Annotated in this window: 43 protein-coding genes and 1 rRNA gene; 8 read left to right on the top strand and 36 right to left on the bottom strand. The window is 74.4% G+C overall.

Annotated features, from left to right (window positions below; genetic code table 11):
• Positions 1 to 142: 142 nt before the first annotated feature.
• From ABZ457_RS25750 to ABZ457_RS25735, 4 genes are all read right to left on the bottom strand, one after another.
• Positions 143 to 358 carry an I78 family peptidase inhibitor gene (locus ABZ457_RS25750; RefSeq protein WP_359161627.1) on the bottom strand — a complete coding sequence of 72 codons (216 nt, stop codon included), beginning with the start codon at positions 356 to 358 and terminating at the stop codon, positions 143 to 145.
• A gap of 262 nt (positions 359 to 620) precedes the next feature.
• The gene (locus tag ABZ457_RS25745) at positions 621 to 1,631 is read right to left on the bottom strand and encodes a YafY family protein (protein ID WP_359161624.1); all 1,011 of its coding nucleotides are present in this window, start codon (positions 1,629 to 1,631) and stop codon (positions 621 to 623) included.
• A gap of 71 nt (positions 1,632 to 1,702) precedes the next feature.
• A complete protein-coding gene (locus ABZ457_RS25740) occupies positions 1,703 to 2,605 on the bottom strand; it encodes a hypothetical protein (protein WP_359161621.1) in 903 nt (300 codons plus the stop codon).
• Positions 2,606 to 2,651: 46 nt separating this feature from the next.
• Positions 2,652 to 3,938, bottom strand: coding sequence for a glycosyltransferase (locus ABZ457_RS25735; protein ID WP_359161618.1), 1,287 nt, complete (start codon positions 3,936 to 3,938; stop codon positions 2,652 to 2,654).
• Positions 3,939 to 4,325: 387 nt separating this feature from the next.
• Here ABZ457_RS25735 and ABZ457_RS25730 point away from each other — a divergent pair, with 387 nt between their 5' ends.
• Together ABZ457_RS25730 and ABZ457_RS25725 are read left to right on the top strand one after the other, a co-directional pair.
• Positions 4,326 to 5,105 (top strand): hypothetical protein, encoded by a 780-nt coding sequence (locus ABZ457_RS25730; protein ID WP_359161614.1) that lies wholly within the window; start codon positions 4,326 to 4,328, stop codon positions 5,103 to 5,105.
• A 288-nt stretch (positions 5,106 to 5,393) separates the two neighbouring features.
• Positions 5,394 to 5,759, top strand: coding sequence for a hypothetical protein (locus ABZ457_RS25725; protein ID WP_359161611.1), 366 nt, complete (start codon positions 5,394 to 5,396; stop codon positions 5,757 to 5,759).
• 80 nt (positions 5,760 to 5,839) lie between these two features.
• Here the strand turns inward: ABZ457_RS25725 and der are convergent, their stop codons facing one another.
• From der to ABZ457_RS25695, 6 genes are all read right to left on the bottom strand, one after another.
• On the bottom strand, positions 5,840 to 7,288 hold the full coding sequence (der, locus tag ABZ457_RS25720) for a ribosome biogenesis GTPase Der (RefSeq protein WP_359161608.1): 1,449 nt from the start codon (positions 7,286 to 7,288) through the stop codon (positions 5,840 to 5,842).
• Positions 7,289 to 7,349: 61 nt separating this feature from the next.
• A complete protein-coding gene (locus ABZ457_RS25715; RefSeq protein WP_359161650.1) occupies positions 7,350 to 7,937 on the bottom strand; it encodes a lysophospholipid acyltransferase family protein in 588 nt (195 codons plus the stop codon).
• Between the two features lie 53 nt (positions 7,938 to 7,990).
• A complete protein-coding gene (gene cmk, locus ABZ457_RS25710) occupies positions 7,991 to 8,710 on the bottom strand; it encodes a (d)CMP kinase (RefSeq protein WP_359161604.1) in 720 nt (239 codons plus the stop codon).
• Positions 8,711 to 8,942: 232 nt separating this feature from the next.
• Positions 8,943 to 10,028 (bottom strand): prephenate dehydrogenase, encoded by a 1,086-nt coding sequence (locus ABZ457_RS25705; RefSeq protein ID WP_359161601.1) that lies wholly within the window; start codon positions 10,026 to 10,028, stop codon positions 8,943 to 8,945.
• Positions 10,029 to 10,284: 256 nt separating this feature from the next.
• A complete protein-coding gene (locus tag ABZ457_RS25700) occupies positions 10,285 to 11,475 on the bottom strand; it encodes a GDSL-type esterase/lipase family protein (protein ID WP_359161598.1) in 1,191 nt (396 codons plus the stop codon).
• A 77-nt stretch (positions 11,476 to 11,552) separates the two neighbouring features.
• Positions 11,553 to 12,128 carry a WHG domain-containing protein gene (locus ABZ457_RS25695; protein WP_359161595.1) on the bottom strand — a complete coding sequence of 192 codons (576 nt, stop codon included), beginning with the start codon at positions 12,126 to 12,128 and terminating at the stop codon, positions 11,553 to 11,555.
• Between the two features lie 226 nt (positions 12,129 to 12,354).
• Here ABZ457_RS25695 and ABZ457_RS25690 point away from each other — a divergent pair, with 226 nt between their 5' ends.
• Both ABZ457_RS25690 and ABZ457_RS25685 read left to right on the top strand, forming a co-directional pair.
• Positions 12,355 to 12,789, top strand: a complete 435-nt coding sequence (locus tag ABZ457_RS25690; RefSeq protein WP_359161592.1) for a Rieske (2Fe-2S) protein — start codon at positions 12,355 to 12,357, stop codon at positions 12,787 to 12,789.
• A 50-nt stretch (positions 12,790 to 12,839) separates the two neighbouring features.
• A complete protein-coding gene (locus ABZ457_RS25685) occupies positions 12,840 to 13,535 on the top strand; it encodes a nucleotidyltransferase domain-containing protein (RefSeq protein WP_359161589.1) in 696 nt (231 codons plus the stop codon).
• 39 nt (positions 13,536 to 13,574) lie between these two features.
• Here ABZ457_RS25685 and ABZ457_RS25680 read toward each other — a convergent pair whose 3' ends face one another.
• From ABZ457_RS25680 to ABZ457_RS25620, 13 genes are all read right to left on the bottom strand, one after another.
• Positions 13,575 to 14,633: an ADP-ribosylglycohydrolase family protein gene (locus tag ABZ457_RS25680; RefSeq protein ID WP_359161586.1), complete on the bottom strand. Its 1,059-nt coding sequence runs from the start codon at positions 14,631 to 14,633 to the stop codon at positions 13,575 to 13,577.
• Positions 14,630 to 15,403 carry an NUDIX domain-containing protein gene (locus ABZ457_RS25675; RefSeq protein ID WP_359161648.1) on the bottom strand — a complete coding sequence of 258 codons (774 nt, stop codon included), beginning with the start codon at positions 15,401 to 15,403 and terminating at the stop codon, positions 14,630 to 14,632. Before ABZ457_RS25675 ends, ABZ457_RS25680 begins: the two co-directional genes overlap by 4 nt.
• Positions 15,404 to 15,468: 65 nt before the next feature.
• Complete coding sequence (locus tag ABZ457_RS25670; protein ID WP_359161583.1) at positions 15,469 to 16,581, bottom strand: AAA family ATPase; 1,113 nt, start codon at positions 16,579 to 16,581, stop codon at positions 15,469 to 15,471.
• Positions 16,578 to 17,243 (bottom strand): nicotinamide riboside transporter PnuC, encoded by a 666-nt coding sequence (pnuC, locus tag ABZ457_RS25665; RefSeq protein ID WP_359161580.1) that lies wholly within the window; start codon positions 17,241 to 17,243, stop codon positions 16,578 to 16,580. Before pnuC ends, ABZ457_RS25670 begins: the two co-directional genes overlap by 4 nt.
• A 156-nt stretch (positions 17,244 to 17,399) precedes the next feature.
• On the bottom strand, positions 17,400 to 18,512 hold the full coding sequence (locus tag ABZ457_RS25660; RefSeq protein WP_359161577.1) for a pseudouridine synthase: 1,113 nt from the start codon (positions 18,510 to 18,512) through the stop codon (positions 17,400 to 17,402).
• 10 nt (positions 18,513 to 18,522) lie between these two features.
• The gene (scpB, locus tag ABZ457_RS25655) at positions 18,523 to 19,152 is read right to left on the bottom strand and encodes an SMC-Scp complex subunit ScpB (RefSeq protein ID WP_359161574.1); all 630 of its coding nucleotides are present in this window, start codon (positions 19,150 to 19,152) and stop codon (positions 18,523 to 18,525) included.
• Positions 19,149 to 20,159 (bottom strand): segregation/condensation protein A, encoded by a 1,011-nt coding sequence (locus ABZ457_RS25650; protein ID WP_359161571.1) that lies wholly within the window; start codon positions 20,157 to 20,159, stop codon positions 19,149 to 19,151. The genes scpB and ABZ457_RS25650 overlap by 4 nt, the downstream gene beginning before the upstream one ends.
• A gap of 564 nt (positions 20,160 to 20,723) precedes the next feature.
• Positions 20,724 to 21,290: a hypothetical protein gene (locus ABZ457_RS25645; RefSeq protein ID WP_359161568.1), complete on the bottom strand. Its 567-nt coding sequence runs from the start codon at positions 21,288 to 21,290 to the stop codon at positions 20,724 to 20,726.
• A complete protein-coding gene (locus ABZ457_RS25640; protein WP_359161565.1) occupies positions 21,275 to 22,453 on the bottom strand; it encodes a ParA family protein in 1,179 nt (392 codons plus the stop codon). The genes ABZ457_RS25645 and ABZ457_RS25640 overlap by 16 nt, the downstream gene beginning before the upstream one ends.
• Before the next feature lie 351 nt (positions 22,454 to 22,804).
• A complete protein-coding gene (gene ald, locus ABZ457_RS25635) occupies positions 22,805 to 23,920 on the bottom strand; it encodes an alanine dehydrogenase (protein ID WP_359161645.1) in 1,116 nt (371 codons plus the stop codon).
• Positions 23,921 to 24,066: 146 nt separating this feature from the next.
• Positions 24,067 to 26,082, bottom strand: a complete 2,016-nt coding sequence (locus ABZ457_RS25630) for a tetratricopeptide repeat protein (protein ID WP_359161642.1) — start codon at positions 26,080 to 26,082, stop codon at positions 24,067 to 24,069.
• A 245-nt stretch (positions 26,083 to 26,327) separates the two neighbouring features.
• Entirely contained in the window at positions 26,328 to 26,954 is a 627-nt protein-coding gene (locus ABZ457_RS25625) for an NUDIX hydrolase (protein ID WP_359161562.1), read from the bottom strand.
• A 94-nt stretch (positions 26,955 to 27,048) separates the two neighbouring features.
• A complete protein-coding gene (locus ABZ457_RS25620; protein ID WP_359161639.1) occupies positions 27,049 to 28,707 on the bottom strand; it encodes a CTP synthase in 1,659 nt (552 codons plus the stop codon).
• Between the two features lie 521 nt (positions 28,708 to 29,228).
• Between ABZ457_RS25620 and ABZ457_RS25615 the strand changes: the two genes are divergently transcribed.
• Complete coding sequence (locus ABZ457_RS25615) at positions 29,229 to 31,031, top strand: glycoside hydrolase family 15 protein (RefSeq protein WP_359161636.1); 1,803 nt, start codon at positions 29,229 to 29,231, stop codon at positions 31,029 to 31,031.
• Positions 31,032 to 31,084: 53 nt separating this feature from the next.
• Here ABZ457_RS25615 and glsA read toward each other — a convergent pair whose 3' ends face one another.
• Positions 31,085 to 32,443, bottom strand: coding sequence for a glutaminase A (gene glsA / locus ABZ457_RS25610; RefSeq protein WP_359161559.1), 1,359 nt, complete (start codon positions 32,441 to 32,443; stop codon positions 31,085 to 31,087).
• A 192-nt stretch (positions 32,444 to 32,635) separates the two neighbouring features.
• Between glsA and ABZ457_RS25605 the strand changes: the two genes are divergently transcribed.
• Entirely contained in the window at positions 32,636 to 34,264 is a 1,629-nt protein-coding gene (locus tag ABZ457_RS25605) for a PucR family transcriptional regulator (RefSeq protein WP_359161556.1), read from the top strand.
• Positions 34,265 to 34,270: 6 nt separating this feature from the next.
• On the opposite strand, the gene ABZ457_RS25600 is transcribed toward ABZ457_RS25605, so the two are convergent.
• The 5 genes from ABZ457_RS25600 to ABZ457_RS25580 form a co-directional block, all read right to left on the bottom strand.
• Positions 34,271 to 35,353: a glycosyltransferase family 4 protein gene (locus ABZ457_RS25600; protein WP_359161553.1), complete on the bottom strand. Its 1,083-nt coding sequence runs from the start codon at positions 35,351 to 35,353 to the stop codon at positions 34,271 to 34,273.
• 164 nt (positions 35,354 to 35,517) lie between these two features.
• Positions 35,518 to 37,263, bottom strand: coding sequence for a DNA repair protein RecN (gene recN / locus ABZ457_RS25595; RefSeq protein ID WP_359161550.1), 1,746 nt, complete (start codon positions 37,261 to 37,263; stop codon positions 35,518 to 35,520).
• A gap of 123 nt (positions 37,264 to 37,386) precedes the next feature.
• Complete coding sequence (locus ABZ457_RS25590) at positions 37,387 to 38,319, bottom strand: NAD kinase (protein ID WP_359161547.1); 933 nt, start codon at positions 38,317 to 38,319, stop codon at positions 37,387 to 37,389.
• Positions 38,316 to 39,131 carry a TlyA family RNA methyltransferase gene (locus ABZ457_RS25585; protein WP_359161544.1) on the bottom strand — a complete coding sequence of 272 codons (816 nt, stop codon included), beginning with the start codon at positions 39,129 to 39,131 and terminating at the stop codon, positions 38,316 to 38,318. The genes ABZ457_RS25590 and ABZ457_RS25585 overlap by 4 nt, the downstream gene beginning before the upstream one ends.
• Before the next feature lie 7 nt (positions 39,132 to 39,138).
• Positions 39,139 to 39,603, bottom strand: a complete 465-nt coding sequence (locus ABZ457_RS25580; protein ID WP_359161541.1) for a hypothetical protein — start codon at positions 39,601 to 39,603, stop codon at positions 39,139 to 39,141.
• Between the two features lie 42 nt (positions 39,604 to 39,645).
• Here ABZ457_RS25580 and ABZ457_RS25575 point away from each other — a divergent pair, with 42 nt between their 5' ends.
• Positions 39,646 to 39,993, top strand: coding sequence for an alkyl sulfatase C-terminal domain-containing protein (locus tag ABZ457_RS25575; protein WP_359161537.1), 348 nt, complete (start codon positions 39,646 to 39,648; stop codon positions 39,991 to 39,993).
• Between the two features lie 63 nt (positions 39,994 to 40,056).
• On the opposite strand, the gene ABZ457_RS25570 is transcribed toward ABZ457_RS25575, so the two are convergent.
• From ABZ457_RS25570 to ABZ457_RS25555, 4 genes are all read right to left on the bottom strand, one after another.
• Positions 40,057 to 40,860, bottom strand: coding sequence for an ABC transporter ATP-binding protein (locus ABZ457_RS25570; protein WP_359161534.1), 804 nt, complete (start codon positions 40,858 to 40,860; stop codon positions 40,057 to 40,059).
• 68 nt (positions 40,861 to 40,928) lie between these two features.
• Complete coding sequence (locus tag ABZ457_RS25565; protein ID WP_359161633.1) at positions 40,929 to 41,918, bottom strand: iron chelate uptake ABC transporter family permease subunit; 990 nt, start codon at positions 41,916 to 41,918, stop codon at positions 40,929 to 40,931.
• 113 nt (positions 41,919 to 42,031) lie between these two features.
• The gene (locus ABZ457_RS25560; protein ID WP_359161630.1) at positions 42,032 to 42,991 is read right to left on the bottom strand and encodes an iron chelate uptake ABC transporter family permease subunit; all 960 of its coding nucleotides are present in this window, start codon (positions 42,989 to 42,991) and stop codon (positions 42,032 to 42,034) included.
• 224 nt (positions 42,992 to 43,215) lie between these two features.
• Complete coding sequence (locus ABZ457_RS25555; RefSeq protein ID WP_359161531.1) at positions 43,216 to 44,244, bottom strand: HAD-IIA family hydrolase; 1,029 nt, start codon at positions 44,242 to 44,244, stop codon at positions 43,216 to 43,218.
• 91 nt (positions 44,245 to 44,335) lie between these two features.
• Between ABZ457_RS25555 and ABZ457_RS25550 the strand changes: the two genes are divergently transcribed.
• Positions 44,336 to 45,628: a DUF1015 domain-containing protein gene (locus ABZ457_RS25550; protein WP_359161528.1), complete on the top strand. Its 1,293-nt coding sequence runs from the start codon at positions 44,336 to 44,338 to the stop codon at positions 45,626 to 45,628.
• Between the two features lie 102 nt (positions 45,629 to 45,730).
• Here the strand turns inward: ABZ457_RS25550 and ABZ457_RS25545 are convergent, their stop codons facing one another.
• The 3 genes from ABZ457_RS25545 to rrf form a co-directional block, all read right to left on the bottom strand.
• The gene (locus tag ABZ457_RS25545; protein ID WP_359161525.1) at positions 45,731 to 46,531 is read right to left on the bottom strand and encodes a hypothetical protein; all 801 of its coding nucleotides are present in this window, start codon (positions 46,529 to 46,531) and stop codon (positions 45,731 to 45,733) included.
• On the bottom strand, positions 46,453 to 47,745 hold the full coding sequence (locus ABZ457_RS25540; RefSeq protein WP_359161522.1) for a hypothetical protein: 1,293 nt from the start codon (positions 47,743 to 47,745) through the stop codon (positions 46,453 to 46,455). The genes ABZ457_RS25545 and ABZ457_RS25540 overlap by 79 nt, the downstream gene beginning before the upstream one ends.
• Before the next feature lie 218 nt (positions 47,746 to 47,963).
• A 5S ribosomal RNA gene (gene rrf, locus ABZ457_RS25535) occupies positions 47,964 to 48,054 on the bottom strand; the annotation flags it as partial.

The following is a 48,054-nucleotide window of genomic DNA, read 5'->3' as shown; positions in this document are numbered from 1 at the left end:
AACGAGAACCGCGATGACTTGATTGTTTTTCATTCTTGTGATTTTCCCATCGGGGCCCGGCACGATCGTGCCGGGCCCTCGGTATGGGCGGGGGGTCGTCAGCCGGTGCGCGCGGGCGGGTCAGCCGGTGCGCGCGGGCGCGTCAGCCCTTCCAGCAGCGGATCACGGTGCCGTCCCGGACCTCGAAGTTCAGCCGTCCGACCAGGTACTCCATGGTGATGATCGAGCCGGGCGGGAGCGCTCTGACGGTCGACCAGCCGCGTTCACGGGCCTGCCGCTCGGCCGCTTCGGCGCCGAGTCCGACATAGGAGTCGGGGACGTCACTGGGTTCTGCGGACGGGGTCGGTATGGGTGCCATGAACCCCACCGTAGGCGGCAGCGGACGGTGACGGAAGCGGGCGGCCGATCACATGGAGCATGATCGCGTACCCTGGCGGTCACGCTTGTGTCACAGGATCTCGACGGCCCTCCGGCCGCCTCCGGACTCGAACTCGTTCACCCGAACGGGCAGTCCGCACTCGTTCGGCCGATAATTCCCGGACTTTCCGCGATCATGCGCAATTCCTTACAGGGAATTCCCTCGCATACCCCGGCAGACCGAATTCATACGCGCCGACTTTTCACATTTTCCGCACAGCATCGCCATATTCCTCCCCCGTGGGATCGGCCGGGGGCGGGAGGGCCCGGGAGAGCCGGTCGCGGACCTCGCGGACCCGCTCGGTCAGCTCCGGCGGCTCCACCACCTCGAAGTCCAGACCCAGCAGCACCACATGGATCACCAGCACATCCAGGCTCGCGGCTCCCGTCCGCAGCAGACAGCTCGTGGCGTCGACGGCCTCGATCACGCCGTCCGAGGGCCCCACCAGCCGGGCGGCCTCCGCCGCCGACACCAGCAGCCGGATCACCGCCCGCTGCGGATAGACATGCGTGGAGATGCCCCGGGAGACATACGCGGCCAGATCGCCGGAGGGCGGGGTCCGGGGCGGAAAACGCGGGCCGTGGGGCGGGGTGGGCACGATCCGGTCCGCCCGGAAGGTGCGCCAGTCGGCGCGGTCCACGTCCCAGGCGACCAGGTACCAGCGGCGCTCGGTGCAGACCAGCCGGTACGGCTCGGCCGTGCGGCGGGTCGAGGTGCCGCCGTGGTCCCGGTACGCGAAGCGCAGCCGCTCCCCGTCCCGGCAGGCGTTGGCCAGCACCGTCAGCACGGCCGGATCGACGGCCGGGCCGCCGCCGGCGCGCAGCATCGGGACGGTGAAGGCGTTGAGCGCGCCGACCCGGCGGCGCAGCCGGGCCGGCAGCACCTGCTCCAGCTTGGCGAGGGCGCGCACGGAGGTCTCCCCGATGCCCTCGATGCCCTGGCCCGCCGCGGTGCGCAGGCCGACAGCGACCGCCACGGCCTCCTCGTCGTCCAGCAGCAGGGGCGGCAGCTCGGCGCCCGCGCCGAGGCGGTAGCCCCCGCCGGTGCCGGGGCTCGCCTCGACGGGATAGCCGAGTTCGCGCAGCCGGTCGACGTCCCGGCGCACGGTCCGGGGCGTCACGCCGAGCCGGTCCGCGAGATCGGCGCCGGACCACTCGCGGTGGGCCTGGAGCAGGGACAGCAGGCGCAGCAGACGTGCCGAGGTCTCCACCATGGCGCCGAGTCTGGCAGCCCTTGCGGACAGCTCCTGTCCGCAAGGACCGGCCGGGGTGGTCGGGGGGCGGCTCAGCCGGCGGCGGACAGGACGCGGACGCAGAGGTCGTTGTCGGGGGTGTAGCAGGGGGCCGCCCGGTGGGAGCCCGTGCGGTGCTCGGGGTAGACGAAGACGGCCGCCCGGTCCCACACGTCGTCCAGGATGCGCGCGACGCGCACGGCGGCCGCGCCCTCGGCGGGACGCAGCCACAGCTCCCAGTACAGGTCCTCGCCGTCCGCCGGGACCAGCGGCGTGTAGAGGACGGTGAAGGAGAAGGCGTCCCCCTCACCGGCGACGGGCAGCTCGTGGACCGGGGCCGGGGAGGCGTCGTGCACGCGGCCCGCGGGAGCCGCCGCCCGGGAGGGCTGCCGCGGCACGGCGGGGAGGACGGGGACGCCGGAGGCGTCGGACGGCGCGGGGGCGGCGGCCGCGAGCCGGACCTCGGCCCTCGCTCCCGGCCCCAGCTCGGCGCCGTGCAGCCGCCCGGTGACGGTCACGGCCCCGCGGTCCCGGTCGATGCGGAGCGCGCCGGCCTCCGCGTGCGGGGTGCGGACCCAGGAGCGGACGGCGAGGCGGTCCTCGGCGAGCGGATACGGGACCCGGATCACCGCGCGGCCCGCGTCCGGGGCCGGCCCGTCGACGAGGACCCGCAGGTCCCGCACGCCCGGGACGACGGCCCGGCCGTCCTCGGTGAGCACCTCCCAGCGGCCCTCCGGCAGCAGGTCCTCCGGGCCCAGCAGGGCGGTGGCGGTGCCGTCCCCGGCGGCGGTGAGCGGCAGGCGCAGCTCCTCGGCGGGTCCGGGGCCGAGCCGCCTCAGCAGCAGCGCGGTGGCACCGGCGGTGCCGGAGACCCGGAAGGCTATGCCGCCGCTCGCGTCGGCGGCGCAGTCGGCGCGGGCGGTGAGACGGCCGACCGTCGTCGTGGACGTGCTCATGTGCTCTTCCTTCTCCGGGGCTGCGAGGGCTCCGGGCCTGCGAGGATCACCCCCGCCGCTTCTTCCGGCGGATCACCTCCGCGGCAACATAACGCAGGGAGTAGGCGGCGTCATAGAGCGAGCTGCGGCCCCGGTGCCACGCCTCGCGGACCGCACCGGCCCCGCCGGCCCGGGCCCCGGCCGCCACCAGTGCGGTGTACAGCTCCTCGTGGCGCCGGGCGATGACCGAGGGGTCGAACCGGGCCGAGGAGGCGAGGGCCGCGCGGGCGGTGCGGCGGCGCAGCTCGTCGTCCCCGATGAGTTCGAGCAGGGCACCGGCGACCGCGTGGGCGTCGCCGACCGGGACGAGCCGTCCGTCCACCCCGTCCTCGATGATCTCGCCGGGTCCGTGCGGGCAGTCCGTGGACACCACCGGCAGGCCGCAGCGCATGGCCTCGACGATGGTCATGCCGAAGGACTCCAGGCTGGAGGTGACGGCGGCGATCGAGCCCTTCGCCCACTCCGCCTCCAGCCGGTCGGCGGTGCCCATCAGGAAGACGTGGTCGTTCAGTCCCCGCTCGGCGACGAGGGACCGCAGGCTGTCCTTCTCGTTGCCGGTCGCGTCGCCGCTGCCGTAGATGCGCAGCCTCCAGTCGGGGCGGGCGGCGACCACCTCGGCGAACGCCTCGATCAGGACGTCGTAGCGCTTGACCCGGGTCAGCCGGCCGGCGGCGACGACCCACTTGGCGCTCTGGTCGGAGGGCTCGACCACGGGCGCGGGCACGCTGTTGGGCACCGCCTCGATCCGGACGCCCGGCAGCGAGAGCCGCGTCCGGTAGGCGCGGGCGTCGGCCTCGGTGACGGTGGTGACGGCGTCGAGCACGGTGTAGCGGTGCCCGACCTCCCGCTTGAGGCGGTAGCCGTGGCTGTCCAGGGTGAGGTGCTCCTGCGCGACGCGGACCACCCCGCGCGGGGCCTGGCGGGCGATGTGGACGTTCAGCCCGGGGCGGGTGCCGATGACCACATCGGCGTCGAGGGCGGCGAGATGGGCCGCTATCCGCCGGTCGGTGAGGCGGCTGTACTGGCGGTGGCGGCCGTCGCCGCGCGGGAAGACCTTCGCGGGCCGGGCGGCGAGCGGGTCGTCGCCGTCGTAACCGGGGCTGTCGCGCCGCAGGTCGACGAGGTGACGGAGGGGCACACCGGCGGGGGCTCCCATGGTCGGGTCGTCGCGGTGGCGGAAGACGGAGACGATCTCGACCTCGTGCCGCTTGGCCAGCTCCTCGGCGAGGTTGAAGGTCGTGCGGATCGTGCCCCCGATGCCGTACGCGTTGTGCAGCAGAAATGACATACGCATGCGTCGCCGCATCCCCCTGGTGTCGTGCGTGTGTTGTGGTGCGTCTGTTGTCGTGTGTCCCGTCGCGCCCGCCGTACGTCCCGGTACGCGGTGCGCGGTACTCCGTCGCGCGGTGGCTCCCCCTCGGTCACGGGGGAGGTCCCGCCAGGACTGTACTCGCCGGTCGGTTCCCGGCCGTGAGCCGGGGCACGGCCGACGCACGGCCGGTGCCCGTGCGGCGCACGTCCGGCGCACGTCCGGTGCACGTCCGGCGCACGGACAGAGCGGGCCGGACGTGATCGTCCGGGAATCGTCGCCCCCGACGCGTGACCCCTCCCCCCTGTCCCCCGTTGACCTCTGTGAGCCGGGACCCGCCCGGCGCCCGTCATCAAGTCCGAGGAGCCACCCGTGCCGCGCATGCTCGATGTCAGCGAGGACGTACGCGCCGAGATCGGCGACGAAGAGGCCGAGCGGCTGCTCGCCGGCCACAACGCACCGGGCAGCTACGACTGCACGTCCTGCCGCACTCCGGGCGACTCGGAGCAGGAGCGCACCAGCACGGTGCTGTTCGTGGGCGACGAGACCGCGGTCCTGGCCTTCGCCCACGCCACCTGTATCCCCTCGCAGGTCGTCCATGTCGCCGAGGAGCAGCTCCAGGGCGCCGTCCGCTCCATCACGGGCGAGGAGCCGCAGGTTCCGGGGGCCGCGCCGCAGCAGGCGGTGCTGGGCGTCACCAGCGGGCTCGTCCTGATCAACGGCGATCTGCACCCGGCGCTGGTCGTCGAGCCCACCGCGCCGATCGCCCGTCCGGGCACGGCGGGCAACGGCGGGGACGACTTCCTGCCGCTGCTGATCGAGCACGGCTTCCACCCGGTCTCCGACATCGAGCGGGTCCCGGCGCAGCTGCCGGGCTGGTCGGTGCTGGTGGCCATGGGTCAGCTGCACGCGGTGCTCCAGCCGGGGACGGGCGGTGGCAGCCCGGTCGCCTGGTGGCAGGCGCACCAGCCGCTCCAGGTCACGGACGGCTGGCGCACCGCCGCGAACCGGACCCACACGGTCCTGGTGTTCGCCGCCCCGGTCGGCTCCATCGGCCAGCAGCCCCGCGAGGACCTGCTGCGGGACGCGCTGGAGAAGGCGGCGGCGAACGGCCGCCTGGTGGCCGCGGCGATGCCGCTGGCCGGCACCTGACCGACGCCCCGTCCGCCCGGACCGGCGGCACGGGCGGTGCCGGGAGCCCCCTCCCTCCCGGCACCGCCCGTGCCGCCTTGCCGTGCGCGGGGGCTCCCCATGAGGCGGGCGCGCCCCGGGAGTTCCCGCGCGGCCCTGGCGCTTCGTGGCATTTCATGGCGCGTGCCGCGCACCCGGCCGGTGCGCGCCCGGGCCCCGAACCCCCGCCCACCGGGCACGATCCGCGCCCGCCACAACGCGCCCGCCCCCAGCCCGCATCCGCAGGGCCGCCCGCTTCGTTGCAGGTACGTGCACACATACGACCCAGCCCGCGAGCCGTACCAGAACCCGATCCCCTCGATGCGCCCCGCGCGTGACGGCTCGTCGGGGGAATCCCCGACGCCGATCTACGACGCCCTGTACTCGGAGTACCTGAGAGCGTTCAAGACGCTCCCGGGCGACCGCAGCGGCGAGGAGCACCTCGGGTTCCGGGCGTTCGGAGCGACGGGGCTGCACAGCAGCCGGGGCGCGCACGCGCGGCGGGCGGACGGGCACACGGGCCAGATCGCCCCGGTGGCCCACCCGGGCAACAACTGGCAGCCGTACCACCAGGTCGTCCGCCCCCACCACGGACAGCACGCCGCCCTGCCCCCGGCGCCCCGCCGCGGGCTCTGAGGCTTCACGGGGGCAGGACGGACGGATGCCCGGACCGGTGAACCGGTCCGGGCATCCGTCCGTCGTCACATGACGTCACGTCACTTCTTGCGGCCGCGCTTCTCCCGCACCCGCACCGAGATGTGGATCGGCGTGCCCTCGAAGCCGAACTCCTCGCGGAGCCTGCGCTCCACGAAGCGCCGGTAGCCGTGCTCCAGGAAGCCGGAGGCGAAGAGGACGAACCGCGGCGGCTTGGTGCCCGCCTGGGTGCCGAAGAGGATGCGGGGCTGCTTGCCGCCCCGGATGGGGTGCGGGTGCGCCGCGACCAGCTCACCGAGGAAGGCGTTCAGCCGCCCGGTCGGCACCCGGGTCTCCCAGCCCGCGAGCGCGGTCTCGATCGCCGGGACCAGCTTCTCCATGTGGCGGCCGGTGAGGGCGGAGACGTTCACCCGGGGCGCCCACGCGATCTGCCCCAGCTCGGTCTCGATCTCCCGCTCCAGGTAGTAGCGGCGCTCCTCGTCGAGGGTGTCCCACTTGTTGTACGCGATCACCATGGCGCGGCCGGCCTCGACGGCCATGGTGATGATGCGCTGGTCCTGCACGCTGATGGACTCGCTCGCGTCGATCAGGACGACGGCCACCTCCGCCTTCTCGACGGCGGCGGCGGTCCGCAGCGAGGCGTAGTAGTCCGCGCCCTCCTGGAGGTGGACCCGGCGGCGGATACCGGCCGTGTCGACGAACTTCCAGGTGACGCCGCCGAGTTCGATCAGCTCGTCCACCGGGTCGCGGGTGGTGCCCGCGAGTTCGTTGACGACGACGCGCTCCTCCCGGGCGACCTTGTTCAGCAGGGAGGACTTGCCGACGTTCGGGCGGCCGATGAGCGCGATACGGCGCGGGCCGCCGGGTGCCGTGCCGAAGGTCTGCGCCGGGGCGTCCGGCAGGGCCTCCAGGACCGCGTCGAGCATGTCGCCGGTGCCGCGGCCGTGGAGGGCGGAGACCGGGTGGGGCTCGCCGAGGCCGAGGGACCACAGGGCGGTGGCGTCGGCCTCGGCGCTGGGGCCGTCGACCTTGTTGGCGCACAGCACCACAGGCTTGCCCGCGCGGCGCAGCAGCTTGACGACGGCCTCGTCGGTGTCGGTCGGGCCGACGACCGCGTCCACCACGAAGACCACCGCGTCGGCGGCCTCGATGGCGTACTCGGCCTGGGCGGCCACGGAGGCGTCGATGCCGAGGACGTCCTGCTCCCAGCCGCCGGTGTCGACGACCTTGAAGCGGCGGCCGGCCCACTCGGCCTCGTAGGTGACCCGGTCGCGGGTGACGCCCGGCTTGTCCTCGACGACCGCCTCACGGCGGCCGATGATGCGGTTCACCAGGGTCGACTTGCCGACGTTCGGGCGGCCGACGACGGCGAGGACGGGCAGCGGGCCGTGCCCGGCCTCCTCGATGGCGCCCTCGACGTCCTCGACGTCGAAGCCTTCCTCCGCGGCGAGCTCCATGAACTCCGCGTACTCGGTGTCACCGAGTGCTCCGTGGTCGTGCTGGTCGTTCATGAAGTCCGTTCCTCGTTCGTCAGCCGGGCCGCCGCACACAGGGCGGCCCCTCAAGTCTGGCTCAGCGCCCGGTGAGGCGCTTCGCGTTTTCCAGGTGGGCGGTCAGGCGCTCCTGGATGCGCACCGTGGCCTCGTCCAGGGCCTTGCGCGTACGCCGTCCGCTGCCGTCGCCCGCGTCGAACGGGTCACCGAAGACCAGGTCGACCCCGCTGCGCAGCGGCGGCAGCTGCCGTATCAGCCGGCCGCGGCGCTCGGTGCTGCCCAGCACCGCGACCGGGACGATCGGCGCGCCGCTGCGGACGGCGAAGTACGCCAGCCCGGCGCGCAGGGAGGCGAAGTCGCCCTCGCCGCGGGTGCCCTCCGGGAAGATCCCGAGGACGCCGCCGTTCTCCAGCACACCGAGGGCGTCGGTGATCGCGGTGCGGTCGACGGTCGTCCGGTCCACCTGGAGCTGCCCGATCCCGGTGAGGAAGGCGCCCAGCGGCCCGACGAACGCCTCCTTCTTGATCAGGAAGTGCACGGGGCGCGGCGCGGTGCCCATGAGCATCGGGCCGTCGATGTTGTGCGCGTGGTTGACGGCGAGGATGACCGGGCCGGACGCGGGAACGCGCCAGGCGCCGAGCACCCGCGGCTTCCACAGCCCGTACATCAGGCCGATGCCGATCCCCCGTCCGACCGCCGCGCCTCTCGCGGAGGGTGCGGTCACCTGGCGGCCTCGGCGGTGGCGTCGGCGGCCTGCGCGAGGGTGCCGCGCTTCTCCTCGACCAGGGTGACCACGCACTCGATGACCTGCTGGAGGGTGAGGTCGGTGGTGTCCACCTCGACGGCGTCGCCGGCCTTGGCCAGCGGGGAGGTCTTGCGGCTGGAGTCCGCCGCGTCGCGCTTGATCAGGGCCTCGCGGGTGGCGGACACGTCGGAGCCCTTGATCTCGCCGCTGCGGCGGGCCGCGCGGGCCTCCGGGGAGGCGGTGAGGAAGACCTTCAGGTCGGCGTCGGGCAGGACGGTGGTGCCGATGTCCCGGCCCTCCACCACGATGCCCTTCTCCGCGGCGGCGGCGATGGAGCGCTGGAGGGCGGTGATGATCGACCGCACCTCGGGGACCGCGCTGACCGCGCTGACCTTGGAGGTGACCTCCTGGGTGCGGATCGGGCCGGAGGCGTCCTGCCCGTCGACGGTGATCGCCGGGGCGGCCGGGTCGGTGCCGGACTCGATCACGGGCTTGCCGGCGGCGTTCGCGATCGCGGCCGGGTCGGAGACGTCGACCCCGCTGCTGATCATCCACCAGGTGATCGCGCGGTACTGGGCGCCGGTGTCCAGGTAGCTCAGGCCCAGCGCGGCGGCCACGGCCTTCGAGGTGCTCGACTTGCCCGTGCCGGAGGGGCCGTCGATGGCGACGATCACGGATTCCACGGTGTCGGACACCTTTCAGGTCTGCGGGACTCGGGTCTGCGGGGTGTTTTCCGCGGACGTGCCGCGGGATTTCTCCGCCGGGAGTGCGGGGAAGGGCGGACGGAACCGCCGGTGCACCCAGCACAAGGTTACCGAGTGCCGGAGGCGCTTCTTGCACCCGGAGGCACCCCCGGGGCCGCCCGGCGGCCCCGGCCCGCCCTCACCCGTCCGGCCCAGCCGCCGGCCGCCCCCGCCCGCCGCCCGGCTACTGCCGCAGCGACCAGCCCCGCTCGCGCAGGGAGGCGGCGAGGACGGGGGCCGCGGCCGGCTCGACCATGAGCTGCACCACGCCCGCCTGCTGACCGGTCGCGTGCTCGATCCGGACGTCCTCGATGTTCACGCCGACCCGGCCGGCGTCCGCGAAGATGCGCGCCAGCTCGCCCGGCTGGTCGCTGATGAGGACGGCGACCGTCTCATAGGCGGTGGGCGCCGCGCCGTGCTTGCCGGGGACGCGGGCCCGGCCGGCGTTGCCGCGCCGCAGGACGCCCTCGATGCCCCGGGCGCCGCCGAGCCGCTCGGTCTCGTCCGCCGCCTGGAGGGCGCGCAGGGACCGCACGGTCTCGTCGAGGTCGGCGGCGAGCCCGGCGAGGACGTCGGCGACGGGTCCGGGGTTCGCGGAGAGGATGTCGACCCACATCGCCGGGTCCGAGGCCGCGATCCGGGTCACGTCCCGGATGCCCTGCCCGCAGAGCCGGACGGCGGTGTCGTCGGCCTCCTCCAGCCGGGCGGCGACCATCGAGGAGACGAGCTGCGGGGTGTGCGAGACCAGGGCGACGGCCCGGTCGTGGGCGTCGGCGTCCATGACGACGGGGACGGCACGGCAGAGCGCCACGAGTTCCAGGGCGAGGTTGAGGACCTCGGTGTCGGTGTCCCGGGTCGGGGTGAGCACCCAGGGGCGGCCCTCGAAGAGGTCGGCGGTGGCCGCGAGCGGGCCGGAGCGCTCCTTGCCCGACATGGGGTGGGTGCCGATGTACGAGGTCAGGTCCACCCCGAGCGCCTCCAGCTCGCGGCGCGGGCCGCCCTTGACGCTGGCGACGTCGAGGTAGCCGCGGGCGAGGTCCGACTTCATCGCCCCGGCGAGGGTGGCGGCGACGTGCGCGGGCGGTACGGCGACCAGGGCGAGGTCGACGCGGCCCTCGGGCGCCTCGTCGGTGCCCGCGCCGAGGGCGGCCGCGGTGCGGGCCTGCGCGGCGTCGTGGTCGACGAGGTGGACGTGCACGCCGCGGCCCGCGAGGGCGAGGGCGGCGGAGGTGCCGATCAGTCCGGTTCCGATGACGAGCGCGGTTCTCACGGGGCGGTGTCCTAGGGGCGGGGTGCGGGCCCCTCGCGGGGGCGGAGGCGGGGGCGGGGTGGAGCGCTGGGGGTGTGTGCTGCGTTCAGCGTAGTCAGGGTGGGGGCGGAGGGGCCCGTGCGTCCAGCGGCCGGACCGGGCCGGGGCGAGCCGGGGCGGGCCGGGGCCCGGTCCAGGATCGGTCCGGTCGGTCCGGGGCCGGGTGGGACGTGCGGGGCCGGTCCGGCGGCGCGGCCCTGGCCCGCCCGGTCCGCGTTCAGGCGAACGGGCCGCCGGCCCCGAAGGCCGCGTCCGCGAAGCGCTCCCCCATGCGGCGGTGGGCGGCCGCGTCCGGGTGCAGTTCGTCGGGCAGCGGCAGCTCCGCGTAGTCGTCCGGGCCGTACAGCTCGCGCCCGTCGAGGTAGTGCAGGGCCGGGTCCTCGGCCGAGCGCCGCGCGACGATCCGGGCCAGCTCGTCCCGGATGACGCCGAGGGTGAGCTTCCCGGCCGCCCGTTCCGCCGGGTCGCCGGTGGCCAGGAAGCGGATGCGGCCGGTCGCGAGCCCGTCGAGGTCGGGGGCGCCCGGGCCCGGGGTGTCCTCGTGGATCGGGCAGAGGATCGGCGAGACCACGAGCAGCGGCACGTCCGGGTGGCCGTCCCGGATCGTGTCCAGGAAGCCGTGCACCGCCGGGCCGAAGGCCCGCAGCCGCATCAGGTCCAGGTTGACCAGGTTGATGCCGATCTTGACACTGATCAGGTCGGCCGGGGTGTCCCGTATCGCGCGGGCCGTGAACGGGTCGAGCAGCGCGCTGCCGCCGAAACCGAGGTTGATCAGCTCGACGTCCCCGCGGGAGGCGGCGAGCGCCGGCCAGATGGAGGTGGGCCCGGCCGCCTCGGAGCCGTGGCTGATGGAACTGCCGTGGTGCAGCCACACCCGGCGGCCCCGGTCCGGGACGGGCGCGACGGGGGCGTCGGTGCGCAGGGCGACGAGTTCGGTGGTCTCGTTGTGCGGCAGCCAGATCTCGACGTCCTTGTCCCGGTCCGGCAGGCCGGTGAACCGGATCGTGCCCGGGGTGCCGGCCCGGTACTCGGTGGTCCAGGTCGACATGTCGATGACGATCGTGTTCCCGCCGGCCACGCTGCCCCGGCCCGCGTGCTCTCCGTCGACCAGCAGCTCGTAGACGCCGTCCGGGCGGGGCGGGGCCCCGGTGTAGAGGCGCTTGGTGGGCAGGGTCTCCAGCTCGACGGCGGTGGCCCGGGTGCGCAGGGCGAGGCGTACGCCGGAGGGCTGGGACTCGACCATGGCGAGCTGCGGGTCGTCGCACTGGGCGCGGGCGCGCGCGGGCAGCCGGTGGGGCAGCACACCGTGCGCGGTGCGCTCCAGGTCCAGGGCGCCGCGCAGGAGCCCGGCGGTGACGGGGGTGGTGATCCAGCCGGGGTCGGTGGGGCGGGTGTCGGGGGTGTCCATGGAGTGCCTGGGGTCCTCGGGGTCGGGGGAGGTGGTGCGCGGGTACGGGGAAACGGCGAACGGGCGGGCCACCGGGATCAGGGCGGCGGCGCGGGCCAGTTCCGCAGCAGCGCGTCGAGGGCGTCGATCGACCGTTCCCAGCTCTGCTGCGCGTCCGGGGCGCTGTGGGCGAAGCCGCCGCTCGCCTCCAGGCCGACGAAGCCGTTGAACACGCTGCCGAGGAGGCGGACGGCGTGGGCGCCCTCCGACTCCGGGAGGTCGTAGCCGCGCAGGATCGCCCGCGTCATCCGCGCGTGGCGGACGCCCGCACTGGCCGCGGCCGTCTCCGGGGCCAGCGGGTACCGGGTGGCCGCCCAGCGGCCGGGGTGGCCGCGGGCGTAGTCGCGGTAGGCGTGGGCGAAGGCGGCCAGGGCGTCCTTGCCGGCCCGGCCCGCCAGCGCCTCGGCGGCGCGGTCGGCCAGCTCCTCCAGGGCGAGCAGGGCGATCCGGGTCCGGAGGTCGTCGGAGCTCCTGACGTGCGAGTAGAGGCTGGCGGCCTTGACGTCGAACCGCCGGGCGAGCGCCGAGACGGTCACCTGGTCGAAGCCGACCTCGTCGGCGAGTTCGGCCCCGGCCCGGGTGAGCCGTTCCGGGGTCAGCCCTGCACGCGCCATGCCCTCACCTTCCGTATCCCTTCCCCGAGTATGCATTTACCTACACCCCATAGGCAAATACCTTTGACGTTCCTCCGGTCCCCCGCCCGCGCTCGGCCGGGGGACGGACAGCGGGTACCCGCCGGGGCGCGGTGCCACCGCCCCCGGCCCGTGGCACGCCAGGATGCCGGGACGCGGGCGCCGGACGACGGGCGGCGCGTGGGACCGAGACGAGCGGAGCGACGAGATGGCGCAGACCTGCCGGAGGTCCGTCCTGGCGGCGGCCGGGGCGGCGGTACTGGTGGCCGGGTGCGGCGGCGGAGGCGGGGACGACGGGCCCTCCCCCACGGCCGGAGCCCCCACGGAGACGGGGACGCCGACCGGAGGCGCCGGGGGCGAGGAGCTGACGGGCACCGCCGAGGTCCCGGTCGGCGGGGGTGTGATCCTCAAGGAGCAGCGGATCGTGGTGACCCAGCCCGAGGAGGGCCGGTTCGAGGGGTTCTCGGCGGTCTGCACCCACCAGCAGTGCCTGGTCGGCTCGGTGACCGACGGCGCGATCGTGTGCCCCTGCCACGGCAGCCGCTTCGCCGTCGCGGACGGCGCGGTCCTGACGGGCCCCGCGACCCGGCCGCTGCCGGCGGAGCCGATCACCGTCGAAGGCGGCACGGTGCTGCGGGCCTGACCCGTGGGCCGCCGGTCCGGGCCGCGCGGTCACTCCCGTACCCTCCCCGCATGACCCCCGAGACCCTGGTGCGCGACCACACCGTCTACGCCTGTGTCATGGGGTCACGGGCCTTCGGTCTGGCCACGGAGTCCAGCGACACGGACCGCCGGGGCGTGTTCGTGGCGCCGGCCCCGCTGTACTGGCGCCTCACCAAACCGCCCACCCACATCGAGGGCCCGGCGGAGGAGCAGTTCTCCTGGGAGCTGGAACGTTTCCTGGAACTGGCCCTCCGCGCCAACCCGAACGTCCTGGAGTGCCTGCACTCCCCCCTCGTCGAGCACGCGGACGCCACCGGCCGCGAACTCCTCGCCCTGCGCGACGCGTTCCTCTCCCGCGAGGCGTACGGCACCTTCGTCCGCTACGCCCACGGCCAGCGCCGCCGCCTCGACACCCACATCCGCACGCACGGCGCCCCCCGCTGGAAGCACGCCATGCACCTGTTGCGGCTCCTGCTCTCCTGCCGGAACCTGCTCCGCACCGGCGAACTCGTCCTCGACGTCGGCGACGAACGCGACTCCCTGCTGGCCGTCAAGCACGGCGAGGTCCCCTGGCCCACCGTCGAGGCCCGCCTGACCCGCCTCACCACCGAGGCCGAGGCCGCCCTCCCCACCACCCCACTCCCCGCCGCCCCGGACCGCGCCCGCGTGGAGGACTTCCTCTTCCGCGTCCGGCGGGCCTCAGCCGAGGCGTATCCGTACGGGTAGCCGGTCCGCAGGCACTCCCCGGGGGACGGGTCGTCGTGCTCACACGTCCCAGGCCGTCGCCAGTTCCCGCAGGTCGGTGCGGTATTCGATGCGGTCGGTCCATTCGGTGGGCCAGGCGGCGGCGCCGAGGTGGGCGCCGGTGAAGGCGCCGGTGAGGCAGGCGAGGGAGTCGGAGTCGCCGCGGGTGCAGGCCGCGCGGCGGAGGGCGGTGAGGGGGTCGGTGGGGAACATCAGGAAGCAGAGGAGGCCGGTGGCGAGGGCCTCTTCCGCGATCCAGCCGTCGCCGGTGGCGAGGCAGGGGTCGAGCTCCGGTTCGGGGGCTGCCGCGGCGGCGGCCAGGCGTTCCAGGATGGCCAGGCACTCGTCCCAGCCGCGGGCGATGAACGCCTCCGGGGAGGCGTCGGCGGTGGAGCGGGTCCACAGGTCGCCGAGCCAGTCCCCGTGGTAGCGGGTGCGGTTCTCCAGGGCGTAGGAGCGGAGCAGGCCGACCAGGCCGGTGGGTTCGGCGCCCCGGGCGAGGAGGTGGACGGCATGGGCGGTGAGGTCGCTCGCGGCGAGGGCGGTCGGGTGGCCGTGGGTGAGCGCGGACTGCAACTGGGCGGCCCCCGCGCGCCGGTCGTCGCTCAGTCCGGGGGCGAGGCCGATCGGGGCGACGCGCATATTGGCGCCGCAGCCCTTGGAGCCGAGCTGGCCGGCGTCCTGCCAGGGCCGGTCGCCGTCGAGCTGCTCGCAGGCGACCAGGCAGGTGCGGCCGGGGGCGCGGTTGTTCTCCGGGGAGTGGTACCAGTCGACGAACTCCGCGCGCACGGGCTGCTCCAGGAGGGAGCCGGTGAGCGGGCCGCCGCCGGACATCGCGGTGCGCAGACCGCGCCCGAGGGCCAGGGTCATCTGGGTGTCGTCGGTGACGATCGCGGGTCTCGGGAGGTCCATCCCGCGCCAGGGGCCGAACTTCGCGAGGATCGAGGGCACGTCGTTGAACTCGGTGGGGAAGCCGAGCGCGTCGCCGAGGGCCAGGCCGAACAGGGCCCCGCTCGCGGCCCGCTTGCCGGTGGGCGGGGTGGACGTGCCGGTCCGGTCGGGGTGCGGGGTGGTGGTCATGGGCGCCGTCCTTCGGGTCGCAGCAGCGGTGGGTGCAGGGAGCGGGCCGTGCCCGCCCGGTGGAGCGCGGCGGGCTTGCCCCGGCCGCCGGTACGGCGCGCCCCGCCCTCGACGGGCTCGACGAAGCCGGGCGTGGCGAGGACCTTGCGCCGGAAGTTGGGCCGGTCCAGCTCGACGCCCCAGACCGTCTCGTAGACCTGCTGGAGCTCGCCGAGGGTGAACTCGGGCGGGCAGAACGCGGTGGCCAGGCAGGTGTACTCCAGCTTGGCGCCGATCCGTTCGTGCGCGTCGGCGAGGACGCGGTCGTGGTCGAAGGCGAGCGGCCCCGCCTCGTCGAGCGGGGTCCAGCGGGCACGGGCCGCGTCCCCGCCGCCGCGCGGTTCGGGCAGGTCCGGGACCAGGGCGGTGAACGCGACGGAGACGACGCGCATCCGCGGGTCGCGGTCCGGCTCGCTGTAGGTCCCCAGCTGCTCCAGGTGCGGACCGGCGGCGGACCCGTCGGCGGTCGCGGACCTGCCGCTGCCCGGGGACAGGCCGGGGCCGGCGGACAGGCCGGTCTCCTCGGCCAGTTCACGGCGGGCGGCGCTCTCCGCGGACTCGTCCGGCAGCAGGAAGCCGCCGGGCAGCGCCCACCTCCCCCGGTACGGCTCCTGGCCGCGCTCGACCAGGAGCACCTGGAGGCGTCCGCCGCGCACGGTGAACACGGCGAGGTCGACGGTCACGGCGAACGGCGGGAACGCGGCGGGGTCGTACCCCTCGGGCCGCCGCAACCCACCGGGCCCGCCGCCCGCGCCCGAGCCGCCGCCCGCACCGCCGGGCAGGCCCGTCCCGCCGGTCACCGGCGCCGCTCCGGGAGCGGGTCGGCGAACCGGAGGCCGTCCGCCAGGAGCGCGTCCACCGCCGCGACCGCGGCGGCGAGCCGCACCTCGTGCGGGCCGGTGACCTCGATGAACGGCCGCCCGGTGCGGGCCAGTTCCTCCCGGAAGCGCTCGGTCATCCACGGCCGCAGCTGCTCGCCGTCCCGCAGACCGTCGTCCTCGAAGGCGACCCCCTCGTGGTCGGTGAGGACCCACAGGTGCTGGGTCCGGGGCTCGGGGTCGGCCGGGTAGGGGCCGCCCAGGTACCGCTCGTGCCAGACCGTGGTCGCGAAGGCGTCCGTGTCGCAGACCAGGACCGGGGAGCCGGCCCGGGCGGCGGCCTCCTCGCGGGCGGCCTGCTCCTTGGCGATCACCGGGAACTCCTCGGAGGCGAACGCGACCCCGGACCAGTCCGCGCCGGGCCGCTCGGCCCGCAGCTCCGCGAGCTTGCGCTCGCTGTACTCCCTGCCGTACTCGGCGACATACCCGGTCCGCGCCCAGACGCCGCCGCGCGCCCGGTAGTGCTCGGCGAGGGCGAGGGCGAGCGTGGTCGTCCCGGTGGACTCGGCGCCGAGGACGACGACCCTGCGGGTCAGCCCGGCCCGGACCGGCGGGGCGAGGAAGTCCCAGCGCCCGGCCGGGTCCGCGCGTACGGCCGTACCGGACACCGGGTACGCGCTCCGGTCGGGGTCGACGCAGATATGCACCGCGCCCAGCCGGCGGGCGAGTTCGTCCCCGTACTCCTCCGACGTATAGACGGCATCCACCTGTTCGGGCACCGCTGTAGTGAAAACCTCCATATGGGCAGCCCATATGTCTTCGTCGTACAGGTCCACGGGGTGGTCATCCACCGCGCCGACCACCCGCACCTCCGGGTGGACCTCGCGCAGCCACGCCACCCGGTCGGCCAGCGGAACGCTCTCCACGGACGCGGCGCACACCAGCACGGTGAGGCGCTCGCACCGCTCGGCGGCGGTGCGGACGAGGTGGTGGTGGCCCGCGTGCGGCGGATAGAACTTGCCCAGCACCAGCCCGTGGCGCGGCCGGGACGCGGCCGAGCCCTGGGCGGGCCCCGGCTCCGGCCGGCTCATACGGCGGCCTCCACGGCCGGGCGGGCACCGGCGGCCCCCGCGGCGAGATCCCGCCGCCAGGCGCGCAGTCCGACGACGCACAGCGTCAGGAAGCCCGCGTAGAGCAGCGAGGTCAGATAGAGGTCCTTGTGGGCGTAGAGCGGGATGTAGACCACGTCCGCCGCGATCCACAGCCACCAGGACTCCAGCCGCTTGCGGCACTGCCCGTAGGTCGCCATCAGGGAGAGCGCGGTGGTCAGAGCGTCCCAGAAGGGCACGGTGGAGTCGGTGGCCCGGTCCAGCAAGACGGTGACGGCCGCGGTCCCCACCGCCCCCGCCGCGAGCAGCCACAGCCACTCGGTGCGGGTGGTGCGCCGCACGGGCAGCGTGCCGCCGGTCCCTGGTCCACCCCCGTGGGTCCAGGTCCACCAGCCGTACGCGGCGAGGGCGATGAAGACGATCTGGAGACCGGCGTCGGCGTACAGGCCCGCGCCGGTGAACAGCAGGATGAAGAACAGGTTGTTGGCGATCCCGATGGGCCAGTTCGCGATGTGCTGGCGGGCGACGAGCCAGACGCAGAGCGCGCCGCTGCCGAAGCCGAGGACCTCGACCCAGCTCACGGGCGTGCCGAGCAGGGTGAAGAGCGGTTGCTGCAAGGGCTGGAGCATCTCCCTGAGACTCACGACGACCTCCTTAATGGTCAGAGTGACCATAAAGGTTGGACGGCCGTCCCCACAAGGGGTTTCCGCACCAGAGGTTCCGCGCCCGGACGTGGAGAAGCCCGCGACCACGGGGGTCGCGGGCTCCTCGGGACCGTGCCGGAAGGGGGGCGAGGCGACCTAGAGGCCGACCTCCTTCATCAGCATGCCGACCTCGGTGTTGGTCAGCCGCCGCAGCCAGCCGGACTTCTGGTCGCCCAGGGTGATCGGCCCGAAGGCGGTGCGCACCAGCTTCTCCACCGGGAAGCCCGCCTCGGCGAGCATCCGGCGCACGATGTGCTTGCGCCCCTCGTGCAGGACGACCTCGACCAGGTAGTTCTTGCCGGTCTGCTCCACGACCCGGAAGTGGTCGGCGCGGGCGTAGCCGTCCTCCAGCTGGATGCCGTCCTTGAGCCGCTTGCCGACCTCGCGCGGCAGCGGGCCCTGGATCGCGGCGAGGTAGGTCTTCTTCACGCCGTACTTGGGGTGGGTCAGGCGGTGCGCCAGCTCGCCGTGGTTGGTGAGCAGGATGATGCCCTCGGTCTCCGTGTCGAGCCGCCCCACGTGGAACAGGCGGGTCTCGCGGTTGGTGACGTAGTCGCCCAGGCACTGGCGCCCGTCCGGGTCCTCCATGGTGGAGACGACACCGGCCGGCTTGTTCAGCGCGAAGAACAGGTACGACTGGGTCGCGACGGTCAGGCCGTCGACCTTGATCTCGTCCTTCTCCGGGTCGACGCGCACGCCCTGCTCGATCACGATCTCGCCGTTGACCTCGACGCGGCCCGCGTCGATCAGCTCCTCGCAGGCGCGCCGGGAGCCCATGCCGGCCCGGGCGAGGACCTTCTGCAGGCGCTCGCCCTCCTCCCCGGAGGTCTTCGGGGTCCCGCTCACGGGCTTGTTCGCGTACCGCTCGCGGTTGCGCTCCTCGGCGCGGGCGTCGTACTCGCGTGAGCGGGCCGGGGTGGTGCGCCCGCCGCCGCGCTGCGGGGACTGGCGGGGGCCGCCCTTGGCGCCGCCCCGGGCCGCGCCGCCGCGGCCCTTGCGGGGCTCCTCGGTGCCGCCCACGTCGTAGCGCCGCTCCTCGGGACGCGGCTTGCGCGGACGGCCGCCGCCACCGCCCTGCCGGTCGTCACGGCTGTTGCCGGCGCCGCGGTAGTTGCCGCGCCCGCCGCCGCTGCTGCCGCGGCCGCCGCTGTTGCCACCACGGCTCCCGCCGTTGTTTCCGCTGCTGTTCCTGCCGCTGCTGCTTCGCATCAAAGTTCCATCAGTCGTCTGCGTCCTCACGGCCCGGCGCATCCGGTGCGTCCGGGTCGAACGACGGGAGCCCCTCCTGCGTCTCCGCCTCGATCGCGTCCGCCTCGGGGAGGAAGGGCGCGAGTTCCGGCAGTTCGTCCAGGCCGCGCAGGCCCATCCGCTCCAGGAAGTAGTTCGTCGTCCTGTACAGGATCGCACCTGTTTCGGGTTCCGTGCCCGCCTCCTCGACCAGACCCCGCTGGAGGAGGGTGCGCATCACGCCGTCGCAGTTCACCCCGCGCACCGCGGAGACCCGCGACCGGCTCACCGGCTGGCGGTACGCGACCACGGCGAGGGTCTCCAGGGCGGCCTGGGTGAGGCGGGCGTGCTGCCCGTCGAGGACGAAGCGCTCGACGGCGGCGGCGTGCTCGGGGCGGCTGTAGAAACGCCAGCCGCCCGCGACGAGCCGCAGCTCGAAGCCGCGGCCCTGGACGGTGTACTCGTCGGCCAGCTCCCGCAGCGCGTCCGCGACGGCCCGGCGGGGGCGTTCCAGCACCTTGGCGAGGTGCTCCTCGGTCGCGGGCTCGTCGACGACCATGAGCACGGCCTCCAGCGCGGGCTTGAGCGCCGGCTGCTCCTCCTCGCCCACTGGTGCGCTCACGCCTTCTCCTCCTTCACGTCCTGCTCCACGATCCGGTCGAACTCGTCGGTGACGGTGACGTCCTCCCCGGCACCCCCGGCCCAGGTGACGGTCAGCTCGCCCAGTGCCTCCGGCTGCTCCAGCACGAGCGCCTTCTCCCGGTAGAGCTCCAGCAGCGCGAGGAAGCGGGCGACGACGGTGAGGGTGTCGTCCACACCCTCGGTCAGCTCCCGGAAGGTCGCGCTGCCGCGCTCCCTGAGCAGCCCGACGACCACCTCGGCCTGCTCCCGGACGCTGACCAGGGGCGCGTGGATGTGGTCCACGTACACCTGGGGCTTCGGCTTGGGCTGCATGGCCTTGACCGCGAGCCTGGCGAAGCCCTCGGGGCCGATGCTGATGACGACGTCGGGCAGCAGCTCGGCGTGGTGCGGCTCCAGCCCGACGGTCCGCGGGAAGCGACGGGCCTCGTCGTCGAGCCGGCCCTCGAAGATCTGCGCGATCCGCTTGTACGCGCGGTACTGGAGCAGCCGGGCGAAGAGCAGGTCCCGCGCTTCGAGCAGCGCGAGGTCGGCCTCGTCCTCGACCTCGGCGGCGGGCAGCAGCCGGGCGGCCTTGAGATCGAGCAGGGTCGCGGCGACGACGAGGAACTCGGTCGTCTGATCGAGGTCCCAGTCCGGCCCCATGGCCCGGATGTGCGCCATGAACTCGTCGGTCACCTTGGACAGGGCGACCTCGGTCACGTCCAGCCGGTGCTTCGAGATGAGCTGCAGCAGAAGGTCGAACGGCCCCTCGAAGTTCGCCAGCCGCACGGTGAACCGCCCGTCCCCGGCGGTATCGGGGCCTTGCGCCCCGGGCGGGCCCGCGTCCCCGGGGGCGTCACGCACGTCCTCCGGGGACGCGGGCTGGCTCACGCCCTCTGTGGCGTCGGCCGACCCCGCCTGCGCGGGCACCGCTCCGGCCCCGCCCGGCCCGGGCGGGGCCGGAGCGTCGGCAAGTGCGACCGGGCCAGCCACCGGAGACACGCCCACGCCCGTGGCCGCGCCCGCCGCCGGGCTCGCGGCAAGCGGTTCGGCCGAACCGAAGGCGGGGGCGTTCGCAGGAACGCCCCTCGAAGGCGCGCCCGTCTCCGGGACGGCGGCCCGAACCGGGTCAGCCTGGGCAGGCGGCCCGCCGGGGTTCGCGGCACGCGTGCCCGCCGCAGGCCCGGCAGCAACCGACGCGCGCGCGTCGGGGGCGGGGCTGTCCAGCGCCCCGATGTTCCCCGGGGGCTCGGCTGTCTCCGGAACGGCGACCCGGCCCGCGTCGGGAGGAACGTCCCCCGAAGACGCGCTCGTCCCCGACGAGACGACGGCCCCGCCCGGGTCAGCCGGGTCCGAAGGCGCGCCCGTCTCCGGCGGGACGACAACCCCACCCGGTTCGGTCGGGTCCGAAGCGCCGGCGGCGCCCCCCGGGGCCGCCGGCGGACGCGACGCCCCCGGGCCGCGGCCCAGGGCGCGGCGGGACGGGGGGCGGGACGTTTCGTCGGGCGGGGGCATGGTGGTCCAGGGGGCGGCGCGGGTGGGCGAGGACGCAGGTTATCGCGTCCGGCCGGGTCAGCGGCCGCGCAGCCGGCGGACCAGGATGCTCGCGTCGCCGCGCTGTTCCAGGTCCGCGAGGACGACCGCGACCGCCTCGCGGACGATCCGGCCGCGGTCGACCGCGAGGCCGTGCTCGCCGCGCAGCACCAGGCGCGCGTGTTCGAGGTCCATCAGTTCCTCGGCCGACACATAGACGGTGATCTTCTCGTCGTGCCGTTCGCGCCCGCTGGGCCGCCGGTTGACCCCGCGCCCGCGCCGCCGGGGCGCGCCCGCGGCCTCGGGAGCGGCGGCCGGTCCCGCGCCCGTCGCCGCGGCCGGCGCCCGCCGGGCCCGCGGCGTGCCGCCGCCCGCCGCGTCACCGCCGCGGCTGCGCTGCTCGCCGACGGTCTCCGCGTCCGCGGTGGCGTGCTCCTGCGGCTCCTCCGGAGCCGCACCCTCCGTCGCGGGCGCGCTCTCACCGGCCGGCGCGGGCACCCGCGGCTCGCCGTTCGCCTGCTTGCGCGGAGTGGACGCCTGCAGCGCCGTGCCCCCGGTCGTACGGAACAGCTCGTCGGCCCCGGGCAGACTCACTCGGCGTGACACCGGGCGAGCACCTCCCTGGCGAGCTGGCGGTAGGCGGCCGCGCCCACGGAGTTGGACGCGTAGGTGGTGATGGGCTCACCGGCGACCGTGGTCTCCGGGAAACGCACGGTCCGGCCGATGACCGTGTGGTAGACGTGGTCGTCGAACGCCTCGACGACCCGCGCCAGCACCTCGCGGCTGTGCACCGTGCGGGAGTCGTACATCGTGGCGAGGATGCCGTCGAGCTCCAGGTCGGGGTTGAGCCGCTCCTGGACCTTCTCGATGGTCTCGGTCAGCAGCGCCACCCCGCGCAGCGCGAAGAACTCGCACTCCAGCGGGACGATCACCTTGTGCGCGGCGGTCAGCGCGTTGACCGTGAGCAGGCCGAGGGAGGGCTGACAGTCGATCACGATGTAGTCGTAGTCGGACATCAGCGGCTTCAGCGCGCGCTGGAGCGTGGACTCGCGCGCGACCTCGCTGACCAACTGCACCTCTGCGGCGGAGAGGTCGATGTTGCTCGGCAGCAGGTCCATGTTGGGCACGGCCGTCTTGAGCAGCACCTCGTCCGCCGACATCCCCCGCTCCATGAGCAGGTTGTAGACGGTGAGGTCGAGTTCCATCGGGTTGACGCCGAGGCCCACGGAGAGCGCGCCCTGCGGGTCGAAGTCGACGAGGAGCACCCGGCGGCCGTACTCGGCGAGCGCCGCGCCCAGGTTGATGGTCGACGTGGTCTTGCCGACGCCGCCCTTCTGGTTGCACATCGCGATGATCTTCGCGGGGCCGTGGTCGGTCAGCGGGCCCGGGATCGGGAAGTACGGCAGGGGCCGGCCGGTGGGGCCGATCCGCTCGCGGCGCTGGCGCGCGGCGTCGGGCGCGAGGGTGGCCGCGTACTCGGGGTCGGGCTCGTACTCGGCGTCGGGGTCGTAGAAGTGCCCCTCGGGGACTTCCTCGTAGGCGGCGAAGTGGGTGGACTCTCGGCCACTCTCGTTGCCGGCCGTGGCGTTCACGTATGGGCCGTCCATCGTCTTCATCGTGTGGGGTGTCGTCAGGTGCGTCGGCTGCTGGTGCGTCGCCGGCGAGCGGAGGGCGACGGAGCCGGCGGCATCGGGTCCGGCCGACGGGTCCGAGCCCGCCGCGACCGCTCCTGGCCGTCCACCCCCGGGAGTAAATGTCGACTCATTCACAAGTCGTCTTACCTCCTTGGATGTGACCAGGACACTTATCGATAGGTCAGCGTGGCACCATGCCGACGGTTGGCGACTCTATGGCGTGTCACCGGTCCGCAGCAACACAATCCGCCGGACCCGGCCCGATGTGTCGGTAATCGAACTCCCCTCTGTCAAGGGCGCACGCCCCTTTTCACGTGCCTCGGTGCGCCGGTTTCGGGGGTGGGCGAAACGGTTAAAGGGTTACGTTCGAGACGAGTTGATCGCCCGCGCGGGGCCCGGACGCACATGTCCGGCCGGACCTTGCTTCCCAAGGACCGGCCGGACACGAGAGGTTGACGGCGCGGGTTGACCCCGGCGCCGGGGAACTCAGACCAGCAGGGTGTGCAGCTCCACGCTCTCCAGGCCGTGCGCCTCGGCGACCTCCTGGTAGACGACCTTGCCGTCATGGGTGTTGAGGCCCTTGGCCAACGCGGGGTCACGGCGCAGCGCCTCGACCCAGCCGTTGTTCGCCAGCGACACGATGTACGGCAGCGTGGCGTTGGTGAGCGCGTAGGTGGAGGTGTTGGGGACCGCGCCGGGCATGTTGGCGACGCAGTAGAAGACCGAGTCGTGCACCGTGAAGGTCGGCTCGGCGTGGGTGGTCGGACGGGAGTCCTCGAAGCAGCCGCCCTGGTCGATGGCGATGTCGACAAGGACACTTCCTGGCTTCATCTTGGCGACCAGCTCGTTGGTGACCAGCTTCGGGGCCTTGGCGCCGGGGATGAGCACCGCGCCGATGACGAGGTCGGCCTCGACGACGGCCCGCTCCAGCTCGTAGGCGTTGGAGACGATCGTCTGCACCTTGGTGCCGAAGATCCGGTCGGCCTCGCGCAGCTTGTTGATGTCCTTGTCGAGCAGGGTGACGTGGAAGCCCATGCCGACGGCGATCTGGGTGGCGTTCCAGCCGGAGACGCCGCCGCCGATGACCACGGCACGGCCGGCGTGGGTGCCGGGGACGCCGCCGGGCAGGACGCCGCGCCCGCCGGCCGAGCGCATCAGGTGGTACGCGCCGACCTGCGGGGCGAGCCGGCCCGCGACCTCGGACATCGGGGCGAGCAGCGGCAGGGCGCGGCTCGCGGTCTCGACGGTCTCGTAGGCGATGGCGGTGGTGCCGGACTCCAGGAGGGCGTCCGTGCACTCGCGGGAGGCCGCGAGGTGCAGGTAGGTGAAGAGGGTCTGGTCCTTGCGGAGGCGGTGGTACTCCTCGGCGATGGGCTCCTTGACCTTGAGCAGCAGGTCGGCGGTGGCCCAGACCTCGTCGGCGGTGGGCAGGATCTGCGCGCCTGCGGCGACGAACTCCTCGTCCGTGATCGAGGAGCCGAGGCCGGCGGACTGCTCGATGACGACCTGGTGGCCGTGGCGCACCAGCTCGTGCACGCCGGCGGGGGTGATGGCCACCCGGAACTCGTTGTTCTTGACCTCGCGGGGGATGCCGACCTTCACGTCGATCACGGTCCTTGGCTCAGAGGGAAAAAAGCGGTCAATGCCATGGATACCCAGACGCACCTGGGCGCACCGGGACACGCCACGTGAACACGCAGCTCGACCAGTCTAATGAAGGACTTCCCGCTGTCTAGCCTTGCAAAGCATTAATCTTCTTCGGAACCACTGCGGATTTCGTAGGCGGAACCCTCCTCTCCAAGGAGCCTTTCCGCTGCGTGGCGGTGCAGTTGCGCTGCGGAGACGTCCCCGAGCCGCTCCAGGGTGTCGGCCAGCCTGAGCTGGAGAGCGGCCTGGAGACGGGTGTCCCCGGCCTCCCGCGCCCACTCGGCCGCCTCCCGGCAGGTGCGCAGCGCCTCCTCGGGCCGGCCCGCGTACTCCTGCACCCGCGCGGCCTCGCTGAGCGCCCGCGCCCGGGCGGGGACGTCGCCGAGCCTGCGGTACCCGGCCACGGCGGCCCGCCAGTGGCGCAGCGCCTCGCCGTACCGGCCCGCGTAGGTGTGCACCGAGCCGAGCCGCCCGTAGAGGCGGGCCTCGTCCGCGTACTCGCCGCGGGACTGGCGCTGGGCCAGGGCGCGGCCGTACCAGTCGGCGGCCCGGTTCCAGTCCTCCAGCTCCTGGTAGGCGCCGCCGACGGATTCCATCGCGCGGCCCGTGGCGTAGGCGTCGCCGCCGAGCCGTCCGGCGTCGAGGGCGGCCCGGTAGCGGGCCAGTGCCTCCCGGGTGCGGCCGGTCCGGGCGTCCAGGTCGGCGAGGTTGAGCAGGGCCGCGGCGCGCTCCCGGTGCAGGCCCCGGCGCCCGGCGACGTCCAGCACCAGGCGGTGCAGCCCGTACAGCTCGGGGGCGGCGGCCTCGGTGCCGCAGTGCGCCGCCAGGGCCCTGACCAGCGCGGACACCAGCCGGCGGGCGAGGGTGTCCAGCTCCCCGTCGTCGACGGCGAGCCGGGCGGCGGCCAGCAGGGCAGGGCGGCCGTCCCGCAGCCACTCGGCGGCCTCCTCGACGGTGGCGAAGCGCAGGGCCCTCGGCAGCGCGGCCAGCTTCCGGCGCGCCGGGGTGCCCTCGGGCTCGGTGATCGCCCGGCAGGCCTGGAGCCGGCGCACGGTCCGCTCCAGCATCCGGGCCCGGGCGAGCTGGATCTCGGCGGGCCGGTCGGTGGCCTCCATCAGGGCGCGCAGATGACCGGCGAGGCAGCCCGGGACCTCGAAGCCGTCCTCGCCGCGCCGGTGCAGCAGCCCGGCGGTGGCCAGGTCGTCGAGGGTGGTGCGCGCTGCGGACACCGTGCAGCCCGCGAGGGCGGAGGCGGTGTGGGCGTCGGCCCGGCCGGCGGGGGCGAGGGCGAGAAGTCGCAGTATCCGGGCGGCCGGCGCCGGCAGGGCCTCGTGGACCAGGCGGAACGCCCGGACCAGGGGGCGCGCGGCATGCGGGTGCTCACCGTCGACCGGGAGCGCCCGGAGCTGCTTGACGGCGTCGGCCACGGAGGAGCCCGGCCGGGCGGCCAGCCAGCCGCCGACCAGGAGCAGCGCGGCCGGCTGCCCGCCGCACTCCTCGGCCACCGTCTCGGCGGCCTGCGGGTCGACGGTGATGCGGACCTCGCCGGTGAAGGCGGTGAGCATTTCGATGGCGGATTTGGGGTCCATCCCGCCCAGGGTGCAGGGGCGGACGCCCGGGATGCCCGTGAGGGGCCCCTCGGCGACGGCGACGACGAGGGCGTCCGGGTTCTCCGGGATCAGCAGGTCCACCTGCTCGGCGTCGCGGGCGTCGTCCACCAGCAGCACGGCCCGGCGGACCGCCAGGGCCTCGCGGACCGCCTCGGTGAGTTCGTCCTCCCCCGCGCCGGGCGGCGAGGCGGTGCCGAGCTCGTCGAGGAGCCCGCGGGCGGCCTGGTCCAGCGGGACGGGGCGGCCGCCGGGCTCGGTCAGCCGGATGCGCAGCAGCCCGTCCGGGTAGCGGTCGGCGACGGAGCGGGCGAACTCCTCGGCGAGGGCGGTACGCCCCGAGCCGGGGCGGCCCGCGACGAGGAGGACCCGGGCGCGGGGGGCCTTGCGGCCGGCGAGGGTGTCGAGTCCGGCGCGCTCGATGTCGGCGTGCAGGGACTTGAGTTCGCGCTGCCGGCCGAGGAAGCCGGGCCGTCTGCCGGGGGTGCGGTCACGCGAGCCGGACCGGATGTCGTCCGTCCGGTCGGGGCCGACCGGGTCCAGCGCCTGATCCGTCACGGGCCACGCTCCGTCCGCGCACGAGCCGAGCCCGCCGGGGCTCCGCACGGGCGTTGCGAGCCTAGTTCACGGACCGGGACGTTCCCGGCGGCACGGACGGGTACGGGACCCGGACCCCTCGATCGGATCAACTGATCGTCACACTTGGAGGTCTGAGGGCCCGTCACCCGGCGGTCCCGGCGGACCGGGCGGGCGGCCTACGCCTCGAACGGCCGGGCCGGCCACGGCGCGTCGGCGGGCCGCAACGCGTCCACGCCCTCGCCGTTCAGGGCCGCCGTCGCCGACAGCACGCCCACCACCAGGCAGGTGTTGTGCAGTTCACCGGCGAGCACCCCGCGCGCCAGCTCCTCCAGCGGCACCCGGGCGAGTTCCATGTCTGCCTCCTCCTCGGAGACCGTGAACCGCTCCCCCTCCGCCTCGGAGAGGTCGCGCGCCAGGAAGATCCGCACGGCCTCGTCGCAGCCGCCCGGGGTGGTGTACACGTCGGTGAGCACCCGCCAGTCCTCGGCCTTGACGTGCGCCTCCTCGTACAGCTCGCGCTGGGCGGCGTGCAGCGGGTTCTCGCCGGGGACGTCGAGCAGACCGGCCGGGATCTCCCACAGCTTGTGCCGGACGGGGTGCCGGTACTGGCGCAGGACCAGGACCCGGCCCTCCTCGTCCAGGGCGAGCACCGCGACCGAGCCCGGGTGGACCTGGTAGTCGCGGGTGACGACCGACCCGTCGGGCATGACGACGCTGTCGGTGCGGACGCTCGTCTTGTTGCCCCGGAACGGCGTCGCGGTCGCGGTGACCGGCCACTCCTCGGGCGTGTCCTTGAGGGTCATCGAAGCGTCCTTCCACAGCGCGCACACGGAAACCGGGGCGCCGCCCGCGAAGGGCGCGCACCCCGGTCAACCGTATCGTCTGCGGATCAGCGGATCAGTCGCCCGTGCCCGCCTGCTGGCGCTCGACGGCCGCCTTCACCAGGCCCGCGAAGAGCGGGTGCGGGCGCGTCGGGCGCGAGCGCAGCTCCGGGTGGGCCTGCGTGGCGACCAGGTAGGGGTGCACATCGCGCGGGTACTCGACGTACTCCACCAGCTTGTTGTCCGGGGAGGTGCCCGAGAAGAGGATGCCCGCCTTCTTCTCCAGCTCCGCGCGGTAGGCGTTGTTCACCTCGTAGCGGTGGCGGTGGCGCTCCTCGATGTAGGGCTGGTCGTCGTAGACCTCGCGCACGATCGAGCCCTCGGCGAGCTTGGCCGGGTAGAGGCCGAGGCGCATGGTGCCGCCCAGGTCGCCCGCGCCCTCCACATAGGCGAGCTGCTCCTCCATGGTGGAGATCACCGGGTGCGCGGTGGCCGCGTCGAACTCGGTGGAGTTGGCGTCGGGGATCTCGGCCAGGTTCCGGGCGGCCTCGATCACGATGCACTGGAGGCCCAGGCAGAGGCCGAGCAGCGGCACCTTGTGCTCACGGGCCCAGCGGATCGCGCCGACCTTGCCGTCCACCCCGCGCTCACCGAAGCCGCCGGGGATCACGATGGCGTCCACGTCGCCGAGCTGCTTCTCGGCGCCGGCCTGGGTCTTGCAGTCGTCCGAGGTGACCCACTTGACCTTCACCCGGGCCTTGTTGGCGAAACCGCCGGCGCGCATCGCCTCGGTCACCGACAGATAGGCGTCGGGCAGGTCGATGTACTTGCCGACCAGGGCGACGGTGACCTCGTGGTCGGGGTTGTGCACCCGGTCCAGCAGGTCGTCCCAGGTCGTCCAGTCCACGTCGCGGAAGGGCAGGTCGAGCTTGCGCACCACATAGGCGTCCAGGCCCTCGGTGTGCAGGACCTTCGGGATGTCGTAGATCGACTTGGCGTCGATGGCGGCGACCACGGCGGCCTCGTCCACGTCGCACATCAGGGAGATCTTGCGCTTGATCGCGGTCGGCACGTCCCGGTCGGCGCGCAGCACGATCGCGTCCGGCTGGATACCGATGTTGCGCAGGGCGGCGACCGAGTGCTGGGTCGGCTTGGTCTTCAGCTCGCCGGACGGGCCGATGTAGGGCAGCAGGGAGATGTGCACCACGAACACGTTGTCCCGGCCCACCTCGTGGCGGACCTGGCGGACGGTCTCCAGGAACGGGAGCGACTCGATGTCGCCGACCGTGCCGCCGACCTCGGTGATGACCACGTCGACGTCGTCGGTGGCCATCCGGCGGATGCGCGACTTGATCTCGTTGGTGATGTGCGGGATGACCTGCACGGTGTCGCCCAGGTACTCGCCGCGCCGCTCCTTGGCGATGACCTGCGAGTAGACCTGGCCGGTGGTGACGTTGGCGGAGCCGTCGAGGTCGACGTCGAGAAAGCGCTCGTAGTGGCCGATGTCCAGGTCGGTCTCGGCGCCGTCGTTGGTGACGAACACCTCACCGTGCTGGAAGGGGTTCATCGTGCCCGGGTCGACGTTCAGGTACGGGTCGAGCTTCTGCATCGTGACCCGCAGGCCCCGTGCCTTGAGGAGCGCGCCGAGGCTGGAGGCCGTGAGGCCCTTGCCGAGGGAGGAGGCGACACCCCCGGTGACGAAGATGTGCTTGGTCGTCATGGTGTTGGGCGGCATCGCCAAGAGGGGGCTCCCGTGGTCGCGTGGTGGGGTGCGTCCGGCGTCCGGCCTGGTGGCGGGGACGGCGTCGCTGCGGTTTCGGCGGCGAGTCCGACTCGGGACGGCCACCGGTCCACGGGGTACCAGGGTATCAGCGACGGCGCACCGTCGCTTCCAGCCGATCCGGCCGTATACGGTCCGGGGCACGCCGCGGCCGGACGGCGGGACAACCGCTCGGCGCACCCCACCTGCCGCTCACCCGTTCGGCGCAATAACGTTGCCAGGACACCTGCGCGGACCCCCTGTGCGCGTCGTATCCTGCTCGGACACTCGCTGCCGAGCAGCACCGGACAGGCGGCGTTTCCCAGCCCGCCGGCCGGGCGGACGGCCCCCCACACCAGTCGAGTGGCGACACCGCCACGACGGTGGTTCCGGGTCGCCGCGGCTCGTCAACGACCCTTGACCGCAGTAACCGCAGTAACCGCAGACCGCAGTAAGCGCCCCGCGGGGCGGACGTGGCCGTTCGACTGGAGATGCACGTGGCCGGGCGCATCGAGGACTACGCACTCATCGGAGACATGCAGACCGCAGCACTGGTCTGCCGGGACGGCACGGTGGACTGGCTGTGCCTGCCCCGCTTCGACTCGCATGCCGTCTTCGCCGGTCTCCTCGGCACCGAGGAGCACGGCTTCTGGCGGCTCGGCCCGGCGTTCGGCGCGGACTCCGCGCCGCCGTCGGCCGACCGCCGGCACTACCGGGGCGACTCCCTGATCCTCGAATCGGAGTACGACACACCGCGCGGCACGGTGAGAGTGACCGATTTCATGCCCCCGCGCGACGGGGCCCCTCAGCTCATCCGGATCGTGGAGGGCGTCAGCGGCCGGGTGCCGATGCGCTCCGAGCTGAGGATGCGGTTCAGTTACGGCCGGATCACGCCGTGGGTGCACAAGGTCGGCAACCGCACGGTCGCGGTGGCCGGTCCGGACTCGGTGTGGCTGGACACCGAGGCCGACACCTACGGCAAGGACCTCACCACCTACTCCGACTTCACCGTCTCCCCCGGTGAGCGGATCGCGTTCACCATCAGCTGGCAGCCCTCCCACCGGGACCAGCCCGCGCTGCCCGAGCCCGAGGCGTCGCTGGAGGCCACGGCGGACTTCTGGCGCGAGTGGGTCGACCACTGCACCTACCACGGCCCCTACCGGGAGGCGGTGGTCCGCTCCCTGATCACGCTGAAGGCGCTGACCTACGCGCCGACCGGCGGGATCGTCGCCGCGCCCACCACCTCGCTGCCCGAGGAGATCGGCGGCGTCCGGAACTGGGACTACCGCTACACCTGGCTCCGGGACGCGGCGATCACCCTCTCCTCGCTGCTGCGCACCGGCTACCGCGAGGAGGCCCGCGCCTGGCGCGAGTGGCTGCTCCGCGCGGTCGCGGGCGACCCGGAGAACCTCCAGATCATGTACGGCATCGCCGGTGAACGGGAGCTGGGCGAGGCCGAGTTGGACTGGCTGCCGGGCTACGAGAACTCCCGCCCGGTCCGCGTCGGCAACGGCGCCGCCCACCAGCTCCAGCTCGACGTCTACGGCGAGGTCACCGAGGCCCTGCACCTGGCGCACATGACCGGGCTGAACCGCAACGACTACGCCTCCCTCCTCCAGCTCAAGCTGATCCAGTACCTGGAGAAGCACTGGGACCAGCCCGACGAGGGCATCTGGGAGGTCCGCGGCCCGCGCCGGCACTTCGTCCACTCCAAGGTCATGGCCTGGGTCGCCGTCGACCGCACCATCAAGCTCATCGAGTCCGGCGACGCGGACGGGCCGCTGGAGCGCTGGCGCGAGCTGCGCGAGGACATCCACCGGGACGTCTGCGAGAAGGGCTACGACCGGGAGCGGAACACCTTCACCCAGTCCTACGGCTCCAAGGAGCTGGACGCCTCCCTGCTGCTCATCCCGCAGATGGGCTTCCTGCCGCCGGACGACAAGCGGGTCATCGGCACCATCGAGGCGATCCAGCGGGAGCTGTCCACCGAGGACGGCTTCATCCTGCGCTACCCGACCGAGGGCTCGGACGCGGGAGTCGACGGCCTGCCCGGCGACGAGGGGGCGTTCCTCGCCTGCTCGTTCTGGATGGCGGACGACCTGGCGATGATCGGCCGGGTCGACGAGGCCCGCAAGCTCTTCGAGAAGCTGCTGAACCTCCGCAACGACCTGGGCCTGCTCGCGGAGGAGTGGGACCCGCGCCTCCAGCGGCAGGTGGGCAACTTCCCGCAGGCGTTCAGCCACGTCCCCCTGATCGACACGGCCCTGCGGCTGACCGCCTCCGGCGCGTACGGCGGCTGACCGGCGCCGGGCCGGGTCAGGCGGCGGGGCCGTCGGCGAGGAAGCCGGCCGGGTCAGGCGTCGGCGGGGCCGTCGGTGTCGGTGTCGGCGAGGAACTGCTCCTCGCACCAGGCCACGGCGTCGTCGCGGGTGCGCAGCCAGGCCCCGGGGTGGCCGTCGGCCTGCGCCAGGAACGGTTCCTGGACGGCGACGGCGACGCGGTGGCCCTGTCGTTCGAGGTCCGCGAGGGTGGCGGAGAGCATCGTGGCGGGGCCCGCGGTGATGACGGTGACCGCCGTGAGGTCCAGGACCAGCCCGCCGGGTTCGGCGGGGACGGCCTCCTCCACCGCGTTCAGGAGCTGCTCGGTCTCGGTGAACTCCAGATCGCCCTGGGCGCCGACCACGACGATCCGCCGCGGGTCGCGGTCCAGGGCCGCGGCCCGCTCGGGGTCGCGGGCGCGGGAGGAGCGGGCCGCGTCGACGGTGTCGGTGACGGTGGCCGTCAGATGGACCGGGACCTGCATCAGGTGCAGGGCGAAGCGTTCGGACATCTCGGTGAGGGCGGCCACGCCCCGCACCGAATTGCCCTCCGCGTCCAGCGGCGGGCTGTAGAGGGCGACGCCGAAACGGCCCGGACTGACCGCGATCAGCCCGCCGGCGACCCCGCTCTTGGCCGGCAGACCGACGTTCAGCAGCCACTGCCCCGCGCCGTCGTACATCCCGCAGGTGGCCATGATCGCCAGGGTGCGCACCGCGACGTCCTGGGCGACGACGCGTTCGCCGGTGACCGGGTTGCGGCCGCCCGTGGCCAGGGTCGCGGCCATGACCGCCAGGTCGGCGGCGGTGACGCGGACCGAGCACTGGCGGAAGTAGGTGTCGGTCACGGAGTAGGGGTCGTCCTCCAGCGATCCGGCGGAGCGCATCAGATAGGCGAGCGCGCGGTTGCGGTCGCCGCTGGCGGCCTCGGAGGCGTACACCTCCTCGTCGTAGTCCAGGCGGCGGCCGGCGAAGGCCGAGAGCCGGTCCAGGATGCGGGCGGAGCGCGCCGCGGGGTCGGCGGCCTTCACCAGGGCGGTGGTGGCGACCGCGCCGGCGTTGACCATCGGGTTGGCGGGCCGCCCGGTGCCCGGCTCCAGGCTGATGGCGTTGAACGCCTCACCGCTCGGCTCCGCGCCGACCCGTCGCAGCATCTCCTCGGGCCCCAGGTCGCTCAGGGCCAGGGCGTAGACGAAGGGCTTGGAGACCGACTGGATGGTGAAGAGGGTGTCGGACTTCCCCGCCTGGTAGCGGCGGCCGGCCATGCTGGTGAGGGCGATCCCGAAGTCGTCCGGGTCGGCCTGGGCGAGCTTGGGGATGTAGGAGGCGACCTCGCCGCCGCTCAGCGCGCCGATGCGCGCGTGGAGTTCCCTGAGAGATTCCGTCACCGAATCCATGAACGCCTCGCGCCTTCCGTTCCCGGACGCCCCCTGGGCCGGTGGCCGGCCCGGCCGTGCTCACTGTAAGGACGGCTCCGCGGCGGCCACAGCCGAAGGCGGCCGGGCGGGTGACCCGCCGGGCAGGCCGCTGCCCGCTCGCGGGCCGGGCCGGTGGCGCCGTGTTCACCGGCCCGGGTAGCGTCCGGCAGCATGGACAACCAGGGCGGGATCACCGTGCAGCGGGCCCTTGAACTGCCGGGGCTGCGGGCCGGGCTCCCGGAGGTCGTCGCGGGCGCCGACCGGCTGCAGCGGACCGTGCGCTGGGTGCACGCCGGTGAGGTCCCGAACATCGCCTCCCTGCTCAAGGGCGGGGAGCTGCTGCTGACGACCGGGCTGGGGCTCGGCGCCCGGCCCGCCGAGCAGCGCGCCTTCGTGCGGCAGCTCGCCGACCGGGGCATCGCCGCCCTGGTGGTCGAGCTGGGCCCCCGGTTCTCCCGGCTGCCGGCGACCCTCGTGGACACCGCCCGGGCCGCCGGGCTGCCGCTGGTGCAGCTCCACCGCGAGGTCCCCTTCGTCTCCGTGACGGAGGAGGTGCACACCGAGATCGTCAACCACCACTACGCCCTGCTGCGCCGCGCGGAGGAGGTCCACCGCCAGTGCACCCAGGCCCTGCTGGGCGGCGGCGGGGTGCCGCAGGTGCTGCGGATCCTCTCCGACTTCACCGGCAACCCGGTGTTCCTGGAGACCCCCGACGGCCAGCTGCTGTACGCCGCCGACACCGAGTCCGCCCCCGCCGACCCGCTCCAGGTCTGGGAGGGGCTGCGTGGCGGGCGGGCCGCGCGGGAGTCGGGCCCGCCGACGGGGGCCGTGCTGGTGGACGTGCCGGGCGGCGGGCCCGGGGCCGGTTCGGTGCGGGCCCGGCTGGTGCTCCTCGCGGTGGCCGGGCCGCTGTCGCCGGTGCACCGGATGGCGGCGGAGCGGGCCGCCGCGATCCTGGCGGTGGTGCTGATGCAGGCCCGTCAGGAGGAGGAGCTGGCGGCGCGTGGGCGGGGCGACTTCCTGACCGATCTCGCGGAGGGCCGGATCTCCCCCGAGGACGCGCCCGCGCAGGCCCGGGTCCTCGGCTTCAAGCCCGGGGACGGGCCGGTGCTGCCCGTGGTGATGCGGCTGGCCCCGGAGCAGGCCCCGTCGGGGAACTGGGCGCTGCTGGCCCGGGTCGTCGGGGAGGAGCTGTCCTCGGTGGGCGTGCCAGTGCTGGTGGGGGTGCGGCCGGTCGAGGGCCGGGTGCCGGTGCTGGTCGCCCTGCGGGCCGAGCCGGAGCGCGCCGCGACCGCCGACAAGGTGGCGGCGGCCCTGCGCGCCGGTGCGGAACGGGCGGGCCTGGACCGGCCGGGCGGGCATCCGCCGGTCGTGGTGGTCGGTGTCGCGGGGGCCTGGGCGGCGACGGCGGCGGGGCTGCGGCACGCGGTGGAGACGGCGACGGCGGCGGAGGGCCTGACCGACCGGCCCTGGTACGACGCCCGCCGCCTGGACATCGACCTGCTGCTGTGGCGGCTGCGGGACCACCCGGACCTGGCGGCCTTCGTGGAGCGGGCGATCGGCCCGCTGCGCGCCCATGACGCGGCCTCCCGCCCGGCGCTGCTGCCGACCCTGGAGACCTATCTCGCGCACGCGGGCCGCAAGGCGGAGACCGCCCGCGAGCTGCACCTCAACCGGCAGACCCTCTACAACCGGCTGGCCCGGATCGGCGATCTGCTGGGCACGGACCTGGACGACCCGGAGGCGGTCCTCTCCCTCTCCCTGGCGCTGCGGGCCCGCCGCCACACCCCGCGCCCGTGACGTGCCTCAGGCTCCCGTGAGCTCGTCGTAGATCCTCAGCACATGGGCGACGGTGTCGTCCTCGGTCGGCCAGCCGGCCGCCTGGACGCGCCCGGCCGAGGCCAGGTCGGAGCGGCGGTCGGGGTCCGCGAGCAGGCGTTCCACCACGCCGGCGAGGGCGGGGACGTCGCCGTAGGGGACCAACTCGGCCGCCTCGCCGACCAGTTCCGGTACTCCGCCGACGGCGGTCGCCACCAGCGGCACCCCGAGGCGCAGGGCCTCCTGGGCGACGAGGGGGCGGGCCTCCCAGCGGGACGGGAGGAGGGCCACGTCCGCGGCGGCCAGCAGGACGGGTACGTCGTCCCGGTCGCCGAGCAGCCGGACCGGCAGGTCCTCCGCCGCGATCCGCCGCCCGAGCGCGGCCCGCTCGGGCCCCTCGCCGACGACCACGAGCAGCGGCTGGGGGTCGAGCCCGCGCCAGTGGCGTGCCGCGTCCAGCAGCGGGCCGTACCCCTTCCCGCCGGTGAGCGGGGCGACGGTGACCAGCAACGGCCGCTCCACGGCGCCCAGTTCGGCGCGGACCTTGCCGTCCTGGAGGCACACCGGCGCATGGCGCACCGGCACGGTCACGGGGGCGAGGCGGGCGTCCCGGGCGCCCCGGCGGCGGGCCCGGTCGACGAGTTCGGTGCAGGTGCCCAGGACGACGGTCGCGGCGCGGGCCGTCCGTCGCTCCAGCAGCCGCACCAGGCCGCCGCGCGGCCCGTCGACAGGGCGGCGGGCGTGCCAGGTGGTGACGAAGGGGGTGTGCGCGGGCGCGGCCGACAGGGCGAGCGCGGCGCGCACGCCGGCGTACAGGCCGTGCGCGTGCACGAGGTCCGCGCCGATGCAGGCGTTGCGCAGGGCGGCCACCCCGGCGGGGTCGTTGCGCCGGGGTACGGGCACGAAGTGCGCCCCCGCGCCGATGAAGTCGTGTTCGCGGTCGAGTTCGGCGGGGGCGCAGACGGTCACCCGCACCCCTCTGGCCGCCAACCCGGACGCGAGCGACCTGACGTGAGCGCTGCTGCCCGCGCTGCCGCCGCCCAGTACCTGGACCGTACGGAGCTGTGTCACGCGCCCAAGGATGCCAGTCCGTACGCACGTTCCGGCACCGATGAGACGTCCTTCCCGTGTCCCGCGCCCCAACTCGGCTCCGCGTATCACCCACAAGGGTGAAACCACCCGCGTACGGGAACTCCGGGGGCGGACGCCGACCGGCCGCCCCCCGGAGAGCCGGGTCAGCCGTCCGCGCGGGCCGTGGCCAGCAGTTCCTCCGCGTGCGCCCGGGCCGTCTCGGAGTCCTCCTGGCCGGCCAGCATCCGGGACAGCTCGCGCACCCGGTCCTCGCCCTCCAGGACGGTGACCCCGGACCGGGTCACCGAGCCGTCGTTGGTCTTCTCCACCAGCAACTGCCGGTCCGCGAAGGCCGCCACCTGCGGCAGATGGGTCACCACCACGACCTGCGCGGTGCGCGCCAGCTTCGCCAGCCGCCGCCCGATCTCGACCGCCGCCTTGCCGCCGACGCCCGCGTCCACCTCGTCGAAGAGGTACGTCGGCACCGGGTCGGTGCCCGCGAAGACGACCTCCACGGCGAGCATCACCCGGGACAGCTCACCGCCGGAGGCGCCCTTGGCGATCGGCCGGGGCGGGGCCCCGGGGTGGGGCGCGAGCAGGAGTTCCACCTCGTCGGCGCCGTGCGGCCCGCAGGTCACGTTCCGGCCGCCGACCTCGACGCCCGCGCCCTCGTCGGCCGTCTCGGTCTGCCGGATCGCGAAGGACACCCGCGCGTGCGGCATCGCCAGGGAGGCCAGCTCCTCGGTGACCGCCCCGGCGAACCGGGCGGCGGCCTCGGTCCGCGCGTCGGTCAACGCCTGGGCCAGACCGGAGAGTTCGGTGCGCAGGGTGTCCCGCTCGGCGGTCAGTTCGCCGATCCGGTCGTCGTCCCCGTCCAGCTCGCCGAGCCGGGCGGTGCCGTCCTCCGCCCAGGCGAGGACCGCGGCGACGTCCTCGCCGTACTTGCGGGTGAGCTGGGTGAGCGCGGCGCGGCGCTCCTCGACGGCGGCCAGCCGCAGCGGGTCGGCGTCCAGGTCGTCCGCGTATCCGGCGAGTTCGCCCGCCACGTCGCCGAGGAGGATGGAGATCTCGCCCATCCGGTCGGCGAGGGCCGCGAGGGCCGGGTCGTGGGCGCGGACCGCCTCCAGGGCGCGGCCGGCGCCGGCGACCAGGGTGGTCGCGTCGACGCCCTCCGGGTCCTCCGGGTTGCCGGCGAGGGCCGCGTGGGCGAGGGCGGCGGCGGAGGCCAGGGCCTCCGCGTGGCCGAGCCGTTCCGCCTCGGCGGCCAGCTCCACGTCCTCGCCCGCGCGCGGCTCCACGGCGGCGATCTCGTCCAGCCCGAAGCGCAGCAGATCCGCCTCCTGGGCGCGTTCCCGCGCCCGGGTGGTCAGCTCATCCAGTTCGGCGGCGACGGCCCGCAGACGCCGGTACGCGCTCGTGTACGCGGCGAGCGGCCGGGTGACGGCCTCCCCCGCGTACCGGTCCAGGGCCTCGCGCTGCCGGGCGGGCCGCAGCAGGCCCTGCTGGTCGGTCTGCCCGTGCACCGCCACGAGTTCGTCGGACAGTTCGGACAGCATGCCGACGGGCACGGACCGGCCGCCGAGGTGGGCGCGGGAGCGCCCCTCGGCGGACACCGTCCGGCTGATCAGCAGCGAGCCCTCGTCCAGCTCGGCCCCGGCCTCCTCGGCGCGCAGCGCGGCCGGGCCGCCCGCGGGCACCCGCACCCGCCCCTCGACGACCGCGGCCTTGGCGCCGATCCGCACCAGCGCCGGGTCCGCGCGCCCGCCGAGCAGCAGCCCGAGGCTCGTGACGACCATCGTCTTGCCCGCGCCCGTCTCGCCGGTCACCGCGGTGAATCCCGGTGACAGCTCGACGACCGCGTCGTCGATGACTCCGAGCGACCGTATCCGCATCTCCTCAAGCACGCCCATGACCATACGAGGTTTCCCGGGCGGAACGCGACGGACCCCGGCCCTCCGTTCACTCTCCCGAGCGCACCGGGCCCCCGTCGGCCGCTCACGGGAGCGGTCGCGGGGTCCGTCCGCGCGGGGTGCTCAGTGCGGCGCGCCGCGCCAACCCGACACCGGGAGCGCGAACTTGGCGACCAGCCGGTCCGTGAAGGAGGCGTGGTGCAGCCTGGCGAGGCGGACCGGGACCGCGCCGCGCCGGACGACGACCCGCGCTCCCGACGGCAGCTCCACCGTCCGCCGCCCGTCGCACCAGAGCACGCCGTGCGGGGTGTGCGGCTGCACCTCCACCGCCAGGGTGGACGTCGGGGAGGTCACCAGCGGCTTGGCGAACAGCGCGTGGGCGCTGATCGGCACCATCAGCAGCGCCTCCACCTCGGGCCACACCACGGGCCCGCCGGCGGAGAAGGCGTACGCGGTCGAGCCGGTCGGGGTGGCGCAGACGATGCCGTCGCAGCCGAAGCCGGTCACCGGGCGGCCGTCGATCTCCAGGACGACCTCCAGGATCCGCTCGGGCGAGACCTTCTGGACGGCGGCCTCGTTGAGGGCCCAGTCCCGGTGCACGATGTCGCCGTTGCTGTGCACGACCACGTCGAGGGTCATCCGCTCCTCGACCTCGTAGGCGCGGCTGACGACCCGGTCGACGACCTTGTCCAGGTCGTCCCGCTCCGCCTCGGCGAGGAAGCCGACGCGCCCCAGGTTCACCCCGAGCATCGGCACCCCGGAGGCGCGGGAGAACTCGGCGCCGCGCAGCAGGGTGCCGTCGCCGCCGAGGACGATGAGCAGTTCGCAGCCGTCGAGCACCTTCGGGGTGGCGTCGGGGACGGTCTCCACACTGCCGGGGAGCGGCAGGTCGGCCGCCTCCGCCTCCAGTACCCGCACGCCCAGCCCGCTGCGGAGCAGGCCCTGCACGACCAGCTCGGCGCTGCGGATCGCGGCCGGCCGGCCGGTGTGCGCGAGCAGGAAGACCGTGCGTTCCGGTGCGCGTTCCGGTGTCGTTGCTGCTTCTGTCGTGGTCAACGAGGTCCCTCCGCCACTGCGCGGTCGACGTCCGCCGGATCGAGTTCGGGCGCCCCGGCCCGAAGCCACAGAAAGTACTCGACGTTGCCGGACGGCCCGGGCAGCGGACTGGCGGTCACACCGCGCACTCCGAGTCCCAGTTCCGCCGCCCGGGCGGCCACGCCTCGCACGGCCTCGGCGCGCAGCTCGGGGCTGCGCACGACGCCTCCGCTGCCGAGGCGGTCCTTGCCGACCTCGAACTGCGGCTTGACCATCAGGACGAGGTCGGCGCCGGGGGCTGTGCAGCCGACGAGGGCGGGCAGGACGAGGCCGAGCGGGATGAAGGACAGATCGCCCACCACCAGGTCCACCGGCACTCCGTCGATCGCGTCCGTCGTCAGTTCACGCACGTTGGTACGGTCCTTGACCGTCACGCGTTCATCGCTCTGCAGCGACCAGGCGAGCTGGCCGTAGCCGACGTCCACGGCGACCACGTGGGCGGCGCCCGCGCGCAGCAGCACGTCGGTGAAGCCGCCGGTGGACGCGCCCGCGTCCAGCGCCCGGCGCCCCTCCACGGCGAGGCCGAGCGGGGTGAAGGCGGCCAGGGCGCCGGCGAGCTTGTGGCCGCCGCGGGAGACGTAGTCGGGGTCGCTGTCGTCGCCGGCGACGACGATCGCGGCGCTCGTCTCGACCTGGGTGGCGGACTTGGCCGCGGTGTTGCCCCCGACGGTGACCCGGCCCGCGGAGATCAGCTGGGCGGCGTGCTCGCGCGAGCGCGCGAGTTTCCGGCGTACCAGCTCGGCGTCGAGACGGCGTCGGGCGACTCCTGCCACGGTCGGTTCAGCTCCTGTGGTCGTGCTGGCGGTGGTCCTGCCGGTGGTGCGGCAGACCGGACGGGCGGCCCGGCGGGCCGGGCTGCGGGGACTGCGGGCCGGACGGCGCGTCGAGCGCGGTCAGCGCGTCGCGCAGCCCCCGGTGGACATCCTCGTACACCTCGGTGTGGCCGTCGGCGGCGAGGTGGTCGGCGTCGGCCAGCCGGTCCAGCAGGGCGTCCACGCCGGCGTTCCCGGTGGGGGTGCGGGGGACGCCGAGGGGGGCGGGGGCGGCGGGCTCGGTCGCGGGGACGACCGGCGGCGCGTCCGGTCCGGCGGCGGCCGGGGCGGGCGCGGCGGGACCGCCGTCGGACGCGGTGCCGGGGCCCGGGTCCGCGGCCGGTCCGGTGGGCCCGGGAACAGGCCCGCGCGGGGGGCCGGGGACGGGCCCGGGAACAGGCCCGGGGACGGGGCCGGATGTCGCGTCGGTCATGCCCAGACGCTACCGCGAAGCCCTGCGGTACCGTCGATCACGATGGCCACCACGCAGGAGTGCCGCGACGCACTCGACAGACTCTCGGACAATCTGGCGAAGGCGGACGACGGCGTACGCGGCGCGACCGCGCTGGACCGCTCCCTGAGCTGCCATGTCACCGACCTGGACACCACCTTCACCGGCCGGCTGCGGAACGGCCGGATCGAGGTGTCCGGCCGGCACGAGGGCCCGCCGCGCGAGAAGGCGCAGATCCGGCTGGCGATGAGCGGCGACGACCTGGTGGCCCTGGTCGACGGGGAGCTGAACTTCGCCAAGGCGTGGGCCTCCGGCCGGGTCCGCCTGGAGGCGGGCGTCCGCGATCTGCTGCGGCTGCGCTCCCTGCTGTAACCGCCCGCCCCTCCCGCGCCCGTCCGCGCCCGGCAGGCGGCCCGGCGCGGCCCCGCGCCCGGCTCAGAGAACCTTCGCCGCCCCGCGCTTCCGGGCGAACGGCACCACCAGCGGGGTGCCCGACTCCGGGTCCGCGATGACCTGGCTCTTCACCTGGAAGACCTGCTCGACCAGCTCCGCCGTGACCACCTCGCCGGGCGCGCCCTCCGCGACCACCCGGCCGTCGCGGAGCGCGATGAGGTGGGTGGCGTAGCGGGCCGCCTGGTTGAGGTCGTGGAGGACGGCGACCAGGGTCCGGCCCTGCGCCTCGTGCAGTTCGGCACAGAGGTCGAGGACCTCCAGCTGGTGCTGGATGTCGAGGAAGGTCGTCGGCTCGTCCAGCAGCAGCAGCGGCGTCTGCTGCGCGAGGGCCATCGCGATCCACACGCGCTGGCGCTGGCCGCCGGAGAGCTCGTCCACATAGCGGTCGCCGAGCTGCTCGACGCCCGTCGCCGCCATCGACTCCTGCACGATCCGCTCGTCCTCGGGCGACCACTGGCGCAGCAGCCCCTGGTGCGGGTACCGGCCGCGGGCCACCAGGTCGGCGACGGTGATCCCGTCCGGGGCGATGGACGACTGGGGCAGCAGCCCGAGGGTCCGCGCGACCTTCTTCGCGGGCTGGGAGTGGATCGACTGCCCGTCCAGCAGCACCCGCCCCTGCGACGGCTTGAGCATCCGCGAGAGGGCCCGCAGCAGGGTGGACTTGCCGCAGGCGTTGGGGCCGACGATCACGGTGAAGGAGTTGTCCGGTATCTCCACCGACAGGTTCTCGGCGATGACCCGCTGGTCGTACGCGAGGGTGACCTCTTCCGCGGTGAGGCGCTGCATGCTGGTCGTACTCCTGGGGTGCCGGGGGTTCTGCGCGGGGGACGGGGCGGGCGGGGTGTTCGGCGGGGTCACAGCCGTCCCGCCTTGCGTTCGGTGACGAGCAGCCAGAGCAGATAGACGCCGCCGAGGACACCGGTGACCACGCCGACCGGGAGCTGCCGGTCCGCGAAGACGTTGGTGGCGATCCAGTCGGCGACCAGCAGCAGCGCGGCGCCCATCACCGCGGCGGCGGCCAGGTTGGGGCCGGGCGCCCGGGTGAGCCGGCGGGCGAGCTGGGGCGCGCTGAGGGCGACGAAGGCGATGGGCCCGGCCGCGGCGGTGGCGACCGCGATGAACAGCACGCCCGAGCCCATCAGCACGATCCGGGTGCGCTCCACCGGCACGCCCAGCGCGTACGCGGCGTCGTCGCCCATCTCCAGCATCCGCAGCGGACGCCCGTGGGCCAGCGTCACCGGCCCGAGGACCGCGCCCAGCACGACCAGCGGCCAGACCTGGGCCCAGTCGCGGCCGTCGAGGGAGCCGGTCATCCACAGCGTGGCCCGGGTCGCGTCGACCAGATCGGCCTTGGTGATCAGATAGTGGATGACGGCCGTGAGCATGGCCGCGATACCGATGCCGACGAGGACGAGCCGGAATCCGTGCACCCCCCGCTTCCACGCCAGCAGATAGACGAGGGTGCCGGTCAGCAGACCGCCGGCCACCGCGCCGCCGGAGACGGCGAGGGAGTTGCCGCCGAAGAGGACGATCACGATGAGCGCGCCGACGCAGGCGCCCTGGCCGAAACCGATCACGTCCGGGCTCCCCAGCGGATTGCGGGAGAGCGACTGGAAGATCGCGCCGCTCAGCGCGAGGGAGGCGCCGACGAGTGCGGCGACCAGCACCCGAGGCAGCCGCAGGTCCTGGACGATGAACTCCTGGGCGGCGGTCCCGTCGCCGAGCAGGGTCGCCACGACCTCGCCGAAGGACATCGGGAAGTCGCCGCTGCCGATCAGCAGCACGGCGGCGGCCGCCGCGGCGACGGCGAGCAGCAGCACGGCCAGCGCGGCCCGCGCGTCCATGCGCAGCGAGAACCCGCCCGGCGCGCGCAGCGCCTTCACCGTCCGGGTGGAACTCCCGGTCGCGGCGGGGGACTTCGGGGCCGGCGTCTCGCGGTCTGGCGTCTTCAGGGCCGTCACAGCTGGGCCATCCTCTTGCGGCGGACGAGGTGGATGAAGACCGGCCCGCCGACGAGTGCGGTGACGATGCCGACCTGGAGTTCGGAGGGCCGGGTGATCACGCGGCCGATGACGTCCGCGCCGAGCAGCAGCACCGGGGCGAGGACCACCGCGTACGGCAGGATCCAGCGCATGTCCGGGCCGGTGATCGCGCGGACCACGTGCGGGATCATCAGCCCGACGAAGATGATCGGCCCGCAGGCCGCCGTCGCCGCCCCGCACAGCAGGGTCACGGCGAGCATCGACAGGACGCGGGTGCGGTTCAGGTGCGCGCCCAGCGCCCGGGCGGTGTCGTCGCCCATCTCCATCGCGTTCAGCGGCCGCGCCAGCAGCAGCGCGAGGAACAGACCGGTGCCGATGAACGGCAGGATCTTCACGACGGTGTCCATGTCGGCCGAGGCCAGGGAGCCCACGGTCCAGAACCGCAGCCGCTCCAGCGCCGCCGAGTCCAGCAGCTGCACCGCGTTGATGTAGCCGTACAGGGCGGCCGTCGCGGCGGTACCGGCCAGCGCGAGACGGACCGGGGTGGCGCTGCGGCTGCCGCCGAGGACGTAGACGGCGGCGGACACGGCCGCCGCACCGGCGAACGCGAACCAGATGTAGCCGGTGAGGGAGGTGACGCCGAGGAAGCTGATCGCGGAGACGACGGCGGCCGCGGCCCCCGCGTTCACCCCCAGCAGGCCCGGCTCGGCGAGCGGGTTGCGGGTGAGGGCCTGCATCACCGCGCCGGACAGGCCGAGGGCCGCGCCGACCACCAGCCCGAGCAGGGTGCGCGGTACCCGGACGTCCCGGATGATCACGTCGTTGCCCGTCCCCGTGTTGTGGAACAGACCGTCCCACACCTCGGAGACCGGGACCGACTTCGCGCCGACGGCGATACTCGCGACGCAGATCAGTACCAGGACGACGACGGACAGCACGAGCCCGGCGGCCCGCAGGGCGTGCCGCTTCGCCGTGGCGGACGCGGCGGGCGGCACCGCGTTCTCTTTGGGGGGACTCTCGACCAGCACGCGGTTAGGTTAGCCTAGCCTGCCCACCTGCGGAATTCAGGGTTCCCCGCTCTCCCCCGGGGCCGGTAGCCCTCCCCCTCGGGGGGGCGCCTTGCGGCCGGTAGCCCTCCCCCGGAGGCCGGGACCGCCGCTCAGAGACCCAGCCGGGCCAGCGCCTTCCCCGCATCGAGACCGCAGGCGCCGTCCCCGGCACGCGTCCAGGCCGCCCCGCACAGCGCGCGCAGACCGTCCAGCGGCCCGCCGTCCCCGTCCAGCACCAGCGCGTCCCCCTGCGCCGAGGCGCTCCAGCCGCCGCAGCGGAACACCCCGTCGGCGACGGTCACCTCGGGCTGCGGGGTCAGCAGCCCGCGCAGGTCGGCGTCGACATAGGTGGGCCGGTGGCGCGGCTCGGCGGCCAGCAGCCGCGCCGCGTCCGTCACCCCGGTGAGCACCAGCAGGGAGTCCACTCCCCCGTTGAACGCGCCCTCGATGTCCGTGTCCAGCCGGTCGCCGACGACCAGCGGACGCTCGGCGCCGGTGCGCAGGATCGTCTCGCGGTGCAGCGGCGGCAGCGGCTTCCCCGCGACCTGCGGCTCGGCCCCGGTCGCGATGCGCACCACCTCCACGGCCGCCCCGTTGCCCGGCGCGATACCGCGCGCCCCGGGGATCGTCAGGTCCGTGTTGGAGGCGTACCAGGGCACCCCGCGCGCGACGGCGTAGCACGCCTCGGCGAAACGGCCCCAGGCCAGATCGGGACCGCCGTACCCCTGCACCACGGCCGCCGGGTCGTCCTCCGCCGACTCCACCGGCTCCAGACCGCGTTCACGCAGCGCCACCCGCAGCCCCTCACCGCCGATCACCAGGATCCGCGACCCGGCGGGCACCTGCTCGGCGATCAGCCGGGCCACCGCCTGCGCCGAGGTGATCACGTCGTCCGCGCCGGTGGGGATGCCCAGTTCGGTCAGATGACCGGCCACGGCGTCCGGGGTGCGCAGGGCGTTGTTGGTCACATAGGCGAGGTGCATGCCCTGGGCGCGGGCCGCCTCCAGGGACACCACCGCGTGCGCGATCGCCGCGCCGCCCGCGTACACCACTCCGTCGAGGTCCAGCAGGGCGGTGTCGTACGCCTGGTGCAGCGCGGTGGCGCTGCCGGCCGGCCGGTGGATGCCCTGCTGACTCATCGGTGAACCGCTCCTTCGTCCGCTGCCGGGCCCCTGGCCGGGACCGCTCCCCCGATCATCCCGCATCGCCCGCCCCGCATACGATGCCCTGATGAACAACGAAGGTCCTGCGGCCAACGGTGGCCTGCACCTCTTCCCGTTCCGCGGACTGCGCTACGTCCCCGAGCGGGTGGGCAGCCTTGCCGCGGTGACCTCGCCCCCGTACGACGTCGTCGTCCGGCCGGACGGACTGCACCACCTGGAGTCGGCCGACCCGCACAACATCGTCCGGCTCATCCTGCCGCAGGCCGGCTCCGCCGCGGAACGCAACCGTCAGGCGGCCGAGACCCTGGCCCGCTGGGTCGCCGAGGGCGTCCTCGCCGCCGACCCCGAACCCGCCCTGTACGTGTACGAGCAGCGCAGGGGCGAACTGCTCCAGCGGGGCATCATCGGGGCGCTCGCCCTCTCCGAACCATCCGAGGGCGTCGTCCTGCCGCACGAGGACGTGATGGCGGACGTGGTCGCCGACCGGGCCGCCCTGATGCGCAGCACCGCCGCCAACCTGGAGCCCCTGCTCCTCACCTACCGCGGCGACGAGGGCCGTTCGGCCGCGGCGGCGGCGATCGACGCGGCCACGGAGCGGCCCCCGCTGCTCGCCACCACCACGGAGGACGGCTTCGAGCACCGCCTCTGGGCGGTCACCGACCCGGACGGCATCGCCCGCGTCCAGCAGGAACTCAGCAGCCATCAGGCCCTGATCGCCGACGGCCACCACCGCTGGGCGACCTACCTCCGCCTGCGCGCGGAGCACACCGACGGCGACCCGGGCCCCTGGAACCTGGGCCTGGTCCTCCTCATCGACACCGTCCGCCACCCGCTCCAGGTCCGGGCCATCCACCGGGTCCTGCACCGCCTCCCGGTGCCCGCCGCCCTCGGCGCCCTGGCCGGCTCCTGGCGCGTCCGCACCCTCGACGAAGACACACCCCTGCCCGACGCCCTCACCGTCCTCGGGGACGCGGCGGCCGACGGGAACGCCTTCCTGCTCACGGGCGACGGCCGCTTCCACCTGGTGGACCGGCCCGACCCGCGCCTCCTCGCCCGCACCGTGCCCTCGGGGCCGCCGGACGCCTGGCGCTCCCTGGACGCGACGGTCCTGCACGCGACCCTGCTGGACCAGGTGTGGCGCATCCCGGACGGCCCGGCGGACATCGCGTACATCCACGACGCCCCCTCGGCCGTGGCCAAGGCGGAACGCGGCGGCGGCACGGCGGTGCTGATGCACCCGGTCCGTGAGGAGGTCGTCCGCGACCTGGCCCGGGCGGGGGTCACGATGCCGCGCAAGTCCACGTCGTTCGGGCCGAAGCCGGCGACGGGGCTGGTGCTGCGGAGTCTTGCGCTGGACTGAGGTACGGCCCGGGGCGGGGCGGGCGTACATACACGAAGGGCGGGACCCCGGTGCCGGGGTCCCGCCCTTGTGTGTGTGCCGGTCTGCGTGTGCCGGTCGGTGCTACTCGGCGGCCTTGCGGTCCGCGTCGGGCTCCTGCTCCGCGTCGGGCTCCTCGGCGGGGGCCTGTTCGACGGCGGGCTGCTCGACGGGGCTCGACGGGGCGGGAGCCGTGGGCTCGGCCGCGTCCTCGTCCTCGTCCTCGTTCTCCGCCGCGTGGTCGTGCTCGTCGTCCATCACGTCCACGAACTCGACGCCGTCCATCTCGGCGAGCCGGTCGGACGCGTCGGTCGTGCCGTCCTTGTCCGCCTCCAGCGCCTTGGCGAACCACTCACGCGCCTCGTCCTCACGGCCCGCGGCGAGCAGGGCGTCGGCGTAGGCGTACCGCAGGCGGGCCGTCCAGGGCTGCACGGAGTTCGAGGCCAGCTCGGGGCTCTGCAGGGTGACGATCGCGGCGTCGAGCTGGTCCATGTCCCGGCGCGCACCGGCGGCGACGAGCCGCATCTCGACCTGGCCCGCCTTGTCCAGCTTCTGCACCTCGGGCTCACCGGCCATCGCCAGCGCCTTCTCCGGACGGCCGAGACCGCGCTCGCAGTCGGCCATCACGGGCCACAGCTCGACGCTCCCGGTCATCCGCCGCGCGGCCCGGAACTCGGCCAGCGCCTCGGAGTACTTCTGCGTGGCGTACGCGGCGAAGCCGGCGGCCTCGCGCACGGCGGCGACGCGGGACGCGAGCCGGAGGGCGACGCGGGAGTACTCGTACGCCCGCTCGGGGTCCTCGTCGATCAGGTTGGCGACCATGACGAGGTTCCGCGCGACGTCCTCCGCGAGGCCCTTGGGCAGGCTCTGGAGCTCCTGGCGCACGTCCTTGTCGATCTCGTCGCCGGTGACGTCGTCCGGGATCGGCAGCCGCTTGACGGGCTCCCGGTCGGGACGGTCCCGCCGGTCGTCCCGCCGGTCGTCACGGCGGTCGTCGCGCCGGCCGTACCCACCGCCGCCCTGGCGGTCGTCCCGGCCACGGCCGCGGTACCCGCCACGGTCGTCGTCACGACGAGGGCCACGGTCGCGGTCGTCGCGGCGCCCGTAACCCCCGCCGGAGGGGCGGTCGTCACGGCGGGGGCCGCGGTCGCGGTCATCGCGCCGGTCGCGGTCACGGTCCCGGTCGCGGTCGTCACGGCGGAAGCCGCCACCGGAGGGGCGGTCGTCGCGCCGGCCGAAGCCGCCACGGTCATCGCGGTCACGGGGGCCGCGGTAACCGCCCCGGTCGTCCTCGCGACGCGGGCCACGGTCACGGTCGTCACGCCGGTCGCGGTCCCGGTCGCGGTCGTCACGGCGGAAGCCGCCGCCCGACGGGCGCTCGTCGCGCCGGCCACCGTAGCCACCCCGGTCGTCGTCCCGCCGGGGGGCAGGACGGTACCCGCCACGGTCGTCCTCGCGGCGCGGGGCGCGGTAGCCACCGCGGTCGTCCTCGCGGCGCGGGCCGCGGAAGCCGCCGCGGTCGTCGTCACGACGCGGGCCACGATCGCGGTCGTCACGCCGGTCACGGTCGTCACGGCCGTAGCCACCGCCGGACGGGCGGTCGTCACGCCGGCCGCCGTAGCCGCCACCGGGGCGTCCGCCTCGGTCGTCCCGGCGGAAGCCGCCACCGGCGGGACGGTCGTCACGACGGCCGAAGCCGCCACGGTCGTCACGCTGCGGCCGGTCGTCACGGTCACGCGAACCCCGGTAGCCGCCGCGGTCGTCGTCACGGCGTCCATAGCCACCGCCACCGGGGCGACCACCACGGTCGTCCTCGCGGCGCGGGCCACGGTAGCCGCCCCGGTCGTCGTCACGACGCGGACCACGGTCACGGTCATCGCGCCGGTCCCGGTCACGGTCGCGGTCGTCACGGCGGAAGCCGCCACCGGAGGGGCGGTCGTCGCGCCGGCCGCCGTAGCCACCACGGTCGTCGCGCTGCGGCCGGTCGTCACGGTCCCGGTCGCGGGGACCGCGGTACCCACCACGGTCGTCCTCGCGACGCGGACCACGGAAACCGCCACGGTCTCCGTCGCGGCGAGGACCACGGTCGCGGTCGTCACGACCGCCGCGGAAGCCGCCCCTGTCACCACCGTCCCTGCGTCGCGGTTCGCGATCCGGGCGGTCGTCGGGTGAGTTGGCGGTCATCGGTGTGACTCCTGTCTTGGGGGTACCACAAGTCATTCTCGCGCAGCCGACGATCGGTCGCGCTCCGGTGCATGAAAAACAAAAAGGACCCGTGGTCCAGCGTGAACGCTGGACCACGGGTCCCTGAAAGATTGTTCGGCGGTGTCCTACTCTCCCACAGGGTCCCCCCTGCAGTACCATCGGCGCTGAAAGGCTTAGCTTCCGGGTTCGGAATGTAACCGGGC

The organism is Streptomyces sp. NPDC005805 (genome assembly GCF_040630445.1).
In the GTDB taxonomy this organism is placed as follows: Bacteria; Actinomycetota; Actinomycetes; order Streptomycetales; family Streptomycetaceae; genus Streptomyces.
The sequence above is the reverse complement of the archived record's forward strand: the minus strand, read 5'-3'. Positions and strand labels throughout refer to the sequence as shown.

Bases quoted from the DNA above. Each gene is read 5' to 3' on its own strand.
- ABZ457_RS25750 (WP_359161627.1), bottom strand. From the start codon at position 358: ATGGCACCCATACCGACCCCGTCCGCAGAACCCAGTGACGTCCCCGAC.
- ABZ457_RS25745 (WP_359161624.1), bottom strand. From the start codon at position 1,631: ATGGTGGAGACCTCGGCACGTCTGCTGCGCCTGCTGTCCCTGCTCCAG.
- ABZ457_RS25740 (WP_359161621.1), bottom strand. From the start codon at position 2,605: ATGAGCACGTCCACGACGACGGTCGGCCGTCTCACCGCCCGCGCCGAC.
- ABZ457_RS25735 (WP_359161618.1), bottom strand. From the start codon at position 3,938: ATGCGTATGTCATTTCTGCTGCACAACGCGTACGGCATCGGGGGCACG.
- der (WP_359161608.1), bottom strand. From the start codon at position 7,288: ATGAACGACCAGCACGACCACGGAGCACTCGGTGACACCGAGTACGCG.
- ABZ457_RS25715 (WP_359161650.1), bottom strand. From the start codon at position 7,937: ATGTACGGGCTGTGGAAGCCGCGGGTGCTCGGCGCCTGGCGCGTTCCC.
- ABZ457_RS25700 (WP_359161598.1), bottom strand. From the start codon at position 11,475: ATGGACACCCCCGACACCCGCCCCACCGACCCCGGCTGGATCACCACC.
- ABZ457_RS25695 (WP_359161595.1), bottom strand. From the start codon at position 12,128: ATGGCGCGTGCAGGGCTGACCCCGGAACGGCTCACCCGGGCCGGGGCC.
- ABZ457_RS25690 (WP_359161592.1), top strand. From the start codon at position 12,355: ATGGCGCAGACCTGCCGGAGGTCCGTCCTGGCGGCGGCCGGGGCGGCG.
- ABZ457_RS25685 (WP_359161589.1), top strand. From the start codon at position 12,840: ATGACCCCCGAGACCCTGGTGCGCGACCACACCGTCTACGCCTGTGTC.
- ABZ457_RS25680 (WP_359161586.1), bottom strand. From the start codon at position 14,633: ATGACCACCACCCCGCACCCCGACCGGACCGGCACGTCCACCCCGCCC.
- ABZ457_RS25670 (WP_359161583.1), bottom strand. From the start codon at position 16,581: ATGAGCCGGCCGGAGCCGGGGCCCGCCCAGGGCTCGGCCGCGTCCCGG.
- ABZ457_RS25660 (WP_359161577.1), bottom strand. From the start codon at position 18,512: ATGCGAAGCAGCAGCGGCAGGAACAGCAGCGGAAACAACGGCGGGAGC.
- ABZ457_RS25625 (WP_359161562.1), bottom strand. From the start codon at position 26,954: ATGACCCTCAAGGACACGCCCGAGGAGTGGCCGGTCACCGCGACCGCG.
- ABZ457_RS25620 (WP_359161639.1), bottom strand. From the start codon at position 28,707: ATGCCGCCCAACACCATGACGACCAAGCACATCTTCGTCACCGGGGGT.
- glsA (WP_359161559.1), bottom strand. From the start codon at position 32,443: ATGGATTCGGTGACGGAATCTCTCAGGGAACTCCACGCGCGCATCGGC.
- ABZ457_RS25605 (WP_359161556.1), top strand. From the start codon at position 32,636: ATGGACAACCAGGGCGGGATCACCGTGCAGCGGGCCCTTGAACTGCCG.
- recN (WP_359161550.1), bottom strand. From the start codon at position 37,263: ATGGGCGTGCTTGAGGAGATGCGGATACGGTCGCTCGGAGTCATCGAC.
- ABZ457_RS25580 (WP_359161541.1), bottom strand. From the start codon at position 39,603: ATGACCGACGCGACATCCGGCCCCGTCCCCGGGCCTGTTCCCGGGCCC.
- ABZ457_RS25575 (WP_359161537.1), top strand. From the start codon at position 39,646: ATGGCCACCACGCAGGAGTGCCGCGACGCACTCGACAGACTCTCGGAC.
- ABZ457_RS25570 (WP_359161534.1), bottom strand. From the start codon at position 40,860: ATGCAGCGCCTCACCGCGGAAGAGGTCACCCTCGCGTACGACCAGCGG.
- ABZ457_RS25565 (WP_359161633.1), bottom strand. From the start codon at position 41,918: ATGGACGCGCGGGCCGCGCTGGCCGTGCTGCTGCTCGCCGTCGCCGCG.
- ABZ457_RS25555 (WP_359161531.1), bottom strand. From the start codon at position 44,244: ATGAGTCAGCAGGGCATCCACCGGCCGGCCGGCAGCGCCACCGCGCTG.
- ABZ457_RS25550 (WP_359161528.1), top strand. From the start codon at position 44,336: ATGAACAACGAAGGTCCTGCGGCCAACGGTGGCCTGCACCTCTTCCCG.